Here is a 55,773-nt window from a genome sequence, read left to right as displayed (position 1 = left end):
CAGCTTCTGCCGCTTCATGGATCACACCCTGATCGCCAGCGAGACAGAGCAGGCCCCCTACCGCTATCTGATCCGCAAGGGTCAATAAGCCCAGTTTCGGAGCAAACATGACAACCATTACCCGAGTCGGCACCACCCAGCGTTGGTCAGACGTGGTCATTCACAACGGCACCCTCTATGTGGTGGAAGTCCCCGTCAGCGAAGAGGCCGACATTCACCAGCAGACCCGCGAAGTGCTGACCAGCCTGCAGCGCCTGCTGGAAGCCAACGGCTCCGGGGTCGACAAGATCCTGATGGCCAACATCTATCTCAAGGACATTGCGGACATAGCCGCCTTCAACGAGCTGTGGGATGCCTGGATCCCGGCGGGTACGGCGCCCGTCCGGGCCTGCGTACAGGCTCGCCTGGCCCACGAAGGCTACAAGATCGAGATTCAGCTGACCGCTGCGGTGTAAGCCGCCCATCCAGCAGCTGGATAGCAAAAGGCCCCGCCATCACTGGCGGGGCCTTTTTGTTACCACAAACCGGACGACTTAGGCAGTCGGGGTCAGGGTAATGGTCACGCGGCGGTTCTGGGCCTTGCCGGCGGTGGTGCTGTTGCTGGCAACCGGCTGATCCGGGCCCACACCGCTGGTAGCGATGCGGCTGCCGGTCACACCCTGGCCGATCAGCTGGGCGGCAACGGCATCGGCACGCTGGGCGGAGAGCTTCATGTTCAGATCGCGAGAGCCTGTGCTGTCGGTGTGGCCGACCACATTCAGGCGGGTCTTGTCGAACTCGGCAACCACCATGGCCACGCCGGACAGGGTGTTGGCACCGGCCGCTTTCAGCTGGGCGCTGGAGCTGTCGAAGGTGACGTTGTTCGGCATGTTGAGGATCAGCTCGTCGCCATTGCGGGTCACGCTGACGCCAGTGCCCTGCAGCTTCTCGCGCAGCTTGGCTTCCTGCACGTCCATGTAGTAACCGATACCGCCACCCAGGGCGGCACCGGCGGCCACGCCAGTCAGGATCCCCTTCTTGCGATCACCCTTGCTGGAGGAGAGCGCGCCCACGGCGGCGCCCGTCGCGGCGCCGGCCAGCGCCCCCCAGGCACCCTTGGAGGTCTGGGATTCACCGGTATAGGGATTGGTAGTACAGCCGGTCAGGGCAATGGTCAGTGCCAGAGCTGGCACCAGGATCTTGGCTCGCATGAAAAAACCTCTATGAATACAGTCCGGCACCATGCCGGGGGCCGGATTGTAACGCGCCACCACGCCATTGTCTGACGCAGGTCTGAACGGTTGGCGAGAGTGAACACTTTTTGCGCACCAGCGGCGCTTGGCGGGCCAAATTCGGCTACAAATGCAGCCGAATTCGTCGCAAGGAGGAGGATAACCGACAGCCCCAGGCCATTCGGTGTGACCGATAGCCCTTGGCGGGCGTCTGGCACGGGCGATAAGCAGCCTCAGGCCAGTTGCTGACACTCGCCGTGGCAGGGGCAGGTCACCAGATGATCGTTCACCATGCCCACCGCCTGCATGAAGGCGTAGCAGATGGTGCTGCCGACGAAGGTGAAGCCGAGCTTCTTGAGGGCCTTGGCCATGGCATCCGACTCCGGCGAGGTGGCGGGAATATCGCCGTTTCCCTGCCGCTGATTGACGATGGGAGCGCCGCCGACAAAGCCCCATAACAGCTCGGCAAAATCGATCCCCTGCGCCTCCAGCGCCAGATAGGCGCGAGCGTTTTTGATGATCGACTGCACCTTGAGGCGGTTGCGGATGATGCCTTTGTCCTGCATCAGCCGCTCCACATCCTGTTCGTCAAAGCGGACGATGAGATTGGGATCGAAGTCCGCATAGGCGCGGTAATAGCTGTCGGTGCGTTTGAGAATGGTGATCCAGGAGAGCCCCGCCTGCTGGCCATCGAGGCAGAGCTTGGCAAACAACTCGCGCGGGTCACGCACCGGCCGCCCCCACTGCTTGTCATGGTATTCGATATATTCCGGGTCCCTGGTCACCCAGGCGCAGCGCAGTTCCATTCTTCGTCTCCTGTTATTTTTCTCTGCCCGACTCTCTGTCCGACTCTCTGTCCGACAGGGGGATTTCATCGGCCACATGAGAGGGCTTCCATCCCGGGCCAACCAGGCCCGGCGCAGCCCCGCCCCATGAATCCCCTACAATTTCGCCTATTATCCGACCATGCCAGACGGTATACTCCTTCGGTTCACATTCAGCAAATCTTGCTCTGATTTCACTTCGCGCGAAAAACACTATGCAAAAATTCGATGTCAAAACCTTTCAGGGCCTGATCCTGCAGCTGCAGGACTATTGGTCCCGCCAGGGCTGTACCATCATTCAGCCGCTGGATATGGAAGTGGGTGCCGGTACTTCCCACCCCATGACCTGCCTGCGCGCCCTGGGCCCGGAGCCCATCGCCTGCGCCTACGTGCAACCGTCCCGCCGTCCGACCGACGGCCGCTACGGTGAGAACCCGAACCGCCTGCAGCACTATTACCAGTTCCAGGTGATCATCAAGCCGTCCCCCGACAACATCCAGGAACTCTACCTCGGCTCCCTGAAAGAGCTGGGCATGGATCCCGAGATCCACGACATCCGCTTCGTGGAAGACAACTGGGAAAACCCGACTCTGGGCGCCTGGGGTCTGGGCTGGGAAGTCTGGCTCAACGGCATGGAAGTGACTCAGTTCACCTACTTCCAGCAGGTTGGCGGCCTCGAGTGCAAGCCGGTCACCGGCGAGATCACCTATGGTCTCGAGCGTCTGGCCATGTACATTCAGGGCGTGGACAGCGTCTATGACCTGGTGTGGTCCGATGGCCCCCTGGGCAAGACCACCTACGGCGATGTGTTCCACCAGAACGAGGTGGAACAGTCCACCTACAACTTCGAACACGCAGACGTGGACTTCCTGTTCCACTGCTTCGAGCAGTACGAGAAAGAGGCCCAGCACCTGCTGGCTCTGGAAACGCCGCTGCCGCTGCCCGCTTACGAGCGCATTCTGAAAGCCGCCCACTCCTTCAACCTGCTGGATGCCCGCAAGGCCATCTCGGTCACCGAGCGTCAGCGCTACATACTGCGCATTCGCACCCTGACCAAGGCCGTGGCCGAGGCTTACTACGCCTCCCGCGAAGCGCTGGGCTTCCCCATGTGCAAGCGCACTGAGAACAAGCAAGGTTAAGGAACGGACATGGCACAACATACATTTCTGGTAGAGATCGGTACGGCTGAGCTGCCGCCAAAAGCCCTGCGCTCCCTGGCCGAAGCCTTTGCCGACAACTTCAAAGCCGAGCTGACCAAGGCAGATCTGGCCTTCGGCGACGTCGAGTGGTTCGCCTCACCGCGCCGTCTGGCGCTGAAAGTGAGTGAGCTGGCTGGCGAGCAGCCGAGCAAGAGCGTCGAGAAGCGCGGCCCGGCCGTCTCCCAGGCGTTCGATGCCGACGGCAAGCCGACCAAGGCCGCCGAAGGCTGGGCCCGCGGAAACGGCATCACGGTGGAACAGGCCGAGCGTCTGGTCACCGACAAGGGCGAGTGGCTGGTTCACACCGCCAAGGTCGAAGGTCGTCCGGCGCGCGAGCTGCTGGGTGAGCTTGTAGCTTCATCTCTAGCCAAGCTGCCCATCCCCAAGATGATGCGCTGGGGCGACAAGACCATTCAGTTCGTGCGTCCGGTGTTCACCGTGACCCTGCTGCTGGACGGCGATCTCGTGCCTGCCCACATCCTGGGTATCGACTCCGCCCGCACCATCCGCGGTCACCGCTTTATGGGCGAGCCAGAGTTCACCATCGACAACGCCGGCCAGTACCCGCAGATCCTGCTGGAAAAAGGCAAAGTGGTTGCCGACTTTATGGCGCGCAAGGCCAAGATCAAGGCTGACGCCGAAGCGGCCGCTGCCGCCTTCGGTGGCGTCGCCGATCTGGACGACGCCCTGCTGGAAGAAGTCACCGCCCTGGTCGAATGGCCTGTGGTGCTGACCGCCAACTTCGAAGAGAAGTTCCTGGCCGTACCGGCCGAGGCGCTGGTGCACACCATGAAGGGTGACCAGAAGTACTTCCCGGTCTACGACAAGAGCGGCAAGCTGCTGCCGAAGTTCATCTTCGTCACCAACATAGAGTCGAAAGACCCGAGCCAGATCATCAGCGGCAACGAGAAGGTGGTTCGCCCCCGTCTCTCTGACGCCGAGTTCTTCTTCAAGACCGATCTGAAGCAGAGCCTGGCCTCCCGCCTGCCGCGCCTCGAAACCGTGCTGTTCCAGCAACAGCTCGGTACCGTCAAGGCCAAGGTCGAGCGCATAGAGACCGTCGCCGGCTTCATCGCCGAGCGCATCGGTGCCAACGTGGCTCAGGCCAAGCGTGCCGGCCTGCTCTCCAAGTGTGATCTCATGACCAACATGGTCGGCGAGTTCGCCAGCACCCAGGGTGTCATGGGGATGCACTACGCCCGTCACGACGGCGAAGACGAAGTGGTGGCCGTGGCCCTGAACGAGCAGTACATGCCGCGCTTCGCCGGTGATGCCCTGCCGTCCGCTCTGGAAGCCTGCGCCGTGGCGCTGGCCGACAAGCTCGACACCCTGGCCGGCATCTTCGGCATCGGCATGCTGCCCAAAGGCGACAAGGATCCCTTCGCCCTGCGTCGCGCCGCCATCGGTGCCCTGCGCATCATGACCGAGAAGCAGCTGGATCTGGATCTGGTTGAACTGGTGGAAGAAGCGGTACGCGTCTACGGCGACAAGCTGACCAACAAGACCGTCGTCACCGACGTGGTCGACTTCATGCTGGGCCGCTTCCGCGCCGCCTATCAGGACGAAGGCATAGGTGCCGACGTGGTTCTGGCCGTACTGGCCCGCCGCCCGACCCGCCCGCTGGACTTCGATCGTCGCGTCAAGGCCGTCAGCCACTTCCGCAGCCTGGATGCCGCCCTGGCCCTGGCCGCCGCCAACAAGCGCGTGAGCAACATCCTGGCCAAGGTGGAAGGCGAGCTGCCGACCCTGGTCAAGCCGGAGCTGTTGCAGGACGCCGCCGAGAAGGCGCTGGCTACCCAGGTTGCAGCATTGCAATCCGAGCTGGCCCCGCTGTTCGCCGTCGGTGACTATCAGGCCGCCCTCACCCGTCTGGCCGCCCTGCGCGAGCCGGTCGACACCTTCTTCAACGAGGTGATGGTGATGGCCGACGACGAGGCCCTCAAGGCCAACCGTCTGGCGCTGCTGAACAACCTGCGCAACCTGTTCCTGCAAGTGGCGGATATCTCCCTGCTGCAGTGATCTTGGTTGGGTAAGTGATATAAAAAACGGCGCCGCGAGGCGCCGTTTTTTTGACCAAGGAAGATAAATATCTACATTCAATAGGAATAGGGGGCTTAACGATAGTGTTCTACCTCTACTCGAATTACCACATTACAGGTATGCTACCGTAGGTCTCAATTTAATCTACCGGTAATAAATATGGATCATGTACAAACTTGGACACTTGCTGGGTTTCTCGCTGAGCTACAACGAATCACGGAACGTATGCCTGACCGACGTTTTGTTTTCATTTTGGGGGCTGGTGCTTCTATCCAATCTGGTGTTAAGTCTGCTCATGTTCTTGCTACTGAATGGATGCAAATCATCCACCATAGAGAAATTGAAACACAAGCCGAGTTTGATGAATGGTTAAATCAAAACCCATTAAAAATTGATGAATGGGAACCAAGAAATTTAGCTCTTTTTTACCCGACCATTTTTGAACACTGTTTTTCTGGTGACCATGAAGCAGGTTATGCTGCTCTAGAGAGCGCAATCGAACCAGGCAAACCCAGTTTTGGTTATGCTGTACTAGCATGGATAATGACCAACACCAACAATAATATGGTGATTACAACTAACTTTGATAACTTAGTTGCAGACTCACTCTATCTATATGGCCAGCGAACGCCTCATGTTATCGGCCACGAGTCTCTTGCCGGCTATTTAAAGCCATTGGGAGGTCGACCCATGGTTGCAAAGATACATCGTGACTTATTTACTGATCCAATAAACGATGCATCTGGTACCGGTGAACTCAAAGCTCCATGGATAAATGCGCTAAAAAGTATCTTCAAGTTCTACACACCTATATTCATCGGCTATGGTGGTAACGATGGTAGCTTGATGAATTTTCTATCTGCTCTTTCTCCAGCAGACATTAGCGGAAGACCTTTCTGGTGTTACTATGAACCAGCAGGAAAACCTAGCGAAGCAATTAAAAGACTTCTCCAAAAGCATAAAGGGATTTTGATCCCTACTTTAGATTGGGATACCTTGATGCTTTCAATTGGTAATGCTTGGGGTTACCAGCACCAAAGTCAGATAGATGCGCTGGATAAGCACATTTTGTCGATGAAGGATACTTTACAACAACAAATATTACAGACCTCTCAAGACGGTAGTTCCGCAGTAAAAGAAAAATTAAAACCATCTCCTAAAGACGATCAAAGTAAATCTTGGCTTGATTGGGCATTAGAAGCTCAAGCGGAAGATAATATTAATAATAGAATGTCAATTTATGATAAAGCCTTGAATGAGCTACCCAACTCATCAAAATTACATATCCAATACGCATCCCTACTACGCCGTTTAGATCGAGGTGATGATGCTGAGAAACATTATTTGAAAGCTATAGAAATTGATCCAGAAGAAGCAATTGCTCATCATAACTATGCTAATATACTAGCTGCTTCTGGTAGGAAGGATAAAGCAATTCCGCATTTCATAAAGGCGATAGAAATAGCTCCTAATGATGCAGACTATCATAATAGCTATGCTTCTTTACTAAGCGATATAGGTCGTTTTGATGAAGCTGAAGATTTCTATAAAAAAGCAATAACACTAGACCCTAACGACCCCTTTCTATACTGTTCATATGCTGATTTCTTAAATGATCTAGGTCGTGATTCAGAAGCTGATGATGTATTTAAAATGGCATTAAATACTGGCCAGAATGATGCTTTTACGCATAATCGATACGCTGGTTTTTTGCTGCAAAAAAATCGTCTTGAAGAGTCCGAACTGCATTATAAAAGGGCTATAGAGATAGATCAAAAATATGTATTTGCTCTGAATGGGTACGCTTATTTATTACTTAATACTGGTCGCCAAGATGAGGCTGAAAAACTTTATAAAATGGCTATAGAATTAGAACCGGAAAATAAATTCACACATAATAATTACGCTAAGTTATTGTCTGATACAGGAAGATTTGATGAGGCTGAACAACACTTTAAAAAAGTCATCGAAATAGACCCTAATAATCAGTATGCTTATCATGAATATGCTCTTTTATTACGTAAATTAGACCGTACAGATGAAGCTGAAGCACTAGTAGGGTCAATGAACCATCAAACATCCTCAGGCGTTCACATAAATTGATTCTCCCGCCATAAAGGCCAGCCGAATTCCCCCTCCGGTTGGCCGCCCCTGCTTCATGGCAACCACAAAAAGCTGGGACACCCACCTCTTTGACAACCACATAGCTGGCTGCTTGGCTTGATACATCACTGTTGAGGACATTGCCATGACCATTGCCCGTTCACGCCAGATCAGCCTCGCCGATACGCCCTATTACCATGTGGTCAGCCGCTGTGTCCGACGGGCCTTTCTCTGCGGTCAGGATGAGCACTCCGGCCAAAGCTACGAACACAGGCGCCAATGGGTTGCCGACAAGCTGGGCCAGCTGTCGCAGGTCTTTGCCATCGGCATCTGCGCCTATGCCGTGATGAGCAACCACTATCATCTGGTGCTCAAGGTGCAAGCCGATATGGCCAATGAGTGGAGCGATCGGGAGGTGGCAGAGCGCTGGGCCCGCCTGTTTCAGTGGCCCTTGCTGGTAAGGCGCTGGTATCAGGGTGATGAACTGATAGAGCCCGAGCTGGACGTGGTGCACCAGCTAATAGCCCAGTGGCGGGAGCGCCTCTATTCCATCAGCTGGCTGGTGCGCCTGCTGAATGAGTCGCTGGCCCGCCAGGCCAATCAGGAGGACAGCTGCAAGGGGCACTTCTGGGAGGGACGCTTCAAGAGCCAGGCCCTGCTCACCGAGTCGGCACTATTGGCCTGCATGGCCTATGTTGACCTCAACCCCATTCGGGCCGGCATTGCCACTACGCCGGAAGAGAGCCATTTCACCAGCATCCAGCAACGAATTGAACAGACAGCGGATCCCGTCAATCCGACCCCATTGCTGTTGCCTTTTGCCAAGGAAGGCAATGAAGCCCTTCCCTGCAGTTTTGCCGACTACCTGACCCTGGTGGACTGGACAGGACGCGCGATCCGCCTGGATAAGTGTGGCCATATCCCGCATCATCTTGCCCCCGTCTTGCAACGCCTGGGTATGCATGAGGAGCAATGGTTGGGACAGGTCACTCTGTTTCGACGCCACGGCATCCGGGCGGTTGGTGACAGAGTCTGCTGCCAACGTTATGCCGAGCATTGCGGCCAGACCCGATGTTACCAACCCCATTTATGACATCAGCTTGGTGTACACCTTGATGAACTTCTGACACCAGCCTCGTGCCCGCACCGAGGCACAATAACCCCTTGCCGCCGAGTAGCCCTTTCCCGTACTTCAACCAATCGATCCTATCTGTCGCCGCTCTCCCCGATGATGTTCCATGCTCAGCGACCCTCAAATCAGCCAACCTGCAAACGCGCCTCTTCTGGTTATTCATCTTCCCCCAAGGTGGATGTCCCAAAACAAAGCGAGAACCGCTGCGGCGCGTATAGGCAGCTCGCCGATTTAGTCATATCTTGTCAGGGCGGCTCTGCCAGGGTGACAGAGCCCCTTCACGAGGTGCAACGATGAAACGAGCAATTCAGGCCGCCCTGCTGGCCGTCACCATGGCCGCCGCCGGTGCGCAGGCCGCCGACAAGATCACCACGGTCCCGGTGCAGTTTGCCAAGGGGGCCCACAGCGCCCAGCTCAAGGGCAGCTTCGCGGGCTACGACACCATCCACTACACCCTGGTGGCCAAGGCGGGCCAGACCATGACGGTCAAGATTGGCGGCAGCAGCAACGCCAACTTCAATGTCTTCGCCCCCGGTGCCCAGCCCGGTCAGGCCGAGGCGCTGGGCCGCAACGATGGCGATGGCCAGTGGCAAGGCGCCCTGCCCGCCTCCGGCAAGTACCTGATCCAGGTCTATCAGATGCGCGCCTCCGCCCGTCGCGGCGAGCAGGTCCCCCACACCCTGTCGGTCAGCATCCAGTAAGCCCCGCCAACGCGATGCCCGAGCAACCACCGTCATGCCCCCATTCCGGGCTGGGCATGACGGCGGCCTGCTGGTAGGGTGATGCCATCAATTAATCAACGACCGAGGCACTATGCAACGCAAGACCCTGGCCCTGCTGCTGGCCAGCCATCTGCTGGTGGGAGCGGCGGGCTTTGCCGCCGGCATCTATGCCCTGCCGATCCTGATAGCGCCTGCCGCACCGAGCAGTGAACAGGTGGCGGCCAGTCAGCAGCAGGCCAGTTTCAGCGGCACCTTTCGCCGGGATCTGAAAGAGAGCGATCGGCTGCACTGGGGCGAAGGCCAGGTGAGCATAGGGCCAGATGCCATCAGCCTGATGGGCAAGCTGGCGCCGGGGCCCGACTACCAGCTCTATCTGTCGCCGGAATTTGTCGAAACCGAAGCGGACTTTGCCCGCCTGAAGCCACGGATGGTGCGGGTCGGACCGGTGAAAACCTTCGACAACTTTATCGTGCCGCTCCCCGCCAATATCGATCCGGCCCGCTACGACAGCGTGATCGTCTGGTGCGAGACCTTCGGCCAGTTCATCACCGCCGCCCGCTACCGCTAGCCATGCGGTCGGTTGCCGACCCCCATAAAAAAACGGCGCCGCAAGGCGCCATTTCGTCTCTGTCTGCTGCATCAGCCCGGCGGAAAATGGCCGCCAATGCTGATTACGCTGACCTGCTGCAGGGTGCTGTTGATGGTAAAGGCGACCCTGTGCTCCTGACTGAGGCGGATCGTGTAGATCCCCTTGTGCTTGCCGCCCAGCTGTTCGTAATGCATGTCGCCCACCTTGTCGGCGGCGTTCTTGGGGTCCGTGCCTCGCACTATCTCCCGCCGCCACTCGTGGTACTTGCTCATGGCCGACGCCGTCACGGCTACGTGCTTGTCCTTGTTGTAGAGGATGCGGGGTTGGGAATCATCGATAGTCCATGCCATAGCCAGCTCCTGTTTTGGCTCCAAAAAGAACCAAACTATAGTGCACACCCGCCAGCCGGCCAGCCCGCCCAACCCCAACCTGTCTGTCTGAGTCACAATCTGGCATGCAAAACGGCGCCATCAGGCGCCGTTTTTTGTCGCAGCCTGCCGCGGCAGACCGGGGGGAATTCAGCCCCTTCAGCCGGTATAGACAGGCAGCAGGCCGGCCATGTTGAGCAGGTGGAAGGCGGCGGTCAGCACCCCGAACAGGAAGACGCCGACGATCATCGGCATGCCGCCCGGTGCGCGGAAACCCTCGTCCTTGCCCTCCTGCTTGCCGGTGCGCACCTTCCAGGCCAGCAGGGCCGGGATGATGCAGGTCCACAGGGTGGCCACGGCGCCCGCGTAGCCGATGGCCATCAGGAAGCCGAACGGGAACAGCAGGGAGAGCAGCAGCGGCGGCAGGAAGGTGGCCGCCCACGACTTGGCGCGGCCGCCACGGCCGTTGTCGAACTTGAACAGATCCGCCAGATAGTCGAACACCCCCAGACCCACACCGATAAAGGAGGAGAGGATGGCGGCCATGGAGAATAGGTTGAGGGCGCTGGAGACGGCCTCCGACTCTATCACCGAGGCCAGCGCCTTGAGCAGCACGTCGACGTTGCCGCCCTGGGCCACCACGGGCCCGAACTCGCTGCGCGGCAGGTTGCCGAACACGCTCACCAGCCAGATGAGGTAGAACAGCAGTGCTATGGCGGTGCCGCCGAGGATGGCGTAACGGGCGCGACGCTCTTCACCGTAGTAGGCGCGCATGGACGACACCGAATGGTGATAGCCGAACGAGGTGAGCGCCACCGGCAGCATGGCTAGGGCATAGGGGGCATAGCTGGCGTGCTGGCTCAGGGTATCGAACAGCAGGGTCGGCTTGATGTTGAGCGACAGGCCCGAGATGCCGAACACGAAGCTCAGCCCCATGGCGATGACCAGCACCACTGAGATGCGATCCACCGCCCGGGTCGAGTGCCACACCAGGCCGGAGAAGCCCAAGGTAAACAGGATGGATCCCCAGTGGCTGCCGATACCGGTCATGCCATCTATAATGAGGCCGGCCGAGGTGATATAGGCGTAGAGCAGTATGCCGCCGACAAAGTAGACGGTGAGGTTGTTGAGGACGTTGACCTTGTCCCCCAGCAGTTCACGGGTGACGGTATCGAACGACACGCGCAGCGGGTAGCCCTGATAGGACTCCAGCAGCATCCAGCCGGACACCGTCATCACCACCATGGTCAGGGTGATGGCCAGCACCGACCAGATGGTCCAGGCACCCGCCCCGGCACTCGGCAAGCCCAGCATGCCGGCCCCTACACAGACGCCGGCAATGATGCATGCCCCGCCCACCAAAGATGGTTTCTGTCCCATTTACTTCTCCAAAGACGATTGTGGATCTGGTCGCGACCGCGGACCGTTGCATTTGCTACGCCGGTTGTCATGGTAGATCGCGCTCATCTATGTGCCGGCGCCCAGTGCTTGTTGCTTCGAAAGCGAAGCAAGGTGGTTAAGGCGGGCTGCCGGCCCGACACGGCAGCAGGGCCGCCATGTCGGGCAGGGACTTTACCCTGCTACCCCTCAGGTATCAAATGCGGGTGCATCTTCAGAGCGCCCGGCGGCCCCTCAACAGACAGCCTGCAACTGGCGCATCGGCACTCAATGAGCCAGTTGCGGCAACAGCTGCAGCAGCTGGGCGCGATCCGCCAGCGGCGTCTGGCTGACCCAGATACCCAGCAGGCCGTAGGAGAGCAGCGGCAATATCAACAACAGCAGGCAGAGCAAACCCAGCAGCCAGCGGGGCTCAAGCCTGCGTGCCTTGCTGCCAAGGTGCAGCGCATCGGCCCGCTTGGGGCAGGCGGTGATGCAGCTCATACAACTGGTGCACTCCAGGCTCTGCACCGCGATCAGCTGGTGCACCTGGATGCGGGACGGACAGGCCCGGCTGCACTTGTCGCAGTCATGGCCAGCACTTCGCAGGCAGCGGGCCGGGTCACGCCGAATGCGCAGCGGTGTCAGCAGGCCGAGTAAAGACAGCCAGGCGCCATAGGGGCAGAGGTAGCGGCAGAAGCCCTGGCGGAAGGTGGCGGTGAGCAGCAGCACCCAGCCGAGGCAGAGGCCCGAGATCAGGGTCAGGTTGAAGAAGAAGGCCCCCATCTTCATGTCCGCCGCCTGATGGTAGGGGCTGGTGAAGTAGCCGGGCAGGGCGGCGCCTGGCACCGCGATCAGCACGATAAACAGCAGGAAAGCCAGCACCAGGAATTTCTGGGAACGCAGCACGGCATCGAGCCAGCGCGGCGGCGTCCACTCCCCCACTATCCATCGGCTGCGCAGGCCGTGCAGCCACTCGCCCACCAGCCCGAGCGGGCAGAACCAGGCGCAGAAGGCCCGCCCCAGCAGCAGGGCCGACAGGGAGAGCACCAGTACCGTGACGGTGGCCGCCGGATGATGGGGATCCACTATGCCCTGACTGAGCCAGGCCCGCAGCCCGAGCCCGCCGGCGATGGGCAGGAAGCCGTCCACCACGTCCGGGCGCATCAGCCAGGGGGTCTTCCCCTGCCCCAACTGCCAGATATGCAGGCCGTACTGCACGGTCACCAGCCCCCAGCAGAGCAGCAGCAGATGGCGCGCGCGCGCCCGCAGCGACTGGCTGTTGATCCCGCTGAGTGCCGGCAGCGGTCGGTATCTGTGCCACAGGGCGAGGGGGACGACCACCAGCCCCAGCGCGAACCAGAGCAGGCTGTCCGCCGCCACCAGCCAGATCAGGCCCAGCAGGCCGAGGGCAAGACGCCACTGCCAACCAGTGCGCGCCTGCCACCCCAACAGGGCCAGATAGACCAGGCCAGCCACCATGGTCATCGCTTCAATCAGGCTCATGCATCTCCCTCATAGCACTCATTCGGATAAGGGGGCAGGATAACGAACATCTGAGTTGATTATTTTGATCTGCATGGGCAGAGGGGGACATTCGCGCCCAATGCCCCTGGCTAGGGTTGAACCTTATGCCTTGCGGCTGTTGAACAGCGGCTGGTCCGATTCGGCCTGCTCGGCCCAGAAGTGGATGTTGAAGCGGGCATCCTCCGACAGCTCGACCCTGTGCCAATACTGGGGCGGGCTGGTGGCAAACTGGCCGGCATGGATCACCAGGCTTATCTCAGGCTCCTCGGCCTGCTCGTCGGCAAAGCCGTGATAGGTGACTGTGCCCTCCATCACGCAGAGCTGACCGAAGACGCCGGCTGCGGTGTTGTGATGGGTGAGCAGGGCTGCGGGTACGCTCTGGCGGGTGAAGAAGGGGGTGGAACGACGCACCACCCAGTGGGCAGGAATAAGGTGCAGTGACATAGACATTCTCCTAAGAGTGCCGGTCGGCCCGGCCTCAATCGATAAAGTGGATCAACGGGGCAGCTGACGCAGCAGCGGGAAGGCGGCACTCATCTGATCGCCCCCCACCACGAAGCCGCACAGCTCGCCATCCTCGCCGTGCGCCTCGGCCACCATGCCGTGGCTGTTCCAGCGGCACTGCCAGGCGAGATCCTCGCCCTTGGTGCGGCCCGCCAGCTGCAAGGGATAACGCGGCGTCTTCACCTTCACCAGCATGGGCGGCAGGGTCAGCGGGGTTGGCGTGCCAAGCAGAGTACGCGCCAGCGCATTGGCCCCCAGCACTATTGGTTGCAGGAAGGGGAGCAGCTGGTCCCGCCACTGCACGCAATCACCCAGTGCGAATATATGGGGATCGCTGGTCTGCAAGTTGTCGTCGACCAGGATGCCGCGCTCCACGTCGAGCCCGGCCCCCCGGGCCAGGGCCAGATTCGGCCGCAGGCCGATCGCGGCGATCACCAGATCCTGCTCGCTGGTGCTGCCATCGGTCAGGGTCACCCGCCAGCCGTCGCCGGGCTGGGCGTCTATCCTGGCGATACCCAGCCCGAATTGCAGGCTGACCCCCTGACTGCGCAGCGCCTGTTGCAGCGGCGGGGTCAGGGCGGCCGGCAACAGGGCGCTGAGCGGGCTGTCGGCCAGATCCAGCAGGGTGACCTCGCGACCATCGCTCGCCATGTCCATCGCCAGCTCGCAGCCGATGAGGCCAGCCCCCAGCACCAGGATGCGGCGGGCCTGCTGGATTAGCCCCTCGGCGGCGGCGTACTCCTGCTGGCTGTTGAGGGTCACCAGATGCTCGCTGCCCGGTATCTCGGGGCGCGCCGCGCTGGCGCCGGTGGCCAGCACCAGCTGGCCGTAGGGGAAGCTGCCCTGCGAGGTCAGCACCAGCCGCCGGACGGGATCGATACCGAGCACGGGGCAATGGGGCAGCAGCGCGATGCGCTGCTGCTCGGCAAAGTCGCTGCCGCTCTGCCGGGTCATGGCCGCGGCGGCGCAGCCCCGGCTCACCACGTGGCTCAAGTCCGGCTTGTTGTACTCGTCGCCGCTGTCGGCTGTGATGAGGCGGATGGGCTGCTCACCATCCAGCTTGCGCAGGCTCTTGACCAGCTGCTGGGCGGCGAAGCCGCTGCCGATCACCACGATTTCCCGGCTGATGCCGGCGTCATTCAGGGTTGCAGCGTTCATACACAGGCCTCCACGGCGCAGGGTTCGAATACCTCCTTGCCGATGCCGCAGCCGGGGCAGAGGAAGCTGTCAGGCACCTGGGCCCAGGGAGTGCCCGGTGCCACCAGCTGATCCGGCTCGCCCAGTGCCGGGTCATAGACCCACTGGCAGACGACGCAGAGCATGCTCTGGTCATCGTCCAGCGTGCTGGCGGCCGGGGTGGCGACACGCGCAACCGGCACCTCGATCACGGGCGCCGTCACTGCGGCGTTATTTGTGATGATCGGGCGGGGTGCCTCGAGCGGGTGCAGCGCCCACTGGCGGGCCAGCTGGCGCCCGTGCTCGCGGCAGTCGGCCAGGGCCGAACCATCCGGGCGCCACTTGGCCTTGAGGGAGATGCTGATGTCGAAACCCGCATCCATCAGCCGGGTCTGGATGCGGTCCACGGCGCCGCCGGTCCAGCCGTAGCTGCCGAAGGCCGAGGCGCGCTTGTTGCGAAAGCGCAGGCCGGTGATCTCCTCCAGCATGCCCGCTACCTTGGGCATCATGACGTTGTTCATGGTGGAGGAGCCCACCAGAATGCCCTTGGAGCGGAACACCTGGGTCAGGATCTCGTTCTTGTCGTGGCGCGCCACGTTGAAGATCTTCACCGCCACGCCCGGGTCCACCTCATGGATGCCCTGGGCGATGGCGTCCGCCATCATGCGGGTGTTGTTGGACATGGAGTCGTAGAACAATGTGATGCGGTCTTCCTGATACTGATCCGCCCACTCCAGGTATTTCAGGATGATCTGGGTGGGGTCCTCGCGCCAGACGATGCCGTGGGAGGTGGCCACCATGCTCACCGGCAGGTTGAAGCCGAGCACTTCCTTGATCTTGGCGGTCACCAGCGGGCTGAAGGGGGTCAGTATGTTGGCGTAGTAGCGCTGGCACTGCTCCATCAGCTCGGTCTGATCCACCTCGTCGTTGAACAGGTGCTCGTCGCAGTAGTGCTGGCCGAAGGCGTCGTTGGAGAAGAGCACGGCGTCCTCAGTCATGTAGGTCATCATGCTGTCGGGCCAGTGCAGCATGGGGGTCTCGATGAAGACCAGCTGCTTGCCGTTGCCTATGTCCAGGCTGTCCCCTGTCTTGACCGGGTGGAAGTTCCACTCTGGATGATGATGATGGCCTGTGATGGAGTCGATGGCGTTGTGGGTGCAGTAGATGGGGGTGCCTGGGATGCGGGCCATCAGCTCGGTCAGGGCGCCGGCGTGATCCTCCTCGGCGTGGTTGATCACCACGAAGTCGATGGAAGCGAGATCGATCTCCGCCGCCAGGTTCTGCACGAACTCCCGGCTGAACTTGTGATCGACGGTATCGATCAGCACGTTCTTCCCTTCGCGGATGAGGTAGCTGTTGTAGCTGGTGCCCTTGTGGGTCTTGTACTCGGTGCCGTGAAAGTCGCGTACCTCCCAGTCCCGTTGACCGACCCAGTGAATGTTGTTTTTGACGTGAATGCTCATCAAGTTGTTCCTCAGAATGCAATAGCGAATGTGCGACTGAACGAACTATTGCAGTTGACGTGCCAACTTATAAGTTATTGTTTTTACTAGAAACACACATAGAGCATTGTCATTTAGACAGCTACTATTTATAGTCAAAACCACAAACACACTGTCATTTGGACAATCACCTTGATCTCGACCGACAGCCTGGCGCGCATCGCCCTCGACCTGCAACTCGGCATCTCCCACCAGGACCGCTTTCACCGCCTGATCCAGAGCGTGCGCAGTCTGCTGCACTCGGACGCCTCGGCCCTGCTGCGCTACGAGGGGGGGCAGTTCATCCCGCTGGCCATCGACGGCCTGATGCAGGACGTGCTGGGCCGCCGCTTCGCGCTGGCGGACCATCCGCGCATGGAGGCCATAGCCCGGGCCGGCGACGTGGTGCGCTTCCCCGCCGACAGCAACCTGCCCGACCCCTATGACGGCCTGCTCCCGGATCACGACGACTTCAGGGTGCACGCCTGCGTCGGCCTGCCACTGTTTTCGGATCAGACGCTCATAGGCGCCCTGACCATAGACGGCATGAATCCGACCCAGTTCGACGGCATCAGCGACGAGGAGCTGCGACTGGTGGGCGCCCTGGCCGCCGCCGCCCTCAGCAACGCCCTGCTGCTGGAACGGCTCGCCCGCCAGAGCAGCGAGCCCCTCGCCCCCTCCAGCCAGAATGGGCCGGACCAACCCGAGATGATAGGCCGCTCCCCCGCCATGGAGCGGCTGCGCCACGAGATAGCCGTGGTGGCGAGCTCGGAGCTGAACGTGCTGATCCTGGGGGAGACGGGGGTCGGCAAGGAGCTGATCGCCAAGGCGGTGCATCAGGGTTCACCCCGCGCCAGCGCGCCCCTGGTCTATCTCAACTGCGCCGCCCTGCCGGAATCTGTGGCGGAGAGCGAGCTGTTCGGCCACGTGAAGGGGGCCTTCACCGGCGCCATTCACAACCGGGCGGGCAAGTTCGAGCTGGCCGACAAGGGCACCCTGTTCCTGGACGAGATCGGCGAGCTCTCCCTGCCGCTGCAGGCCAAGCTGCTGCGGGTGCTGCAATACGGCGATCTGCAGCGCATCGGTGACGACACCCCGCTCAAGGTGAACGTGCGCATCCTGGCCGCCACCAACCGGGATCTGAAACAGGCGGTGGTCGAGGGGCAGTTTCGAAGCGATCTCTACCACCGTCTGAGCGTCTTCCCGATCCACGCCCCGGCGCTGCGGGAGCGACCGGACGACATACCCCTGCTTGCCGGTTATTTTTGCGAACGCTGCCGGGTCAGCCTGGGGCTGGAGCGGCTGCGCATCCAGCCCAGGGCGCTGCAACTGCTCGCCAGCTACGACTGGCCGGGCAACGTGCGGGAGCTGGAGCACGCCATCCACAGGGCCGCCGTGCTGGCGCGGGCCGAACAGGGCAGTCAGGCCCCCGCGCTGGATTGCCACCACTTCAACCTGGCGGCCACCGGCGCCCCCTCATCCAGTCGCATCCCTGTGGAACAGGCAGCGCAGCAGATGACGGCTGGCATTGGACTGCGCACGGCTACCGATGCCTTCCAGCTCCAGCTGATCGAGCAGACCCTGGCGGCCCAGCAGGGCAACTGGGCCGCCACCGCCCGGGCGCTTGAGCTCGACGGCGGCAACCTGCACCGGCTCGCCAGACGGCTCGGGCTCAAGGCCTGATGCTGGCGACACCCCACAAACAAAAACCCCCTCGGTGACGAGGGGGTTTTTCGTGGTGCCGACTATCGCCGTGCAATACAGCGGGGCGGTCAGCGCAGGGATTTGACCGAGCGGCGGACGATAAGCTCGGGCTCTACCGTCATGGACTCGACTTCCAGCGCCTTGTTGCGGATCCGGCTCACCAGATGCTTCACCGCCAGCAGGCCGAGCTCGGCCTTGGGGTGGCGAATAGTGGTGAGCGGCGGGCTGGAGAAGCGCGCCATTTCCACATCGTCATAGCCGATCATGGAGATGTCGTCCGGCACCTTGACCCCGGCTTCCCAGGCGGCGCAGATGGCGCCGATGGCCATGGGATCATCGAAGGCGAACACAGCCGTCGGGCGAGGCGTGAGGGCCAGGATGCGCTGCATGGCATCGAAACCGCTCTGGCTCTCGTAATCCCCTTCGAAGATCTGCTCGTCCTTCAGGGTCAGGCCATGCTCGCCCAGGGCGTCGCGCACCCCGTCCAGCCGCTGCTGGGTGGTCGGCTTAGAGAGCTGGCCGGTGATGCAGACGATCTCTTTATGGCCCTGCTCCAGCAGATGACGTACCGCCAGCCGCGCGCCTATGCGGGCGTTGTCGTTGATCACGTTGGCGAAATCGCACTCTGTGCCCCAATCCAGCACCACCTGCGGCACGTTCTTGTGGATGCGCAGCATGTCGCGCAGCGGGGTGTCGATATCGGTTCCCAGCACCAGCAGGCCGTCGACCCGCTTCTCCATCAGCATTCTCAGGTAATGCTGCTGACGGGGCGGCTGGTTTTCGGTGTTGCACAGGATCAGGCTGTAACCCTGTTCGAAACAGTACGCCTCCACCCCCTGCACCACTTCCGCGAAGAAGGGGTTGGCACTGGTGGTGACCAGCATGCCTATGGTTTTGGTTGAGTTTATCTTGAGGCTGCGCGCTACCGAGTTGGGCGCGTAGTTGAGTTCTGCCACCGCCTCAAGCACTTTTTGGGTTGCATCTTCGCTGACCCGACGGGTGTGATTGAGTACATGTGAGACGGTGGAGATGGATACGCCTGCACGGGAAGCGACATCCTTGATAGTGGCCATCTCTGTCTCCTGAAGATCAAAAGCGGAACATTAGCAGATTTCCCGAATAAAGGCTTGGTTTTAACAGGCACTGCCAATGAATTGTCAATGCTGGCTAATCTAGGCGCTCATTTCTATTTGCGCAAACGGATTTTGGTCAAAATGGGAGCAGTGTCAGGGTAAAATATCGTCAGTTTTTTCATCTGCCATTTGTCACCAGCACACCTTGTTGTGAAGATGTTAACCACACAAATCAGTATTAACACCTGCAATAGCATTTAAAATTAGCCATTTGTTTCAAAAAATCACTATCCCACCCACTCTGGTTAGTATCTTTAACAGCTTGTTATTGCCCAGCGAGGAATGATAGAACCATACCTATTACCGGACTGGCGGGATCCCGGCCCGGAATGGCACACGGAAAATGAAACAATCCACTGATTAAGGGACGAATCAATGCATAAGTTGAGCAAAATCACAGTAAGCGCAGCGGTTTCTTTGGCTCTGTTTGGATCGATATCCATCGCCAACGCGGCTGACACCATCAAGATCGGCATCGCCGGCCCGGTCACAGGCCCGGTCGCCCAGTACGGTGACATGCAGTTCACCGGCGGCAAGATGGCGGTCGAGCAGATCAACAAGGCTGGCGGTATCGCAGGCAAGCAGATCGAAGCCGTCATCTATGACGATGCCTGCGATCCCAAGCAGGCCGTGGCGGTCGCCAACAAGGTGATCAACGACGGCGTCAAGTTCGTGGTCGGCCACCTCTGCTCCGACAACACCCTGCCCGCCTCCGACATCTATGAAGATGAAGGCGTGCTGATGATCACCCCCGCCTCCACCAACCCCAAGATCACCGAGCGCGGCTATCAGCTGGTGCTGCGTACCATAGGTCTGGACAGCGACCAGGGTCCGACCGCCGCCAAGTACATCATCGAGCAGGTCAAGCCCAAGCGCGTAGCCGTCATCCACGACAAGAAGCAGTACGGTGAAGGCATCGCCACCAGCGTGAAGGCATCCCTGGACAAGGCCGGTGTGAAAGTAGTGGCGTTCGAAGGCATCACAGCCGGTGACAAGGACTTCTCCGCCCTGATCGCCAAGCTGCAGAAAGAGAACGTCGATTTCGTCTACTACGGCGGCTACCACCCGGAGCTGGGTCTGATCCTGCGTCAGGCTGGCGAGAAGGGTCTGAAGGCCAAGTTCATGGGTCCGGAAGGGGTAGGCAACAAGGACATCTCCGCCATCGGTGGCCCGGCTTCCGAAGGTCTGCTGGTGACCCTGCCGAACAAGTACGATCTGGTGCCGACCAACGCCCCGCTGGTGGCTGCGTTCAAGGCCAAGGGTCAGGACTCCTCAGGCCCCTTCGTCTGGACTACCTATGCGGCGGTACAAACCCTGGCTGCCGGTATCGCCAAGGCGGGTGAGGATGACCCGGCTGCAGTCGCCGCCGCCATCAAGGCCACGCCGATCGATACCGTCATGGGCACCCTGAGCTGGGCGCCGAGTGGTGACCTGAAAGGCTTTGAATTCGGTGTGTTCCAGTGGCACGCCGACGGTACCTCCACTCAAGTCAAATAATCTGCCGGTCGGGGTGACATGAGTCACCCCTCCTTTCTTTTGCGGGCAAGTACAGGGATCGCAGTATGTCCGAACACCTCCTTTACCTGGTTCAGCAGCTGCTGAACGGGTTAACCATAGGCAGCACCTATGCGTTGATCGCCATCGGCTACACCATGGTCTATGGCATCATCGGCATGATCAACTTCGCCCACGGCGAGGTTTACATGATCGGCTCCTATGTCGCCTTTATGGTGATGGCCGGGCTCGCCATGATGGGCATCGACAGCACCTTCCTGCTGCTGGGAGGCGCCTTCCTGGTCAGCATCATCATCACGGGAACCTATGGCTGGACCATAGAGCGGGTCGCCTATCGCCCGCTGCGGGGCGGCAACCGCCTCATCCCCCTCATCTCCGCCATCGGCATGTCGATCTTCCTGCAGAACATGATGCGAATGGCACAGGGCTCGCGCGATATCGCCATGCCCACCCTGATCTCCGGGGGCTGGACCCTGGGCGCCGAAGACGGCTTCCAGGCCAGCCTCTCCTACATGCAGCTCATCATCTTCGTGGTGACCTTCATCACCATGCTGGCGCTGACCCAGTTCATCGGCCGCTCCCGCATGGGCCGTGCCTGCCGCGCCTGTTCGGAAGACATCAAGATGGCCAACCTGCTGGGGATAGACACCCATGTGGTCATCTCCATCACCTTCGTGCTGGGGGCCACCCTGGCCGCCGTCGCGGGCGTGCTGCTCGGCATGTATTACGGCGTCATCAACCCCTATCTCGGCTTCATGGCCGGTCTGAAAGCCTTTACCGCAGCGGTATTGGGCGGCATCGGCAGCATTCCCGGCGCCGTGCTGGGCGGCCTGCTGCTGGGGGTGGTGGAAGCACTCACCGCCGGCTATCTCAGCACCGAGTACAAGGATGTGATGGCCTTCGCCCTGCTGATCGGCGTCTTGCTGTTCATGCCCACCGGCATTCTCGGCCGACCGGAAGTGGAGAAAGTCTGATGAAACGCCAATTCATTCACGCCTGTATCGCCAGCCTGGTATTGCTGGTGCTCTCCTTCTGGCTGCTCGGCTTCAAACTCGAGACCGACGGCACCCGTTTGCTGGTAGTCAGCCGCCTCGACGTGTCGCTGGCCTGGCTGGTGGGCGGTGCCGCCCTGGTGTTCTGGTTCCAGATGTTGCGCGGCCAGATCAGCCGGCTGTTCAAAGGCTCCATCAGCGGCTTCTCCATCGGCTTCACCAAGCTGGTGCTGCCCAGCCCGGAAGAGGCACCCAAGCTCTATAACCTCACCGCAGTGCTGGTGCTGCTGTTTGCGGTGAGCTGGCCCTTCATGGCCTCGCGAGGCGCCATCGATCTCGCCACCCTCACCCTGATCTACATCATGCTGGGGCTGGGCCTGAACGTGGTGGTGGGTCTGGCCGGTCTGCTGGATCTCGGCTACGTCGGCTTCTACGCGGTCGGCGCCTACAGCTATGCCCTGCTCAACACCTACTTCGGCCTGAGCTTCTGGGAGTGCCTGCCCATCGCCGGCCTGACGGCGGCCACCTTCGGCTTACTGCTCGGCTTCCCGGTACTGCGGCTGCGGGGGGACTACCTGGCCATCGTCACCCTGGGCTTTGGCGAGATCATCCGCATCCTGCTCAACAACATGACCAGCCTCACCGGCGGCCCGAACGGCATCTCCGGCATTCCCAAACCGACGCTGGGCGGACTCGAGTTCAACCGCACCGTCAAGGACGGGGGCTTCGGCACCTTCCACGACTTCTTCGGCATCGCCTACAACGCCAACCACAAGGTGATCTTCCTCTACCTGATGGCGCTGGTGCTGGTGGTGGCCACCCTGTTCGTCATCAACCGCCTGCTGCGCATGCCGCTGGGCCGCGCCTGGGAAGCACTGCGGGAGGACGAGATCGCCTGCAAGTCGCTGGGGCTCAACCCCACCATCATCAAGCTGACCGCCTTCACCATAGGCGCCTGCTTCGCTGGCTTCGCCGGCAGCTTCTTCGCCTCGCGCCAGGGCTTCATCAGCCCGGAGTCCTTCGTCTTCATCGAGTCGGCCATAGTCCTTGCGATCGTGGTGCTGGGGGGCATGGGCTCCCAGATCGGGGTGGTGCTGGCCGCCATAGTGATGACGGTACTGCCGGAGCTGGCCCGTGAATTCAACGAGTACCGCATGCTGATGTTCGGTCTGCTGATGGTGTTCATGATGATCTGGCGGCCACAGGGACTGCTGCCGATGACCAGACCTCACCTGGAGCTACAAAAATGAGCAATCAGACGTTGTTAGAAGTCTCTGATTTATCGATGCGTTATTTGGCCGGATTGCTGGCGGTGACTTGCTCCACCTTGAATCGGGGGCTGAAAAAATGAGTGCCAATCAGAAGTTAATGGAAGTCTCTGATCTGTCGATGCGCTTCGGCGGTTTGTTGGCTGTCAACGGCGTCAAACTGGACGTGGACAAAGGGGAGGTGATCTCCATCATAGGTCCCAACGGCGCGGGCAAGACGACCGTCTTCAACTGCCTGACCGGCTTCTATCGCCCGAGCGGCGGCACCATTCGCTACAAGGGTGAAGAGATCCAGGGGCTGCCCGGTCATCTCATCGCCCGCAAGGGGATAGTGCGCACCTTTCAGCACGTGCGGCTGTTCAAGGACATGACGGCGGTGGAGAACCTGCTGGTGGCCCAGCATCGCCACCTCAACACCAGTTTCATCGCCGGCCTGTTCAAGACCCCGGCCTTTCGCCGTGCCGAGCAGGAGGGGCTGGAACACGCCGCATTCTGGCTGGAGAAGGTGGGCCTCAAGGATCTCTCCAATCGCGCCGCCGGCAACCTGGCCTATGGCCAGCAACGCCGGCTCGAGATCGCCCGCTGCATGGCGACCCGGCCCGATCTGCTGATGCTGGACGAGCCGGCCGCCGGCCTCAACCCGCACGAGACAGATGAGCTGAACGAACTGATCATCAGCCTGCGGGACGAGTTTGGTGTCTCCGTCCTGCTGATCGAACACGACATGAAGCTGGTGATGGGGATCTCCAACCGCATCTTCGTGGTCAATCAGGGCACTCCGCTGGCCCACGGCAAGCCGGATGAGATCCGCAACAATCCGGCCGTGATCAAGGCCTATCTGGGCGAGTCGTAAGGACAAAAAGATGTTAGAACTTCGCAACGTATCGACCCACTACGGCAAAATTCAGGCGCTGCACGACGTCAGCGTCGAAGTGAAAGAGGGGGAAATCGTCACCCTGATAGGTGCCAACGGCGCCGGCAAGACCACCTTGCTGATGACACTGTGCGGCGAGCCCAAGCCCAGCAGCGGCAGCATCTGGTTCGAGGGAGAGCAGATAAGCTCCCTCACCACGGCCCGCATCATGCGCAAGGACATAGCCGTGGTGCCGGAGGGGCGCCGCATCTTCGCCCGCCTGACGGTGGAGGAGAACCTGCTGATGGGCGCCTTCTTCGTCGACAAGGAGGAGCAGCACGGCCTGCTGGATCAGGTGTTCACCCTGTTCCCGCGCCTGCACGAGCGGCTGCAACAGCGTGCCGGCACCATGTCCGGCGGCGAACAGCAGATGCTGGCCATAGGCCGGGCCCTGATGAGCAAGCCGCGCCTGCTGCTGCTGGATGAACCCTCGCTGGGGCTGGCCCCCATCGTCATCCAGCAGATCTTCGACACCATAGAGCAGCTGCGCCAGAAGGGGATGACCATCTTCCTGGTGGAGCAGAACGCCAACCAGGCGCTCAAGCTGGCCGATCGGGGCTATGTGCTGGAGAACGGCCACGTGGTGCTGCAAGACACGGGGGCCGCCCTGCTGGCCAACCCCGCAGTACGGCAGGCCTACCTGGGTGGTTAACCCATGAGCAGGGCCGGTGCCGAGCGGGATCGCCACCTGTTCTGGCGCGATCCGGCCCTGCCCTTCATAGAGGCGCGGGCGGTGCAGGATGGCCGCCGCGTCTGCTACGACAAGCACAGCCACGCCCACTTCTCCATCGGCGCCATCACCGGCGGTCACAGCCACTACCTCAACCAGCGCAGCAGACAGGAGGTCGGTTCTGGCTCCCTGGTGCTGATGAACCCGGAAGAGGTGCATGCCTGCAACCCCATCGCAGACCAGCCCTGGTCCTATCTGATGTTCTACCTCGATACCGACTGGCTGCGCAGCCAGCAGGAGGAGGCCGGACTGGGGGCCCATTTTCGCCCCTTCGACATGACGGCCAGCCGGGATCCCCTGCTGTATGCCCGCTTGCAACACCTCTATCGCACCCTGCAGGATGACCGCCAGGATCGCCTCGCCAAGGAGGTGGCCTGCCATCTGTTCAGCCACCAGCTGCTGGCCAGGCTCACTCCCGCCAGATGGGACGCGCGCCCGCCCCTGCATCTGAGGCGCGCCGCCGAGCTGATGCAGGACGAGTACGCCAGCCCCCTCACCTTGCAGTACCTGAGCACAGTCGCCGGGCTGACCCCGTCTCACTTCGTGCGCGCCTTCAGCCGCCATTACGGCATGACCCCCCACGCCTACCTGCTCAACCAGCGCATTCGCCATGCCCGTGCCCTGCTCGTTCAGGGGCGCCCCCTGGTCGAGGTGGCGCTGGCGACGGGCTTCGCCGATCAGGCCCACTTCCAGCGCCAGTTCAAGCGGCTGGTCGCCGCGACCCCGGGCCAATACCAGTGCCTCCCTCAGCGCTCCAGCACAAGATAGCCAACGCTGAGCAACAGCAGCATCGCCATCCCGCGGTTGAACCAGCGCAGACGGCGAGGCGCGAGCAGGGCCTCCTGCAGACAGCTGCCGACATAGGCCCAGCAGGCGATGGAAGCAAGGCAGATCACCAGATAGAGGCTGGTGAACCATATCGTCTGGCCCACATTGCCCACGGCCCCATAGGCCCCCATGCCCATGCTGGCCGCCAGCCAGGCCTTGGGATTGAGCCACTGCATCAGGGCGCCGTATAAAAAGGCGGGTGGGGTGGCGCCCTCACGCTTCAGTTCTCCCTTGTCCGTCATCAGCAGCCAGGCCAGATAGCAGAGGAAGAGGATGCCTCCCCAGCGGATGCCGCTGAGCGCCATTGGCCAGTGCGACAAGGCGGCCCCCAGGCCCAGCCCCATCAGCAGCAATAGCAGGATGAAGCCCAGGGTGGCCCCCACCACATGGCGCAGGCTGGCGCGAAAACCATATTGCGCCCCCGCACCGAGGGCGACCAGATTGACCGGGCCGGGAGAGATGGACATGGCCAGGGCAAACCCGGCCATGGACAACAGCAGACTCATTTCCATGGATGACACTCGTTGAAGGTGTTGAGCCCTCACCCTACCCATGAGCCTGGCGCCGATATTGAAGAAAATTGCGATCTCCTCCGGCGGGACGAGTCGACACATTGCGGGCTTAGCACGGACGCAGGCTTGCGGTAAACTGACCCACAATCACCTATTCACAGGACATGTTAATGGACCAGTTTGCCCATATCAGTGCCCATGATGCCCACCAGAAGATCGCTGCCGGTGAAGCCCGCCTCGTGGATATTCGCGATCCGCAATCCTTCGAGGCCGCCCACGCGGTCGGCGCCTTCCACCTTACCAATGGTTCTCTGGTTCGCTTCATGGACGAGGTGGATTTCGATACCCCTGTGATAGTGATCTGCTATCACGGCAACAGCAGCCAGGGCGCGGCCCAGTACCTGCTGCAACAGGGCTATGACCAGGTCTACAGCCTAGATGGCGGCTTCGAGGCGTGGCGCAAAGAGTTCCCCGTCCAGGCAGGCGACGCATGACAGGGGCGGGCAAGCCCTCCTCAACCGGCATGATCCAGCTGCTGGTGCTCGACAACGCCCGCATGGCCCAGGCGCTGGTGGACTACCTCGCCACCCTCGGCATCTCGTGCGAGCTGACCCAGTCCGAGCTCGGCGTCTCGGTCTGGCTGGCGGACGAGCAGCGCCTCGCCCAGGCCCAGCTGGAGGTGAAACGCTTCCTGGCAGAGCCGGCCCACCCGCGCTACATGGAGGCCTCCTGGCAGTCGGGTCGGGCGGATGCCCGCATCGACTACAGCAAGGGGATGACGGATCCCGTCACCGACTTCCTCCATCAGGCGGGGCCATTGACCCTGGTGGTGATCATCGCCTGTCTGGCCATCTATGCGCTCAATGCCATAGGCCTGCCGATCTTTGACGAGCTGGCGTTCCACCCGACCCTGGCCCAGTTCACCGACTGGCAGGCGTGGCGTTACTTCACCCCGGCCTTTATCCACTTCTCGGTGCTGCACCTGGTGTTCAACCTGTTGTGGTGGTGGTATCTGGGGGGCCAGATAGAGCAGCGCCTCGGCGGCGGCAAGCTGCTGATCCTGCTGCTGGTGGGAGCGGCCCTGCCCAACATCGCCGAGTTCTTCGCGAGCGGCCCGCTGTTTGGCGGCCTCTCCGGCGTTGTCTATGCCCTGCTCGGCTACTGCTGGCTGCGCGGCAAGCTGCAACCGGCCTGTGGCCTCACCCTGCCACCGGCGCTGATGGGCTTCATGCTGTTCTGGCTGGTGCTCGGTTTCTTCGACCTGCTCGGCACCAGCACGGCCAACATGGCCCACCTGGTGGGTCTGCTGGTCGGCCTGCTGCAAGGCTGGCTGGATCGCAACCACCAACCGGCTTGAACCCTTGCCGTCATCGGGTTTTCTTCGACCCACTCGGCAGCCGCATCACAGTCAACATGACCCACCTGGTGGGTCTGCTGGTCGGCCTGCTGCAAGGTTGGCTGGATCGCAACCACCAACCGGCTTGAACCCTTGCCGTCATCGGGTTTTCTTCGACCTGCTCGGCACCAGCACTACCAACATGGCCCACCTGGTGGGTCTGCTGGTCGGCCTGCTGCAAGGCTGGCTGGACAGACACCACCAGCCAGCCTGACGGTTGGCCCTGCCCAGCCGCAGAAACGAAAACGCCGCCCCAAGGGGCGGCGTTTTTATTGGCCGACGGGCTTACTGCTTGAGCAGGCCGCCATTGGTCACCTGGACCGCGGTACCGCCACTCATGAAGAAGCTGCCGAACTGGGACTGCATCTCTGTGGTGACATCGCCACTCGGATCGAAGTTCTCGTCCGGTGCCAGCAGCGAGCTGTGACCACCGGCCACGAAGCGGGCCGCGTTGTGGCTGGCCGCGCCTGTGGCGGTCAGGGGTTGCAGCGCCAGCACCTTGAACAGCGGCTCGGTACCACCCAGCGGGGCGGACGCTATGCTGTTCGGGATCACCTGATCCGACAGGCTCAGGGCACCGTCACCCACGATCTCGGTGGCAAACAGCGGGAAGTCCGCCTTGATGCCACGGCCGAGGTTGATCGGGTCAGCCGAATCCAGCACCGACTGGGCCGCAAAGCTGTAGCTCTGCAGCGTGCTGGCTGCGGTCGCCTGAGTGGCCGCGTCCAGGCTCGGCAGGAACTCGTTGACGAAGCAGGTCGGTACCGCCGTCTGGCAGTTGGGAGCATAGGCGGTGAAACCGGCCTTCAGCTCGGCACTGCCGCTGGTCAGCACGCCCATCTTGATGGTCGGGCCGAAGGTCGGCGAGTTCAGCAGCAGCGGCGCTATGCCGCCACCCGGCATGGCCAGACCACCGGTGTCGAACTTGAACAGGGCATCCGCCTGCGCGTTGCCCAGGGTCTGGTTGGCGACCGCCAGCAGGTTGGTACCCGAAATGGCCCCCAGGGAGTGACCCAGGAAGTGCACCTTGAGGTTGCCGGGCGTCCCGATGGCGCTCTTGGCGTTGGCCAGGCCAACCGCCAGACGCAGACCCAGCAGGTCCGCCACGCTCTGTTTCAGGTTGTCCCGCGCCACTGTCAGGTAGCTCAGGTTCAGGTACGGCGTCGGGTTGTCCGGGGTGGTCACAGTATCCATGCTGCCACTCAGAGCGAAGCCACGCTCACCGTGCAGCGGATGATCGATCACCACCAGCGCCACCTTCTTGCCCGCCTGCATGCCGGCATAGATCTGGCCCAGTGCCAGCGCGTAGGCGTTCTCTTTCACCGAGGTCACGCCGTGCTGATAGATGATGACATCCGTGATGGTGTTGAGGGCATCCTTGGCGAAGACGCGCATCGGCACGGATTGCACCTCTTCCAGCATCGGCAGCGGGTTGAAGCGGCCTATGTTCTGCTCGGCATCCAGCGGCTTGCCGCCGGAGGTGAGGGTCACCCCGATCAGCTTGCTCGCTTCGGCCAGCAGCTCGGCCTGACGGGTCGGATCGGCAATCAGCGTCGCCAGCAGGGCCGGATCCACACCCGCCCCCACCAGCCCACCGATCACTTCGCTGTCAGACGCCTTCAGCGCATTGGCGATGGCGTACAGGCTGGGGATGGCACCGTGCCAGGACTGGGTCTTGGCCTTGCTCCAGGAACCGGCGGTGGCCGGCGAGGAGAGGAAGTAAGGCAGCTTGACGGTGCCGGTATAGACCTTGGTGCCCTGGGCAATGGGATTGAGCGGAGTGCCAGGGCCAAAGGCGGTGGCGATCGCGTCTTTCTGCTCCTGCGGCAGGAACTGCTCGGCATCCAGCTGGGTCAGGAAGGCATTGTTGCCAGTCACGGCCAGGGTATAGGTGCCTGGCAGGCTGGTGTTGCCCAGGGCATCCTGCTTCCAAAGCTTGGCGGCATCCAGGGTAACGGGGTCGGCCTTGAGCACGGACGCCGCAGCCCCCTTCACCGCCACCAGCACATCGGCGCCAGATTGGGTACCGAACCAGTCGGAGAAGATCACATGATCCGTCGCTATGCCGGTCGCGGCCTTGAACAGCCCTTCCTGCAGCGCGATCAGACCGTTGATGGTCTGCTCCTGGGCATTGCTGCCTACGTTGTTCTTGTAGTTGCCGTAGTCACTGCCTGCCTTGAGGGCATCGCCACGGCTGTCTTTCAGCGAATCGGTGGCCACTATCATGTAGTAGGAGGACGGGTTCAACGGCTTGAGCGGAACCAGGTTCAGCTTGCCGGCCGAGGCGGCGACCACGAAGTCCACGCCGTAGGTCAGCACCTTCTTCACGCCATTCGGGCGCAGGGCGGCACTGTCAAAGCTCAGCTCCAGCAGGTAGAGCGGTGCCACCGAGGCGGCAAACTCGGCCGCGGCCGGGGCCTGCACCTGGATGCCGGACGAGGTGACAGGCACAATCTGGATAGCCTGGGTCGTGGACCAGCCATCCAGGGTCGACATGGCGGAGACGGGGTTGGAGAGATCCGCGGTCTCGGTGGAGAATTTCAGGGTACCATCGCTGGCCCGGGCCGCCAGGGCGCTGGGGCGCACAGCGTTGGAACCGGTCAACAGATAGTCGAGATAGCTTGAGGTGTCGCCTTTGTTATCGTCACTGCCACCACAGCCAGCCAACAGGGCACTGACAACTGCGGCATAAATTAGCTTCTTTTTCATATCCTTATCTCTTTTTAGTTGTTATCCATGATGTGCTGACGGGGGAGGGTGAAAACCCGACCGAACCATCTTAACAGCAACGCAACAATTGTTAAGCGTCTGGTCGGTCATCTGATCTGCTTTTTTTGTGTACAACATCAAGGAATTGGAATAGAAACGGGACTCGATAGGTTAACAGCTTCATTCCGGATACCAGACCCGACCAGCGACTCCCCTGCTCCTGATGGCAAAAAGCCACCCCGATCTCGGCAAAGCGGCTGAATTGTCGGTAGAATGTCGCCATTGCTTAAGGAGAACCACATGATCGACCCGAAGAAACTGGAAGAGATCGCCAAACAGGTGCACAACTCCCTGCCGCCCGGCATTCGCAGCATGGGTGAAGAGGTGGAGAAGAAGATCCGTCAGGTGTTGCAGTCCCAGCTCAACAAGCTGGATCTGGTCAGTCGCGAGGAGTTTGACGTGCAGACCAAGGTGCTGCTGCGCACCCGCGAGAAGCTGACCGCCCTCGAGGCCAAGCTGACGCAGCTGGAACAGCAGCTCGGCGCCAAAGGCGAGTAACAAACGCTGACATCGCCGGCTCGCACGGCGCATAAAACAAACCCCAGCCAGGCTGGGGTTTGTTGTTTCTGGCTCGCCGAAGAGACCCTCGGCTAGCGCTCAGATAAACTCGTAGGCGTCTCCGAAGATGCGCTCAGGCTCGGCGCCGAGGATCTTGAACTCCTCCCGCGCCGCACCGGCCATCTCGAAACGGCCGGCCACATAGATGTCGTAGTCATGCAGACTGACGAAGTCATCCATGATGGCCTTGTGCACCAGCCCCGTCTTGCCGGTCCAGTCGCTTTCCGGCTCCTGCACCACGGGGATGAAGGTCAGCGGCGCATAGTCGCGCGCCCACTGCTGCATCTGCTCCTGTTCATAGAGCCAGTGCGCCTGGCGCACGCCCCAGTAGAAGAACACAGGGCGCTTGCTGCCGGTATCGATCAGGAACTCCAGGATGGAGCGGGCATAGGAAAAACCTGTGCCCCCCGCCATCAGGATCAACGGACGGGGCGACTCTTCCCGCAGGAAGGCCTTGCCTGCCGCCAGTTCGATCTCTATCTCGCCCTGCTCGCGCATGCGGGCCAGCACCTGACCTGCATAAGCGTTCTCGGGGGTGGCACCGATCTGCAGCTCCAGCACGCCGGGGCGGGTCGGTGAGTTGGCGATGGAGAAGGGGCGCTTGTCCGAATCGCTCATCACCACCAGCAGATACTGGCCCGGCTTGAAGCTGACCGCTTGCTGCGGCGTCAGGGCCACGTGCCAGATGGTGTCGACATATTCGCGCAGTTCCTCTACGCGGCACTTGATACGTTGCATTCTTATCCTTGTGACGGGCTCGCTCGGCCCGCTTTCGCTCATTGATTCACTGTGGACTGACGACCAGTGCAGCTGGTCAGGTTCCCCGAGCATACCCAATTCCGCCCGGAGATCATCAACCTTTTGCACCAGAACGGCGGTGGCACCGCGGATCCTCTGGCTGGCCGGGCATGTTCGACCCGGCCCGAGTGATATAAATCCCAGGCAGCCGGGCCTAGCCGAGAATAGCCAGCTCGTCCCAGATGGCATCCACCTTCTGCTTCACCGCCTCGTCCTGGACTATGGGTTGCCCCCACTCGCGGTTGGTCTCCCCCGGCCACTTGTTGGTGGCATCCAGTCCCATCTTGGAGCCAAGACCGGAGACGGGCGAGGCGAAGTCCAGATAGTCGATCGGGGTGTGCTCGATCAAGGTGGTATCCCGGGCCGGGTCCATCCGGGTGGTGATGGCCCAGATCACATCCTTCCAGTCGCGGGCGTTGATGTCGTCGTCGCAGACGATCACGAACTTGGTGTACATGAACTGGCGCAGGAAGGACCAGACTCCCAGCATCACCCGCTTGGCATGGCCTGGGTAACGCTTCTTGATGGTCACCACCGCCATCCGGTAGGAGCAGCCTTCCGGCGGCAGGTAGAAGTCCACAATTTCGGGGAACTGCTTCTGCAGCAGCGGCACGAACACCTCGTTCAGCGCCACCCCGAGCACCGCCGGCTCATCGGGCGGACGGCCAGTGTAAGTGCTGTGGTAGATGGCATCGCGACGCATGGTCATGTGAGTGATGGTGAAAACAGGGAACTCGTCCACCTCGTTGTAGTAGCCGGTGTGATCCCCATAAGGCCCTTCGGGAGCCATCTCCCCCGGCTCCAGATAGCCTTCCAGCACGATTTCGGCGCTGGCGGGCACCTCCAGCTCACAGCTCAGCGCCTTCACCACCTCGGTGCGGCTGCCCCGTAGCAGGCCGGCGAAGGCATATTCGGAGAGGGAGTCAGGCACAGGCGTCACAGCGCCGAGTATGGTCGCAGGATCGGCACCAAGCGCCACCACCACGGGGAAGCGCTCGCCCGGATGGGCTTCCTGCCACTCGCGAAAATCGATGGCACCGCCGCGGTGATCCAGCCAGCGCATGATCAGCTTGTTCTTGCCGATCTTCTGCTGACGGTAGATACCGAGGTTCTGGCGCTTCTTGTAGGGACCGCGGGTGATGGTAAGGCCCCAGGTGACCAGAGGCGCCACATCGCCGGGCCAGCAGTGCTGGATCGGGATCTGGTCCAGATCGACCGCCTCCCCTTCCAGCACCACCTGCTGACAAGGGGCGGAGGAGAGGCGCTTGGTCGGCATGTTGAGCACCTGCTTGAAGATGGGCAGCTTCTCCATCAGCTCCTTGAGGCCGCGCGGCGGCTCGGGCTCCTTCAGGTAGGAGAGCCAGACCCCAACCTGGCGCAGGGCGCCGACGTTGGGCTGACCCATGCCCATGGCGACCCGATCCGGGGTGCCGAACAGGTTGGTCAGCACCGGCATGCGGTAACCTTTGGGATTTTCGAACAGCAGGGCCGGGCCACCCGCACGCAGGGTGCGATCGCTGATCTCCGTCATTTCCAGATAGGGATCTATCTCGCGGGTGATGCGCTTGAGTTGTCCGTTTTGTTCCAGCTGCGCGATGAAATCACGCAAATCCTTGTATTTCATGCAGGTACCCTGTGTTCAGGCGATGCCGCATTATAACCCTGGCGGGGCGACGGGTGTACCCGTATCGGGCAGCATCACAGGACTTGCATGGCGCTTTTCCTGCCGGGTGAGCCGATCGGCGAGCTGAGCCAGCAGCCTGGGTTCATCCATCTGCAACAGCAGACTTGCCACCTGACCGCTGTACTGACGATTGCCGAGCTCGGCCAGCAGGAACTGCTGCGCCGTGTCGGGCAGGGGCGAGAGCTGGCTGAGTTGTTGCAGAGCGGGCAGTTTCAGGCGGCCGTTGCGGCTGGCGGCGATCAGCAGGTCGCTCGCCGCCTGCCCCTGGTGAAAACGGGCCACGCTCCGAAGGGCGGCAACGCTGTCGTGATCCACAGGCTGGTGCCACAACTTCTGATAGAGGCCGCTGTCGCCGGTGCGCTCGAGCAGCTGTCGCAGCAGCTGGTTGTCGGGCAGGAAGATGCTCATGGCGGCCAGCTTGTGCGCCTCGCGCTGCAAGACAAAGAGCGGCTGCCGCTCGAGTACCGCCAGCAACGCCTGCTGCTGCTGGGCCAGGTCCGGGTTGCGGCTGTTGTAGATCTGTTTGAATTCGAAGCTGTTCTGCTCCAGCAGCTGGCGGTAGTTGTCCTGCCATGCCTGTTGCTGCCAGCGGCTCAGCACCAGCCGCGCCGCGGCGGCAAAATCATAGGCGGGCTGCTGGATCAGAAAACCGTCCACCTCCTTCTCCACCAGCCAGCGGGGCGCCTTGACCGACTGGGCGCGCACCCAGGCCAGCAGTTCGGGGGAACTCGCTCTGGGGCTGGCATCCAGGGTGGCCAGCAGCCGGCACAGCAGGTATTCCCGCTGGCCCACGGCCAGCGAGTCCAGCAGCGAATCCATGGCGGCAAACTGCCCCTGCTGCAGACGACTGCCCAGATAGTCGAGATGGCCCTGCAGCCCTTCATCGGCGACCAGCTCGGATTTGGCCACCGAGGGGGCAGCATGCACCGGCATGCCCATCAGCCAACCGAGCCATATCAGGAGTACCAGCTTCATGACGTCCCTGTCCTTGTGACATCGAGGTTTCATACTACTCAAGCGACCGGAAAATAGATAAACAAAAACCGCGACCTGAGCCGCGGTTTCGTCATTCTCCGACCGGATTACTTCTGTTGACGCCGCATGGAGTCAAAGAATTCGTCGTTGGTCTTGGTGGCAGCCAACTTGTCGATCAGGAACTCTATGCTGTCGATCTCCCCCATGGGGTGAATGATCTTGCGCAGGATCCACATCTTCTGCAGCTCGTCACCGGTAGTCAGCAACTCTTCCTTCCGGGTGCCGGAACGGGTGATGTCGATAGCCGGGTAGACGCGCTTCTCGGCAATCTTGCGCGAGAGGTGCAGTTCCATGTTGCCGGTACCCTTGAACTCTTCGTAGATAACCTCGTCCATCTTGGAACCGGTATCAACCAGCGCGGTCGCTATGATGGTCAGGCTGCCGCCTTCCTCAACATTACGCGCGGCGCCGAAGAAACGCTTGGGTCTGTGCAGGGCGTTGGCGTCCACACCACCGGTCAGTACCTTGCCGGATGAGGGGATGACTGTGTTGTAGGCACGGGCCAGACGAGTGATGGAGTCCAGCAGGATCACCACGTCCTTCTTGTGCTCGACCAGGCGCTTGGCCTTCTCGATCACCATCTCGGCGACCTGGACGTGACGGGATGCCGGCTCGTCGAAGGTGGAAGCGATGACTTCACCCTTCACCATGCGCTGCATCTCGGTCACTTCTTCCGGACGCTCGTCGATCAGCAGGACGATCAGTTCACAGTCCGGGTGGTTGTAAGCGATGCTCTGGGCGATGTTCTGCAGCAGCATTGTCTTACCGGCCTTGGGCGGTGCCACGATCAGGCCGCGCTGGCCTTTACCTATGGGGGAAGCCAGGTCCAGCACACGGGCCGTGATATCTTCGGTCGAACCATTGCCCCGTTCCATGCGCAGACGCTCGTTGGCATGCAGGGGGGTCAGGTTTTCGAACAGGATCTTGTTGCGGGCGTTTTCCGGACGGTCGTAGTTGACCTCGTTGACCTTGAGCAGCGCGAAATAACGTTCGCCCTCTTTCGGTGGCCGGATCTTGCCGGAGATGGTATCGCCGGTACGCAAGTTGAAGCGGCGGATCTGGCTCGGGGAGACATAGATATCGTCCGGGCCTGCCAGATAGGAGCCGTCTGCACTGCGCAGGAAGCCAAAACCATCGGTCAGGATTTCCAGCACACCGTCGCCAAAGATATCCTCACCACCCTTGGCATGCGCCTTGAGGATCGCGAAAATAATATCTTTCTTGTGCGCCCGAGCCAGATTTTCTAACCCCATGGATTCGCCAAGCTTGACCAGCTCGGACACAGGAGTGTTCTTTAATTCAGTCAGATTCATAGTGGTGAAAGTCTGTAAGCAAGGATTGAAATGAGGAGACAGTCTGCTGGATTGATGCTGATCGGATTTGATTTGCCGGGCTGTTGTTAAGCAAAGAGTCAGGCAAAAAGGTTAGCAAACGAACGATAAACTAGCACCAATCGGGATGAGCGTCTAGGTGATAAAACACAAGGAGCGCATTATTGCAATGCGCTCCTTTTTGATTATTACAGGTTACCGTCCAGAAACTCTTTCAGCTGAGTCTTGGACAGGGCACCGACCTTGGTCGCTGCCACTTCGCCATTCTTGAACAGCAAGAGGGTCGGAATACCGCGAATGCCATACTTGGGCGGAGTGTCGGCGTTATGGTCGATGTTCAATTTCGCCACTGTCACACGACCGGCATACTCTTGGGCGACTTCGTTCAGGATCGGGGCAATCATCTTGCACGGACCACACCATTCGGCCCAGAAGTCGACCAGAACGGCGCCATCGGCTTTGATTACATCTGCCTCGAAGCTGGCATCGCTCAGCTGAACAATCTTGTCACTCATCTCCAACTCCAGTCAGTAATTAAGGCTTTATTGACGTATCAACAAAGGCAATAGTTGCCCTATTTGAAATGATCCTGTTTATTATTGCAAGCCTAACCTGATAACCTACCGCCATGAGCAAAACACACTTAACGACCGAAAAATTCGCCCAAATGGGCCTCGAACCCGAAGTTCTGGCTGGTCTGGAATCAAAGGGATTTCACTATTGCACGCCCATCCAGGCACTGTCTCTGCCACTGCTGGTAGAAGGTCATGACCTCGCCGGTCAGGCCCAGACAGGAACCGGCAAGACCATTGCCTTCCTGGCCGCGACATTCAACTATTTGCTGACCCACCCGCTGACCAATCCCCGTCTGGTTAACCAACCCAGAGCCATCATAATGGCGCCCACCCGGGAACTGGCAGTACAGATCTACAACGATGCCGACAGCATAGCCGCCTCTACCGGCCTCAAGCTTGGCCTCGCCTACGGCGGCGAAGGTTACGACAAGCAGCTGGCCGTGCTGGAGCAGGGCGTCGACATCCTGATCGGTACCACGGGCCGCATCATCGACTACTTCAAGTCCAAGGTCATCGATCTGAGCAACATTCAGGTCGTGGTGCTGGATGAAGCGGATCGCATGTTCGATCTGGGCTTCATCAAGGACATCCGTTTCCTGTTCCGCCGCATGCCGGCGCCGACCGAGCGGCTGAGCATGCTGTTCTCCGCCACTCTCTCCCTGCGGGTGCAGGAGCTGGCCTACGAGCACATGAACCACCCGGAACACGTGCAGGTGGAGCCTGAGCAGATGACGGGCGTGCGCATCAAGGAGGAGCTGTTCTACCCCTCCAACGAAGACAAGATGCTGCTGTTGCTCTCCCTGATGGAAGAAGAGTGGCCGGAAAAGGCCATCGTCTTCGCCAACACCAAGCATGTCTGTGAAGACGTGCATGCATGGCTGGAGAATGACGGCCACCGCGTCGGTCTGCTGACCGGTGACGTGCCGCAGAAGAAGCGGATGAAGATCCTGGAAGACTTCACCAAGGGGACGCTGGACATCCTGGTCGCCACCGACGTGGCCGCCCGTGGTCTGCACATCCCGGACGTGACCCACGTCTTCAACTACGACCTGCCCGACGACGCCGAGGACTATGTACACCGTATCGGTCGTACCGGTCGTGCCGGCAAGAGCGGTCACTCTATCAGCCTGGCCTGTGAAGACTATGCCTTCAACCTGCCGGCCATCGAGGAGTACATCCACCACCCGATCCCGGTCAGCAAGTATGACCGCGAGGCGCTGCTGGATGACGTGACCGCACCGAAACGGGTCGTTCGCAACCGTCAGCCGGTGAACCGCAACATGCGGGATCGCCAGGGCGGTGGCAACAGCAACAACCGTCGCCGTCCGCCGCGCAAGAGCTGAAGGACAGGCACAGTTGTACAACTCGCCGCTCTATGCCGCCATCGACCTCGGCTCCAACAGCTTTCATATGCTGGTGGTGCGCGAGGTCGCCGGTGCGCTGCGCACCGTCACCAAGGTCAAGCGCAAGGTTCGCCTCGCCGCCGGACTCGATCCGGAATTTCGTCTCAGCCGTGCCGCCATGGAGCGGGGCTGGGACTGTCTGCGCCTGTTCTCCGAGCAGTTGCAGGACATTCCGGCCGACAACATCCGGGTGGTGGGCACCGCCACGCTGCGCCTTGCCACCAACGTCGACGAGTTCCTCAGCGAAGCGGAACGGGTGCTCAACCACAGCATAGAGATCATCTCTGGCGAGGAAGAGGCCAAGACCATCTATGAAGGGGTCTCCTGGACCTCTGCCGGGGAAGGCAACCGGCTGGTAATCGACATAGGCGGCGCCAGCACAGAGCTGGTGATCGGCGAGCACAGCGAAGCAAAACTGCTCAACAGCCTGCACATGGGCTGCGTCACCTGGCTCAACAACCACTTCGGTGATGGCGAGCTGAGTGAAGCCCGCTTCGGGCAGGCCATCGCGGCCGCCAAAGCGGTACTGGAGAAGGTGGCGGAAGATTACCGCACCCTGGGCTGGCGCACCTGCGTCGGCGCTTCCGGCACGGTGCAGGCGCTGCAGGAGATCATGCTGGCGCAAGGGAAGAGCGAGCGGGTCACACTGCCGAAACTGCAGGAGCTGATGGGTCAGGCCATCGCCTGTGGCAGGCTGGACCGGCTGCAGCTGGAAGGGTTGGCGGCCGAGCGGCTGACAGTGTTCCCCTCCGGCCTCGCCATTCTGATCGCCATCTTCGAGACTCTCGGCATCGAGAGCATGACCCTGGCGGGCGGCGCCTTGCGGGAAGGGCTGATCTACGGTCTGCTCGGCAACAATCACGACTGTGATGCCCGGGATCGCACCGCCGACAGCCTGATCAGCCGTTATCAGCTGGACAAGGAGCATGCCGAGCGGGTGCGCGACACCGCCATCGAGGCCTTCACCCAGCTGCAGCCGAGCTGGCGCCTCTCGAAACGTTACGGTCGCCCCATCCTGCGTTATGCGGCTCTGCTGCACGAGATTGGCCTCTGCATCGAGTACAAGAAGGCGCCGCAACACGCCGCCTACATCATCGACAACATCGACATGCCGGGCTTCACCCCTGCGCAAAAGAAGCTGTTGTCGGCCCTGCTGTTCAACCAGCGGGACGAATTAAAGCTGGAAACCCTGGAGAAACAGGGCGCAGTCACCGGTCGTCAGGCGATCCGGCTGGCCCGTATTCTGCGCATCTCGCTGATCCTCTGCATGCGTCGCACCCAAGGCACAGTCCCCAGCTTCACCCTGCAGGCCGATGAAGAGGCGCTGACCCTGACCCTGCCCAAGGGCTGGCTGGATGAGCACTACCTGCGCGCCAGCGAATTGCGACTCGAAGTGGAACGCCAGCAGAAGCTGGGCTGGCCCACCCGCTTGCTGGAAGCCTGATTGGGCCCGCGCCCAATCAGCTCCCCCTTTTCACCCCGCGTCACCTGTTCCGACAATCCCTTTCGCAGCCACACATGGCTTCATTCAAGACTTGTCTTTGATTTCATTGGCTTTTCAGCCCGATCACGCCCCTCCTGATCGTCTTGCATTCCACCCAGTTTCTCCATCTCGGCTAGAGTAGGATCGTCTCTCAAACAGGAATGGACGCCATGAAACCTTTGACTCTGATAGGCCTGACCGCCCTGCTGACTGCCTGTGGTGGTGGCGGCGGTGACAACAACAGCCAGCAGAATGCCCAGCTGTCGCTGGCCTTCTCCGATGCCCCCGTGGATGCGGTCAGCAAGGTCTGCATCGCCGTCTCCAGCATCAGTATTCACCCAGTGACAGGCACCGAGCTGGGCTGGACAACCGCCAGCTTCCTGACCTCGGCCCAGGACGACGGTTGCACGCCGACGGGGGAGACAATTCCCCTCGACAGCGCGGGACATCCCCTGTTCACCTACATAGATCTGCTGCAATACCAGGGCTCCGCCAGCCGTCCCCTGCTGGCCAGCCAGAGCGTAGTACCTGGTGACTACAGCCAGATGCGGTTGCGGGTACTGGATGGACGGGAGGTCAGCAACCAGTTTCTGGGTGGCACCCCCTACTCCTACGTCAAACAGGATGATGGGGTGATCAAACCGCTGGAGGTGCCCAGCAGCGAGCTCAAACTGGACGCCTTCACCATAGCCGCCAATGGCCTCAGCGCCTTCACCACTGAGTTCGATCTGCGCCACGCCATGGTGCTGCCGGGCCACGAGCAGTACTACAAGCTCAAGCCCAGAGGGGTGCGGCTGGTGAACAATACCCAGGTCGCGACCGTCAAGGGCACTGTGGCGAGCGGTGCCTGCGGCGGTCAGCTGACCGACAAGGCCTTCGTCTATCTCTATCAGCCGAGAAACGATGACAACTACCCCGACATGGCCGACAGCGACAACGGCTTCTACGCCAGCGCCCCCGTGCTGCCCTTGACCGCGGGTGGTTTTGGCTACGAGCTGGGCTTTGTTGACCTCGGCAATTACGATCTGGCCCTGGTCTGCAATGGCAACGAGGATGATCCCGAGCTGGCAGGCGATCCGCTGCAACTGGAGCAGGTGCTGAAGGGTCAGGCGGTAGTGGCCCCCGCCACCAGCATCAACTTCCAGTAGCGAGAGGCAAGGCGCGCAATGGCAGATTACCAGCCCATCAGCTGTGACCTCTACGACTGGCTGGAGATCGCCGCCAGCTGGCAGTTATCCGTCACGCTCACCACCAGGGCGGGACGGCAATGGGTGGACAAGATCCGCACCATAACAGCCAGCGAGGGCGTCGAGTATCTGCTGCTGGAGAGTGGCGAGCGGCTCAGCCTGGCCGAGCTGGCTAGCCTGAGACTGGTCTGGCAGGGGGAAGAGAAGCTGATCAGCTTCACCTCCGCCACCTGAACGCCAAACCTAAAAAAGGAGGGCCAACACCTTGTTAGCCCTCCTTTTTTCATCCCGCGACTCAGGCCGGCAGTCAACTCGCCGCCAGCGCCGCCATCACGTAGACATCGAAGCGGTTGCTCTTGGTCTCGATGGCCATGCTGGGTTTGTGCTCATTGAGCCAGCCCGCGTAGTCGGGCCGCTTCACCACCACCCGCTTGTCCGCCATCTTGAGGGCCGCCGGCAACAGGGCATCCGCATCGAGATCCGGCCCCACCAGCGACTGGAACACCCGCATCTCCTTCTTCACCAGCGCCGACTTCTGCTTGTGGGGGAACATGGGGTCGAGATAGACCACCTCGGGCCGCTCGGTCAACGCCAGCAGGTTGTCCAGCGCCGGCCCTTGCAGCAGCCGCATCCGCTCGCTGACCCAGGGGCCTATCTCGGGATCCTGCGCCGCCCGCATCAGCCCATCCTGCAGCAGGGCTGCCACCACGGGGCTGCGCTCTATCAGCGTCACCCTGCAGCCGAGGGAGGCCAGCACGAAGGCGTCGCGCCCCAGCCCGGCGGTGGCATCCACCACGGTCGGGGTCGCCCCGGCCTTGAGCCCGACAGCCTTGGCGATGGACTGGCCCCGTCCGCCGCCAAACTTGCGGCGATGGGCCACAGCCCCTTCCACGAAGTCCACGTAGACGGCCCCCAGCTTGGGCTCATCCAGCTTGCGCAGCTCCAGCCGCTCGGGCGTAAACACCAGGGCGAACTGGGGGTAGTCGGTCTGGTCAAGCTGGCTGGCCAGCGCTTGCGCCAGCGCGGCCTTGGCGGGGTCTTCGAGGAGGATTTGCATGGTCTTTGGAGGCGTTCTAAGTTCAGTGAAGAGAGTGTACCACAGCCCCTTTCCATCGCTGTAGGGAGGAAACCCCATGCACCTGCTCATCGCCTTGCTACTCGCCGCCCAGAGCGGCACAGACCTGAAGGTATGCGGGGTGGACTGGCCCCCCTTTTCCTATGCGGAGCAGGGGCGCCTGACCGAGGGGATTTCCATCGAGATCCATCAGGAGGTCGCCCGGCGTCTGGGGATGAAGCTCAGCCTGATCGAACTGCCATGGGGGCGCTGCGAGCAGTATGTCAGCACCCGGCTCGCCGACGGCATTCTCGACAATGCCCCGCTGCCCGGTTGTCATCACCCCGATCTCGCGACCGCTTTTTATCCCCTGGCCGCCTATGTGCGCACCGACAGCCCCCTGCACAACTTCTCATGGGAGATGGCCAGGGGGATGAAGGTCGGCATGGTGAGGGGCTATGACTACACGGACAAGATCAAACACTATGACGGCTGGGTACCGATCAAGGCGCACTCGGACAAGCAGCTGCTGTTGCTGCTCGAAAAGAGCCGGGTCGACATGATCATCCTGGATTACTTCTCGGCCCCCATCTTGTCGAAGGAGCAGGACGTGCCGATCCGCGCGCTCTCCCCCTTCATCGACTCGACCCCGCTCTACCTCTGCTTTGGCGAGCAAAGGGCCGCGCTGCTGCCCGCATACAGCAAGGCTCTGCAGCAGATGCTGGAGGAGGGTGTGCTGGATCGCATCTACCTGCGTTATCTCGGTGAAGACTATCGGACACTGAAAGGCAGGCAGGACAAGCTGAAACCGGCGGAGTGATCGCCCGCTAGCTGATCTGCAGGAACATGCTCTTGTCGTTGAGCTGCAGGTATTCGATCAGGTCGTCATAGGCCAGCGGGCGGCTGAGCAGGAAGCCCTGGGTGAAGGCACACCCCTTCTGGCAGAGGAAGTTGAGCTGCTCACGCGTCTCCACCCCCTCGATCACCACCTGCATGCCGAGGTTGTGCACTATGTTGATGATGCCGTCGAGCAGCAGCCTGTCCTGTTCGTTGAACGGGATGTGGCGCACGAAGGCGCGGTCAATCTTGACCAGATCCACCGGGAAGTTGCGCAGGTAATTGAGCGCCGAATAGCCGGTGCCGAAGTCGTCGATGGCCAGCTTGCAGCCCGCCTCGCGCAGGGCATCGATCCGCACCCTGTGCTGATCACTGGTCTCCATCAGCAGGGATTCGGTGATCTCGATGACGATGTCACAGGGGTCGAGCCCGAAGTGGTGGATCACCTTGAGCCACTCGCTCGCCTCCGGATCTATGGTCTGGAACTCCAGGGTGGAACGGTTGATGGACATCTGCAGATCCGGGAAGCCGGATTGCTGCAACCGAGCCAGATCGCGGCAGGACTGCCAGAGCACCAGCGCCCCCAGCCCCTGGATGAGCCCCGCCTCCTCCGCCAGCGGAATGAAGTCCGCCGGTGAGACCTGACCCCAATGCGGGTGATACCAGCGCACCAGCGCCTCCAGCTTGGCCACCCGGCCACTGCGGTTGTCCCAGATCGGCTGATAGGCCATGGTCAGCTGCTCCAGCTTGATGGCCTCCGCCAGATCCTGCTGCATCTGATGACGCTGGCGTACCTCTTCGCGCATGGAGGCGCAGTAGGTACCGAGCAGGCGCCCCTGCCGCTTGGCGGCAAACAGCGCCTGTTCGGCGTTGCGCAGCAGCTCGTCGCTCTCGACGCCATCCCCTGGGCAGAGGGTGATGCCTATGGTGGCCGTCACATAGAGGTGCTGATTGGCCAGCATGAAGGGACGGGCGAAGCCGCCTATCACCTGCTTGGCGAACACCTCGGCCTGGCGGCGGTTGACTATGCCGGGCACCAGGAAGGCGAACTCGTCGCCGCCGATGCGGGCCACCAGATCCTCGGTACGCACCCGGCTCACCAGCCGATCCGACACCTCCCGCAGCAAGGCGTCACCGGCGTGGTGATCCATGCTGTTGTTGACCGCCTTGAAGTTGTTGAGGTCGAGCACCATGAGCGCGAAGCGCTCGCCCCGCTCGCAGAAGCGGCTGAGGCAGCGACCGAACAGCCAGCGGTTGGGCAGGCCTGTGAGGTTGTCGTAGTTGGCCTGGGCGGCGATCTTCTGCTCCGCCAGCTTGGTCTGGGAGAGATCGCTGAAGATGGCGATGTACTGGCTGATCCTGCCCCCTTCCCGCAGGGTGCTGATCATCAGCTGCTGGGGGTAGAGCTTGCCGTTCTTGCGCTTGTTCCACACCTCGCCACGCCACACCCCCACCCGCTCCAGCGCGTGATACATGTCGGCGTAGAAGGCCTGATCGTGCAGCCCGGACTTGAGCAGGCTGGGGCGCTGACCGCACACCTCGGTCTCGCTGTAGCCCGTGATCTGCTCGAACGCCGGGTTGACCGAGATGATGCGGCTGTCGGCATCGCACACCAGAATGGCTTCGGAGAGGTTGTCATAGACCCGGTGGGAGAGCTTGAGCTGCTCGGCATGGCGCTTGAGGGGATCGATGTTCTCCAGCACCACCATCAGGTAGTCGGGCTGCAGCTGATCATCCCGCACCAGGGTGACTGTGACCCGGCCCCACAACACCTGACCATCCCGATGCAGGTAGCGCTTCTCCTGGGTGAAGGCGGTACGCTCGCCGCGCTTGAGCTCAGCGTAACAGGAAACGCTGCGCAGCCAGTCTTCCGGATGGTTGATCTCGGCGGCGGTACGGTGCAGCAGCTCCTTCTGGCTGTAACCCAGCATCTTCTCGATGGCCGGGTTGGTCCAGAGGATCCTGCCATCCAGATCCAGCTTGCCGATCCCCACGGGGGCGTGAGACATCATGGTGTGCAGGAAGTGGTGATACTCGGGCTGGCTCTGCACCGGCAACTGCTGGCACATCAGCGCCAGCTCGCGGCCCGCCAGCGGTGCCAGCAGCCGCAGCAAACCCATCACCTTGTCCATGTTGGCGAGCGGCTGCTTGAACAGCACGCTGCAGATGCCTATGGTCTCGCCCTGGGCATTCTTGAGGGCCACACCGGCATAGGCCTGAATATGCCAGGCCTGTAGCACGGCGGCATGGGGAAACAGCTGCTGGACGCGATCGCTGAACCAGGCCTCCCCCTCTTGCAGGGTGACTTCCCCCGGGGTGGCGCTGACCGGAAAGCTGAAGTTAGTGGTGTCGAGAGATGCGGGATGGGCGGCATGCACCTTGAAAAACAGCCCCGCTTGATCCCTACCTGAAATCAGGACGAAGTCGGCCCTGACCGCTGCTGCGATTTCACTCACAAAGGTATCGAAATATCCCTGACCACTCGAATGAGACAGACTTGAGATGATTTGATAGACAGACTCGAGTGCTCGCCTCATGGCAAGGTTCTTTCTCTCCTTGGAAGGTAGAACCCGACTCTACTGAAGAGGCGGGGACAGTGCAAACATGCACTCCGCAAGATATTAAAAAGCCTTGAGAAAAGGGACCAAAAGGTCCCTTTTTATCTCAAAAATCACGCAAGGATCCCACTATGTCGCAAAAGTGTACCTGCTTGAAGCTCACGGCGGCAAAGGGCGCCGGGCCTCAGGCGGCAATCCCGCTGTGGCGTAGCAGAGCATCGACTCTGGGTTCGCGGCCACGGAAGGCACGGAACAGCTCCATCGGCTCCTTGGAGCCACCCTTCTCCAGAATATTCTTCAGGAAGGATTGGCCGGTGGCCGGGTTGAAGATCCCCTCCTCTTCGAAGCGGGAGAAGGCATCGGCGGAGAGCACCTCGGCCCACTTGTAGCTGTAGTAGCCCGCCGCATAGCCGCCCGCGAAGATGTGGGAGAAACTGTGCTGGAAGCGGTTGAACGCCGGCGGCGTCATCACGGCCACCTGGCTGCGCACCTCGGTCAGCAGGGCCGGGATCTGATCCGGGTTGGCCGGGTCAAACTCCTGGTGCAGACGGAAGTCGAACAGGGCGAACTCCAGCTGACGCAGCATCTGCATGGCGGCCTGGAAGTTGCGGGCGGTCAGCATCTTCTCCAGCAGATCCGCGGGCAGCGGCTCGCCGGTTTCATGATGACCGGAGATGAAGGCCAACGCCTCGGACTCCCAGCACCAGTTCTCCAGGAACTGGCTCGGCAGCTCCACCGCATCCCAGGCCACGCCGTTGATACCGGCGACACCGGCCACGTCGATCCGGGTCAGCATATGGTGAATGCCGTGGCCGAACTCGTGGAACAGGGTCACCACCTCGTTGTGGGTGAACAGGGCCGGTTTGCCATCCACAGGGCAGTTAAAGTTGCAGGTCAGATAGGCCACCGGCTTTTGCAGCGAGCCATCCTGACGGTAGCGACGACCCAGGCAGACATCCATCCAGGCCCCGCCCTGCTTGTGCTCGCGGGCATAGAGGTCGAGGTAGAAGCTGCCGCGCAGCTCGTCCTCGGCATCGAAGATGTCGTAGAAGCGCACATCAGGGTGCCAGGTGTCGATGCCGAGGCGCTCGCGCACCTTGATGCCAAACACCCGTCTCACCACCTCGAACAGGCCCTTCACCACCTTGTTGGCGGGGAAGTAGGGGCGCAGTTGCTCGTCGGAGATGGAGAACTTGTGCTGCTTGAGCTTCTCGGCGTAATAGGGCAGATCCCAGGCCGCCAGTTCGCTCTGGCCATGCTGCTCGGCGGCGAAGGTGCGGATCTCCTCCAGCTCGGCCTTGCCCTGTGGCAGGGATTTGGCCGCGAGATCCGAGAGGAAGCCCACTACCTGCTCCGTCTTGTCCGCCATCTTGGTGGCGAGCGACAGCTCGGCATAGTTGCCAAAACCCAGCAGCAGGGCCAGTTCGCGGCGCAGGGAGAGCAGCTCGGTCATGATGGCGGAGTTGTCCCACTTGCCGGCGTTCGGGCCCTGATCCGAGGCGCGGGTGGTGAAGGCCTCATAGAGTTCGGCGCGCAGCGCGCGGTTGTCGGCATACATCATCACCGGCAGGTAGGAGGGAATATCCAGAGTGAACAGCCAGCCCTGCTGACCCTTCTGCTCCGCCAGCTGGCGGGCGGCGGCCTGCGCACTCTGTGGCAGGCCGGTCAGGTCGGCCTCGTCGGTCACCAGCCTGGTCCAGCCCTGAGTCGCATCCAGCACGTTGTTGCTGAAGCGGGAGGCCAGCTCGGAGAGACGGGCCTGGATCTCGCCGTAGCGCAGCTGCGCCTCGGCGGGCAGACCGATACCGGACAGGCGGAAGTCGCGCAGGGTATTCTGGATCTCCTTGCGCTGGGCACCGCTCAGCAGCGGGAAGTCGTCGCTCTCGGCCAGCTCGCGATAGGCCTGATAGAGGCCCTCATGCTGACCGACATAGGTCTGGAACTCGGACAGCAGCGGCAGGCAGGCATCGTGGGCCGCGCGCAGCGCTTCGCTGTTGAGCACCGAGTTGAGATGGCTGACCGGTGACCAGACTCGCGCCAGGCGGTCATTCACCTCTTCCAGCGGCGCGATCAGGCTGTCCCAGGTATGGGGGTCGCGCTGGGCCAGCACATCGCTGATCTTCTGTTTGCAATCGGCGATGGCCTGCGTCACGGCAGCTTGCACCTGGTCGGGCTGGATCTGGCTGAAAGGGGGCAGCGAGTCCATTGTCAGCAAAGGGTTGTTCATCCTGCGGTACCTCTAAATTCTCTACAGCCCCTGCCGTCCAGAAGCCTGCTTGGACCATCTAAGATGTAGGCAGAAACCTCATTAATCAAGCCTTTGCCACCGAGAGGCGGGCCAGTTGCCCACTTTTCGCGAAAACTTGCTCATTAAATCAGCGACAAGGCGGCCAGAGACGACAATGCCGACCCGGGGGTCGGCATTGTCAGCGAAAGCGCAAGGCGGGCATCAGCGTCTGGCGTCTTCCTGCAGCCACTGCGCCACCCGCTTGGCGAAGTAGGTGAGGATGCCGTCGGCACCGGCCCGCTTGAAGCAGAGCAGGGACTCCATGATGCTCTCCTTCTCCTTCAGCCAGCCGTTCTGGATCGCCGCCATGTGCATGGCGTACTCGCCGCTCACCTGATAGGCAAAGGTCGGCACGCCGAACTGATCCTTCACCTGGCGGATCACGTCCAGATAGGGCATGCCCGGCTTGACCATGACGCTGTCGGCCCCTTCCTGAATATCCAGTGCCACTTCGTGCAGGGCTTCGTTGCTGTTGGCCGGATCCATCTGGTAGGTGGCCTTGTTGCTCTTGCCCAGGTTGCCGGCAGAGCCGACCGCATCGCGGAACGGGCCGTAGTAGCAGGAGGCGTACTTGGCGGAGTAGGCCATGATCTGGGTGTTGATGAAGCCGTTCTCCTCCAGCGCGGCACGGATGGCGCCGATGCGACCGTCCATCATGTCTGACGGCGCCACTATATCGACCCCGGCAGCAGCGTGGGAGAGCGCCTGCTTCACCAGTATTTCCGTGGTGATGTCGTTCAGCACATAGCCTTCGTCATCTATGATGCCGTCCTGACCGTGGGTGGTAAAGGGGTCGAGCGCCACGTCCGTGATGACACCCAGCTCGGGGAAGCGGGCCTTGAGGGCGCGGGTCGCCCGCTGGGCCAGACCGTCAGGGCTGTAAGCCTCTTCCGCCAGCAGGCTCTTGCTCTGCAGCGGAGTCACAGGGAACAGGGCGATGGCGGGCACGCCGAGGGCGACCAGCTCTTCGGCTTCCGCCAGCAACAGATCGATGGAGAGACGATCCACCCCCGGCATGGAGGTGACGGCCTCACGGCGGTTCTCCCCCTCCAGCACGAACACGGGATAGATGAGATCGTTGGCGGTCAGTACGTTCTCGCGCACCAGACGGCGGCTGAAATCATGTTTGCGCACCCGGCGCAGGCGGCGACCCGGAAAGGCGCCAGGAAGTGTTGTAGCCATGAATCACTCCAAAAGAGGAAGTTGGAAGAACGCGGCGGAGGTGGCCCGGGTGTGGGCCAGCAAGGCCTCGGGCGCTTCACCACGGCAAGCCGCCACCACCTGGGCGATGTGCGGCAAAAAAGCGGGTTCGTTACGCTTGGGTCTGGGTTTCAGATCCCGCGGCACCAGATAGGGGGCATCGGTTTCTATCATCAGCCGACCGGCCGGAATGCGGGCCACCTGCTCGCGCAGCAGCTGACCGCGGCGCTCGTCACAGAGCCAGCCGGTCACTCCTATATGCAGCCCCAGCGCCAGACACTCGTCCAGCTCCTCGTCAGAGCCGGTGAAGCAGTGCAGCACGGCTCCCGGCAGCTTGGGCAGCCAGGGACGCAGGATCTCGATGAACCTGGCGTGGGCATCGCGGCAGTGCAGAAACACCGGCATCCCGAGCTCGGCGGCCAACGCCAGCTGGGCGTCGAATACCGCATCCTGCACCGGACGGGGGGAGAAGTCCCGGTTGTAGTCAAGGCCGCACTCGCCGATGGCCACCACCTGCGGCAAGGCCGCCAGCGCACGCAATGCGGGCAGGGTCTGCTCATCGACGCTCTTGGCATCGTGGGGATGCACACCCGCGGTGGAGAAGCAGTAACCCGGCCACAGCGCAGCCAAGTCAGCACTTTCTCGGCTGCCGACCAGATCGGTACCGGTCAGGATCAGCGCCTCGACCCCGGCGGCGCGGGCACGGGCCACCAGTGCTGGCTGTTCACCGGCAAACTGGCTGCTGGTGAGGTTGAGACCAATGTCGATCATGGGATGAGACGTTCCGAACAAAAGGAATACATATCAGGTATTTGAAAACCATCTACTCAATGGGGCATCACCATACGCCTCGAACGAGGGCATGAAAAGAGGAAGGGAGCCTCAGCTCCCCTCTTCCGTTTGTTCCTGTTGCTCCTCTTCCTTCACGTAGAAACGGGCGAAGAACAGACCTATCTCCCACAAGGCCCACATGGGGATGGCGAGCAGGGTCTGGGAGAAGACATCGGGCGGAGTCAGCAACATGCCGACCACGAACACCCCGACGATGACGTAAGGGCGCTTCTCCCTCAGGCTCTTGGGGGTGGTCACCCCGGTCCAGCACAGCAGTATGGTGGCCACCGGGATCTCGAACGCCACCCCGAACGCGAAGAACAGGGTGAGCACGAAGTCCAGATAGCTGGCGATGTCGGTCGCCACCGTCACCCCGGCGGGCGCGGTACTGGTGAAGAAACCGAACACCAGCGGGAACACCACGTAGTAGGCAAACGCCATGCCGCTGTAGAACAACACGGCAGTGGAGACGACCAGCGGCATGATGAGACGCCGCTCATGCTTGTACAGACCGGGGGCGATGAAGGCCCAGGCCTGATACAGCAGATAGGGGATCGCCACGAAGAAGGAGACCACCAGGGTCAGCTTGATCGGCGTCAGGAAGGGGGTCGCCACATCCGTCGCTATCATGCTGGTGCCTGCCGGCAACTGACTGAGCAGCGGCTGGGCCACGAAGTCATAGATGTTGTTGGAAAAATAGATCAGCGCGATGAACACCAGCAGGACGGCCGAGATGGACCGCAGCAAGCGGGTTCTCAGCTCGACCAGATGGGTGATCAGGGGTTGTTCGGCCTGACTCATGGCTTCACCTCCCCTTGCTCGACACGCAGCTCTGCACCCTGGACAGGGATCATGGCGGTTTCCTCGTCATGAGCCGCCGTCACGGCTGGTTGCTCGGATGTATCTTCCTGCACCTCGGCAACGGCCGGGGCGGGGCGGATGGTGTTTTGCTGTTCGTAAGGGCGGGTCACCGATTGTGCGGCCGCTTTCAGCTGCTCGATAGACTCCTGCAACTCGGGGCTCAGGTTGTTCATCTGCAACTGTTCGGCCTTCTTCAGGTCGTTGTGCAGATCCTGCAACTTGAGCTCCTGCTCCAGCTCGGACTTGACCGAGTTGGCAGTGCTGCGGATCAGCCTGATCCAGTGGCTGGCGGTACGGATCGCCACGGGCAGCCGCTCGGGACCGAGCACCACCAGGGCGACGACACCGATGACAACCAGCTCCCAGAAACCGATATCGAACATGGCTTAGGCCTGATCTTTATCTTTCTGCTTGGCGGTCTCGGCACTGTTGGCCGCTTCGTTCAGCTGCTTGGGAGGAAACTCGGCATCTTTCTGCTCGGGTTTGCCATCGGTCGGCTCATCAGACAACGCCTTCTTGAAACCCTTGACGGCCGCACCCAGATCGCCGCCGATCCCGCGCAGCTTCTTGGTACCGAACAGCAGCACGACTATGACTGCGATGATCAACAACTGCCAAATACTGATACCACCCATGATATGTCTCCAAGTCCAACATTGACGCTAAGGTATGCGAGTGTGTTATTAACGATCACGATGCTGATACCAGCCCGTAATTTCTTCAAAACTGACGCCAAACTGCACGAGTGCGTTATTGGCGAGAGCGGGCCTTGAACCAGCCCAACAGCCAGCATAAACCGGTGCCGGCCAGGCTGATTTGTCCCCACTCAATGTATTGTTTTTGGGTCAGCAAGAATACACCCGCCAATAGCAGGCTGGCTCCAACCCCTAAGAGGTAGCGAGCCTGTCCCTGTCGACGGCTGTGACGGCGGAAATCGGCAAACATCTGATCGAAGTGGCGCTGCTGGTGACGGGTCTGGCGCAGGGTCTCATAGACCAGCTCAGGCAATTCAGGCAGTTTCTCCGCCCAGAATGGCGCCTTCTCCTTGATGGCATTCCACACGGCTTTCGGCCCGACCTGCTCGTGCATCCAGTTTTCCAGATAGGGCTTGGCGGTCTGCCACAGGTCCAGCTGGGGATAGAGCTGACGACCCAACCCCTCCACATAGAGCAATGTCTTCTGCAACAGCACCAGCTGCGGCTGCACCGCCATGTTGAAGCGACGGGCGGTGTTGAACAGGTTGAGCAGCACGTGGCCGAACGAAATTTCGGACAGCGGCTTCTCGAAGATGGGCTCCAGCACGGTGCGGATGGCGAATTCGAACTCGTCCACCTTGGTGTCTGGCGGTACCCAACCGGACTCCACGTGCAGCTCGGCCACCCGGCGATAGTCGCGGTTGAAGAAGGCGAGGAAGTTCTCGGCCAGGTAACGCTTGTCTTCCCGGTTGAGGGTGCCGACTATGCCGCAGTCGATGCCGATCCAGAGCGGATTGTCGGGATGTTCATAGGAGACGAAGATGTTGCCGGGGTGCATGTCGGCGTGGAAGAAGCTGTCGCGGAACACCTGGGTGAAGAAGACCTCCACCCCGCGCTCGGCCAGCAACTTCATGTTGGTGCCGTTGGCTTCCAGCGCCGGAATGTCGGAAACCGGTATGCCGTAGATGCGCTCCATCACCAGCACATGCTCACGGCAGTGTTCGGTGAACACCTCGGGCACGTAGAGGGCATCTGAGCCGGTGAAGTTGCGGCGCAACTGGATGGCGTTGGCGGCTTCGCGCATCAGGTTCAGCTCGTCGAGTATGGTCTTGCGATACTCTTCCACCACCTCGATGGGGCGCAGGCGCGCACTCTGGGGCACGAAACGGGCCACCAGGCGGGCCAGGGTCTGCATCAGGCGCAGATCGGCCTCTATGACCGGCTCTATGTCGGGGCGGATCACCTTGATGACGATCTCGCGGCCATTTTCCTTCAATCGACCCGTGTGCACCTGGGCGATGGAGGCCGACGCCAGCGGCGTCTCGTCAAAGTCATCGAACAGGGTCTCGACGGAACAACCCAGACTCTCCTCGATCTTGAGGCGCGCCGCCTGACCGCAGAAAGGCGGCACCCTGTCCTGCAACAGGGCCAGCTCTTCGGCGATATCCGGCGGCAGCAGATCGCGTCGGGTCGACAGCATCTGGCCGAACTTGATGAAGATGGGACCGAGCGCCTCGAAGGCGAGGCGAATGCGGGCGCCGCGACTCAGCCCCTGCTGCTTGTTCTTGAGCCAGAACAGGCTGCGGCGGGCCAGACGACCCGGCCAGGGCTGATAGCGGGCAGGCACGAGTTCATCTATGCCCTGCTCCAGCAGGATGCTGATGATGCGATAGAGGCGCTTGAACTCCTTCGGGGTCATCAGGCTACCTGCTGTTCGAAGCGGGCCAGCCGCAGCTCGACCGCTTTCATCCGTTGCGCCAGCAGCTCGACATCGTCGTTGAAGCTCGCCACTTCCAGCGGACCGGGCGCGAGGCGGATCTCTTCGGTCAGGTATTCCGCCAGCTGGCTGCGGGAGCGGCACAGCTCGCGCCCCAGCACGCGGCGCGCCTGACGGGCACCACTGAACAGGGTGTGGGCCAGCACGTCGCCGGTATAGTGCGACAGCTCCTCTTCCCAGTCGATGTCCAGCTCGCCCAGCAAGACGCTGAACGCCTGCACCAGCTGGGGATCGCCGCTCAGATCCAGCTTCTCCTCACGGATATAGCGAGTCAGGGCGGAAGGGTCTTTCAGCAGGCCCAGCGCCGTCAGCGACAGGCTGAGCACGGCATCGGCCTCGCCTTCGTGGCGGGCCAGCACATCCAGCCGGCGATCAGAGAAGACAAACCAGAGCGGCTTGAGCTCACGCAGCTCCAGCTTGAGCACCTTGCCCGTCAGCTTGCGCAACCGTTCCTGACTCTGCTTGTCGAGCGTCAGCAACTGGTTGAGGCTGGTTTCGATCACGGCGGTGACCATGGCATCCATCGGCATAGGCGACCTTAAAACTTGTAACCACGGTGCAGGGCAACCACACCCTGGGTCAGGTTGTAGAACTCGACCTGCTCAAAACCGACATTCTCCATCATTCCCTTCAGGGTCTGCTGATCCGGGTGCATGCGGATGGATTCCGCCAGATATTTGTAGCTTTCACCGTCGTTCGCGACGATTTCACCCATTTTCGGCAGCAGTTTGAAGGAGTAGAGATCGTACAGCTTGGCGATCACCTCGCTGGCGGGCTTGGAGAACTCCAGCACCAGCAGACGGCCGCCCGGCTTCAGAACCCGGAACATGGAGGCCAGCGCCTTGTCCTTGTCGGTGACGTTGCGCAGGCCGAAGCCGATGGTAATGACATCGAAGTGGTTGTCCGGGAAGGGCAACGCCTCGGCGTTGGCCTGTACGTAGGAGACGTTGTTCGCCACTCCCAGGTTGCGCAACTTGTCGCGGCCCACCTTGAGCATGGAGTCATTGATATCCGCCAGTACCACCTGACCGGTCTCGCCGACGATACGGGAGAACTTGGCGGTCAGATCACCGGTGCCACCGGCCAGATCCAGCACCTTCTGGCCCTTGCGCACACCGGAGCAGTCGATGGTGAAGCGCTTCCACAGGCGGTGGATGCCGAACGACATCAGATCGTTCATCAGATCATACTTGGCTGCCACCGAATGAAAGACGCCGGCGACCAGGGTTTCCTTCTCGGTCGCGGCCACGGTTTTAAAGCCAAAATGCGTTGTCGTAGTCTGTTCTGACATCCCTTAAACACCCATAGAGCAAAGAATGGTCGCCAGTTTACCAGAGCCAATGGCGTGCGGACACCTTAAACCCGACTGGCAACCAACTGCATGCCCAGCAACACCATGGCCAGACAGAGGAAAAGGTTGAGGCCTATATTGAGCACCGCCTTCAGGTAGGCGCCCTGCTGGGCCAGCACCACAGTATCCAGCGCGAAGGAGGAGAAGGTGGTGAGAGCCCCAAGGATCCCCACCATCAGCAGCGGCTTCATCGGGTGTTCCACCACATGACCCTGACTGATGAGCGCAAAGGCGATACCCATGATGAAAGAGCCCACCACATTGACCACCAGGGTGCCATAGGGAAAGTGGCGTCCCAGCAAGAGTGCCATCAGCTCAGCGATACCAAAACGCAGGCAGGCGCCGATGGCACCACCGGCCGCAACATATAACCAGGTTTGCATAGGGCAGACTCCACAGTATCAGGCAGACATTATGCAAAATGTCGGCAAGCGGGGACAGCGGGGCAATTAATCGAGATCGACCGCCTCACCGGCGAAAGTCGACCGGTTCGACCCGATCCAGATGGAGCGAGGTCTGGGCCGGCCGGGTCTCGGCAATCACCCGGCCATGGCGGATGGAGTAACGCACCGGCACCTGACGGCGCACCGCATCAAACCCGTTCTCGGCAGGCAGGATCAGCAGATTGGCCGGCTTGCTGACCTCGATGCCGTAGCGATCCTGCACGTTCAGAGTACGGGCGCTGTGGCTGCTGATGAGCTTCAAGCCGTCGTTGATCTGCTCATACCCCATGATCTGGCACACATGCAGCCCCATGTGCAGCACCTGCAGCATGTTGGCCGTGCCCATGGGATACCAGGGATCGAACACGTCGTCGTGGCCGAAGCAGACGTTGATGTTCGCCTCCAGCATCTCCTTCACCCGGGTGATGCCGCGGCGCTTGGGATAGGTATCGAAGCGCCCCTGTAGGTGGATGTTCACCAGCGGATTGGCGACGAAGTTGATGTCCGCCATCTTGAGCAGCCGGAACAGGCGGGAAGCATAGGCCCCGTTGTAGGAGTGCATGGCGGTGGTATGGCTGGCGGTCACCCGCTGGCCCATGCCGCGCTCATAAGCGAGCGTCGCCAGGGTCTCGATGAAGCGGGACTGCTCGTCATCGATCTCGTCACAGTGCACATCCACCAGAACCTGATACTTCTCGGCAAGATCGAAGACGTAGTGCAGACTTTCGACCCCATATTCCCGGGTGAACTCGAAGTGGGGAATGGCGCCGATCACGTCGGCTCCCAGCCTGATCGCCTCTTCCAGCAACGCCTTGCCATTGGGGTAGGAGAGGATCCCCTCCTGCGGAAAGGCCACTATCTGCAGCTCGACCCACTCCTTCATCTCCTTCTTTACCTCCAGCATCGCCTTCAAGGCGACCAGGTTGGGATCGGAGACATCGACGTGGGTGCGGACAAACTGGATGCCGTTGGCGATCTGCCACTTCAGCGTCTGGATGGCGCGCTGTTTCACATCTTCATGGGTCAGCAGCGCCTTGCGCTCGGCCCAGCGCTCTATCCCCTCGAACAGGGTACCGGAGAGGTTCCAGCTCGGCTCCCCGGCGGTCTGGGTAGTATCGAGGTGAATATGAGGCTCGATAAAGGGGGCCATGGCCAGACCCTCCTCCCCATCCAGCTCCCGGGTAGACAGGAGAAGCTGGCTCATGGGAGCTATGGTCCGGATCAGGCCATCCTGGCACAGGATCTGCCACAACCCCTCTCTGCCAGCCAGACGCACATTCTTTATCAGCATGTTTTTCTTCCTTTTTCTGACACCGATTACCTTTTCCAATCCACAACTTAGCTTGGATCAATTTAATAGAAAAGCGTTCATATTGAATACATATGAGACTGCTACTATTGATAAACAGCAACAATAAAAGGGAGTTAATTGGGATGAAAGCAGGATTGACCGAGATCGGCAGCGCTGGTCTGTTTCACGAATATCTGCAGACACTGGGTATCAACAAGCCGCCGTTGACCTCGATCGACAAGCAGTGGGAATACAAGCGCAACGAACGGCTGGTCGCGGCTATCCAGATAGAATCCTCGGGACAGGCCCGCTTCTATCTCGATGCCAGACAGATTTCGGTAAACTGAGAAAGACGAATACAAAAAAGCCTCCCGATTGGGAGGCTTTAATATTTACTGGTGCTGATACCCAGAGTCGAACTGGGGACCTCATCCTTACCAAGGATGCGCTCTACCAACTGAGCCATATCAGCACACTAACCGGTAAAGACCGCACTGCGTGCGTTATCTAAATCTTCTGTC

At 61.1% G+C, this 55,773-nt stretch carries 54 protein-coding genes, 1 tRNA gene and 1 pseudogene (1 of these 56 only partly in view); 26 read left to right on the top strand and 30 right to left on the bottom strand.

Annotation, left to right across the window (positions count from 1 at the left end; all coding sequences use genetic code 11):
* Window positions 1-88 carry the end of a sulfurtransferase TusA gene (tusA, locus tag AACQ95_RS05720; RefSeq protein WP_103472982.1) on the top strand. The gene continues 158 nt to the left of window position 1, outside the view, so only the last 88 of its 246 coding nucleotides appear in the window; the start codon falls outside the window, past its left edge; it ends in the stop codon at window positions 86-88.
* A 19-nt stretch (window positions 89-107) separates the two neighbouring features.
* Window positions 108-455 (top strand): RidA family protein, encoded by a 348-nt coding sequence (locus AACQ95_RS05715; RefSeq protein WP_241280919.1) that lies wholly within the window; start codon window positions 108-110, stop codon window positions 453-455.
* Between the two features lie 78 nt (window positions 456-533).
* On the opposite strand, the gene AACQ95_RS05710 is transcribed toward AACQ95_RS05715, so the two are convergent.
* Both AACQ95_RS05710 and AACQ95_RS05705 read right to left on the bottom strand, forming a co-directional pair.
* The gene (locus AACQ95_RS05710) at window positions 534-1,190 is read right to left on the bottom strand and encodes an OmpA family lipoprotein (protein ID WP_043135845.1); all 657 of its coding nucleotides are present in this window, start codon (window positions 1,188-1,190) and stop codon (window positions 534-536) included.
* A 254-nt stretch (window positions 1,191-1,444) separates the two neighbouring features.
* On the bottom strand, window positions 1,445-2,017 hold the full coding sequence (locus AACQ95_RS05705) for a DNA-3-methyladenine glycosylase I (RefSeq protein WP_098981346.1): 573 nt from the start codon (window positions 2,015-2,017) through the stop codon (window positions 1,445-1,447).
* A gap of 233 nt (window positions 2,018-2,250) precedes the next feature.
* On the opposite strand from AACQ95_RS05705, the gene glyQ reads away from it, so the two are divergent.
* From glyQ to AACQ95_RS05675, 6 genes are all read left to right on the top strand, one after another.
* The gene (glyQ, locus tag AACQ95_RS05700) at window positions 2,251-3,174 is read left to right on the top strand and encodes a glycine--tRNA ligase subunit alpha (RefSeq protein ID WP_005320598.1); all 924 of its coding nucleotides are present in this window, start codon (window positions 2,251-2,253) and stop codon (window positions 3,172-3,174) included.
* Between the two features lie 9 nt (window positions 3,175-3,183).
* Window positions 3,184-5,253, top strand: a complete 2,070-nt coding sequence (glyS, locus tag AACQ95_RS05695; RefSeq protein WP_241280917.1) for a glycine--tRNA ligase subunit beta — start codon at window positions 3,184-3,186, stop codon at window positions 5,251-5,253.
* A gap of 180 nt (window positions 5,254-5,433) precedes the next feature.
* Window positions 5,434-7,377 carry a tetratricopeptide repeat protein gene (locus AACQ95_RS05690; RefSeq protein ID WP_241280915.1) on the top strand — a complete coding sequence of 648 codons (1,944 nt, stop codon included), beginning with the start codon at window positions 5,434-5,436 and terminating at the stop codon, window positions 7,375-7,377.
* Between the two features lie 145 nt (window positions 7,378-7,522).
* Window positions 7,523-8,470 (top strand): transposase, encoded by a 948-nt coding sequence (locus AACQ95_RS05685; protein ID WP_195879734.1) that lies wholly within the window; start codon window positions 7,523-7,525, stop codon window positions 8,468-8,470.
* A gap of 332 nt (window positions 8,471-8,802) precedes the next feature.
* Window positions 8,803-9,210 carry a hypothetical protein gene (locus AACQ95_RS05680; protein ID WP_005307387.1) on the top strand — a complete coding sequence of 136 codons (408 nt, stop codon included), beginning with the start codon at window positions 8,803-8,805 and terminating at the stop codon, window positions 9,208-9,210.
* Between the two features lie 112 nt (window positions 9,211-9,322).
* On the top strand, window positions 9,323-9,799 hold the full coding sequence (locus tag AACQ95_RS05675; RefSeq protein ID WP_241280913.1) for a DM13 domain-containing protein: 477 nt from the start codon (window positions 9,323-9,325) through the stop codon (window positions 9,797-9,799).
* Window positions 9,800-9,870: 71 nt separating this feature from the next.
* Here the strand turns inward: AACQ95_RS05675 and AACQ95_RS05670 are convergent, their stop codons facing one another.
* The 6 genes from AACQ95_RS05670 to norV form a co-directional block, all read right to left on the bottom strand.
* On the bottom strand, window positions 9,871-10,170 hold the full coding sequence (locus AACQ95_RS05670) for a hypothetical protein (protein WP_005307369.1): 300 nt from the start codon (window positions 10,168-10,170) through the stop codon (window positions 9,871-9,873).
* A 177-nt stretch (window positions 10,171-10,347) separates the two neighbouring features.
* Complete coding sequence (locus tag AACQ95_RS05665; protein WP_241280912.1) at window positions 10,348-11,568, bottom strand: aromatic amino acid transporter; 1,221 nt, start codon at window positions 11,566-11,568, stop codon at window positions 10,348-10,350.
* A 285-nt stretch (window positions 11,569-11,853) separates the two neighbouring features.
* The gene (locus AACQ95_RS05660) at window positions 11,854-13,071 is read right to left on the bottom strand and encodes a 4Fe-4S binding protein (protein WP_241280910.1); all 1,218 of its coding nucleotides are present in this window, start codon (window positions 13,069-13,071) and stop codon (window positions 11,854-11,856) included.
* Between the two features lie 123 nt (window positions 13,072-13,194).
* On the bottom strand, window positions 13,195-13,536 hold the full coding sequence (locus AACQ95_RS05655; RefSeq protein WP_241280909.1) for a DUF1971 domain-containing protein: 342 nt from the start codon (window positions 13,534-13,536) through the stop codon (window positions 13,195-13,197).
* A gap of 51 nt (window positions 13,537-13,587) precedes the next feature.
* Complete coding sequence (gene norW / locus AACQ95_RS05650; RefSeq protein WP_241280908.1) at window positions 13,588-14,754, bottom strand: NADH:flavorubredoxin reductase NorW; 1,167 nt, start codon at window positions 14,752-14,754, stop codon at window positions 13,588-13,590.
* Window positions 14,751-16,235, bottom strand: a complete 1,485-nt coding sequence (gene norV, locus AACQ95_RS05645) for an anaerobic nitric oxide reductase flavorubredoxin (protein WP_241280907.1) — start codon at window positions 16,233-16,235, stop codon at window positions 14,751-14,753. Before norV ends, norW begins: the two co-directional genes overlap by 4 nt.
* A gap of 171 nt (window positions 16,236-16,406) precedes the next feature.
* On the opposite strand from norV, the gene norR reads away from it, so the two are divergent.
* On the top strand, window positions 16,407-17,936 hold the full coding sequence (gene norR, locus AACQ95_RS05640; RefSeq protein ID WP_241280906.1) for a nitric oxide reductase transcriptional regulator NorR: 1,530 nt from the start codon (window positions 16,407-16,409) through the stop codon (window positions 17,934-17,936).
* A gap of 89 nt (window positions 17,937-18,025) precedes the next feature.
* Here norR and AACQ95_RS05635 read toward each other — a convergent pair whose 3' ends face one another.
* Window positions 18,026-19,030: a substrate-binding domain-containing protein gene (locus AACQ95_RS05635; RefSeq protein WP_043135813.1), complete on the bottom strand. Its 1,005-nt coding sequence runs from the start codon at window positions 19,028-19,030 to the stop codon at window positions 18,026-18,028.
* 435 nt (window positions 19,031-19,465) lie between these two features.
* On the opposite strand from AACQ95_RS05635, the gene AACQ95_RS05630 reads away from it, so the two are divergent.
* The 6 genes from AACQ95_RS05630 (at window position 19,466) to AACQ95_RS05605 (ending at window position 25,276) form a co-directional block, all read left to right on the top strand.
* Entirely contained in the window at window positions 19,466-20,587 is a 1,122-nt protein-coding gene (locus AACQ95_RS05630) for a branched-chain amino acid ABC transporter substrate-binding protein (protein ID WP_043135811.1), read from the top strand.
* Window positions 20,588-20,652: 65 nt separating this feature from the next.
* Window positions 20,653-21,579, top strand: a complete 927-nt coding sequence (gene livH, locus AACQ95_RS05625) for a high-affinity branched-chain amino acid ABC transporter permease LivH (protein ID WP_042867383.1) — start codon at window positions 20,653-20,655, stop codon at window positions 21,577-21,579.
* The gene (locus AACQ95_RS05620; protein ID WP_241280905.1) at window positions 21,579-22,847 is read left to right on the top strand and encodes a high-affinity branched-chain amino acid ABC transporter permease LivM; all 1,269 of its coding nucleotides are present in this window, start codon (window positions 21,579-21,581) and stop codon (window positions 22,845-22,847) included. Before livH ends, AACQ95_RS05620 begins: the two co-directional genes overlap by 1 nt.
* 97 nt (window positions 22,848-22,944) lie before the next feature.
* The gene (gene livG, locus AACQ95_RS05615) at window positions 22,945-23,718 is read left to right on the top strand and encodes a high-affinity branched-chain amino acid ABC transporter ATP-binding protein LivG (RefSeq protein WP_043557277.1); all 774 of its coding nucleotides are present in this window, start codon (window positions 22,945-22,947) and stop codon (window positions 23,716-23,718) included.
* 10 nt (window positions 23,719-23,728) lie between these two features.
* On the top strand, window positions 23,729-24,430 hold the full coding sequence (locus AACQ95_RS05610) for an ABC transporter ATP-binding protein (RefSeq protein WP_098981311.1): 702 nt from the start codon (window positions 23,729-23,731) through the stop codon (window positions 24,428-24,430).
* A 3-nt stretch (window positions 24,431-24,433) separates the two neighbouring features.
* Window positions 24,434-25,276, top strand: coding sequence for an AraC family transcriptional regulator (locus AACQ95_RS05605; RefSeq protein WP_241280904.1), 843 nt, complete (start codon window positions 24,434-24,436; stop codon window positions 25,274-25,276).
* Here the strand turns inward: AACQ95_RS05605 and AACQ95_RS05600 are convergent.
* Window positions 25,255-25,848 carry a LysE family translocator gene (locus tag AACQ95_RS05600; RefSeq protein ID WP_122974219.1) on the bottom strand — a complete coding sequence of 198 codons (594 nt, stop codon included), beginning with the start codon at window positions 25,846-25,848 and terminating at the stop codon, window positions 25,255-25,257. The two genes, AACQ95_RS05605 and AACQ95_RS05600, sit on opposite strands and share 22 nt — an antisense overlap.
* A 170-nt stretch (window positions 25,849-26,018) precedes the next feature.
* Here AACQ95_RS05600 and glpE point away from each other — a divergent pair, with 170 nt between their 5' ends.
* The 4 genes and pseudogenes from glpE to AACQ95_RS05580 all read left to right on the top strand — a co-directional run.
* Window positions 26,019-26,342 carry a thiosulfate sulfurtransferase GlpE gene (gene glpE / locus AACQ95_RS05595; RefSeq protein WP_043557281.1) on the top strand — a complete coding sequence of 108 codons (324 nt, stop codon included), beginning with the start codon at window positions 26,019-26,021 and terminating at the stop codon, window positions 26,340-26,342.
* Between the two features lie 29 nt (window positions 26,343-26,371).
* A complete protein-coding gene (glpG, locus tag AACQ95_RS05590; RefSeq protein ID WP_103472987.1) occupies window positions 26,372-27,205 on the top strand; it encodes a rhomboid family intramembrane serine protease GlpG in 834 nt (277 codons plus the stop codon).
* Window positions 27,202-27,333, top strand: a complete 132-nt coding sequence (locus AACQ95_RS05585) for a hypothetical protein (RefSeq protein WP_435301929.1) — start codon at window positions 27,202-27,204, stop codon at window positions 27,331-27,333. The genes glpG and AACQ95_RS05585 overlap by 4 nt, the downstream gene beginning before the upstream one ends.
* A gap of 20 nt (window positions 27,334-27,353) precedes the next feature.
* A pseudogene (locus AACQ95_RS05580) lies at window positions 27,354-27,458 on the top strand (rhomboid family intramembrane serine protease GlpG); the annotation flags it as partial.
* A 71-nt stretch (window positions 27,459-27,529) separates the two neighbouring features.
* Here AACQ95_RS05580 and AACQ95_RS05575 read toward each other — a convergent pair.
* Window positions 27,530-29,953, bottom strand: coding sequence for a VolA/Pla-1 family phospholipase (locus AACQ95_RS05575; RefSeq protein ID WP_241280903.1), 2,424 nt, complete (start codon window positions 29,951-29,953; stop codon window positions 27,530-27,532).
* A 300-nt stretch (window positions 29,954-30,253) separates the two neighbouring features.
* Between AACQ95_RS05575 and ubiK the strand changes: the two genes are divergently transcribed.
* Window positions 30,254-30,511: a ubiquinone biosynthesis accessory factor UbiK gene (ubiK, locus tag AACQ95_RS05570; protein WP_042867376.1), complete on the top strand. Its 258-nt coding sequence runs from the start codon at window positions 30,254-30,256 to the stop codon at window positions 30,509-30,511.
* A 99-nt stretch (window positions 30,512-30,610) separates the two neighbouring features.
* On the opposite strand, the gene fre is transcribed toward ubiK, so the two are convergent.
* From fre to trxA, 5 genes are all read right to left on the bottom strand, one after another.
* Window positions 30,611-31,309, bottom strand: coding sequence for an NAD(P)H-flavin reductase (fre, locus tag AACQ95_RS05565; RefSeq protein WP_043135798.1), 699 nt, complete (start codon window positions 31,307-31,309; stop codon window positions 30,611-30,613).
* Between the two features lie 214 nt (window positions 31,310-31,523).
* Entirely contained in the window at window positions 31,524-32,993 is a 1,470-nt protein-coding gene (ubiD, locus tag AACQ95_RS05560) for a 4-hydroxy-3-polyprenylbenzoate decarboxylase (RefSeq protein WP_043135797.1), read from the bottom strand.
* Window positions 32,994-33,023: 30 nt separating this feature from the next.
* The gene (locus tag AACQ95_RS05555) at window positions 33,024-34,028 is read right to left on the bottom strand and encodes a hypothetical protein (RefSeq protein ID WP_241280902.1); all 1,005 of its coding nucleotides are present in this window, start codon (window positions 34,026-34,028) and stop codon (window positions 33,024-33,026) included.
* A gap of 107 nt (window positions 34,029-34,135) precedes the next feature.
* Window positions 34,136-35,401 carry a transcription termination factor Rho gene (gene rho / locus AACQ95_RS05550; RefSeq protein ID WP_042036072.1) on the bottom strand — a complete coding sequence of 422 codons (1,266 nt, stop codon included), beginning with the start codon at window positions 35,399-35,401 and terminating at the stop codon, window positions 34,136-34,138.
* A gap of 206 nt (window positions 35,402-35,607) precedes the next feature.
* A complete protein-coding gene (gene trxA, locus AACQ95_RS05545) occupies window positions 35,608-35,934 on the bottom strand; it encodes a thioredoxin TrxA (RefSeq protein WP_005307306.1) in 327 nt (108 codons plus the stop codon).
* Window positions 35,935-36,047: 113 nt separating this feature from the next.
* Here trxA and rhlB point away from each other — a divergent pair, with 113 nt between their 5' ends.
* The 4 genes from rhlB to AACQ95_RS05525 all read left to right on the top strand — a co-directional run bounded on the left by rhlB (window position 36,048) and on the right by AACQ95_RS05525 (window position 40,301).
* A complete protein-coding gene (gene rhlB, locus AACQ95_RS05540; RefSeq protein ID WP_042867371.1) occupies window positions 36,048-37,337 on the top strand; it encodes an ATP-dependent RNA helicase RhlB in 1,290 nt (429 codons plus the stop codon).
* A 13-nt stretch (window positions 37,338-37,350) separates the two neighbouring features.
* Entirely contained in the window at window positions 37,351-38,841 is a 1,491-nt protein-coding gene (gene gppA / locus AACQ95_RS05535) for a guanosine-5'-triphosphate,3'-diphosphate diphosphatase (protein ID WP_043135795.1), read from the top strand.
* Between the two features lie 209 nt (window positions 38,842-39,050).
* On the top strand, window positions 39,051-40,028 hold the full coding sequence (locus AACQ95_RS05530; protein WP_241280901.1) for a DUF4382 domain-containing protein: 978 nt from the start codon (window positions 39,051-39,053) through the stop codon (window positions 40,026-40,028).
* A gap of 18 nt (window positions 40,029-40,046) precedes the next feature.
* A complete protein-coding gene (locus tag AACQ95_RS05525) occupies window positions 40,047-40,301 on the top strand; it encodes a Rho-binding antiterminator (RefSeq protein WP_241280900.1) in 255 nt (84 codons plus the stop codon).
* Window positions 40,302-40,374: 73 nt separating this feature from the next.
* Here the strand turns inward: AACQ95_RS05525 and AACQ95_RS05520 are convergent, their stop codons facing one another.
* Entirely contained in the window at window positions 40,375-41,124 is a 750-nt protein-coding gene (locus AACQ95_RS05520; protein WP_241280899.1) for a class I SAM-dependent methyltransferase, read from the bottom strand.
* A 76-nt stretch (window positions 41,125-41,200) separates the two neighbouring features.
* Between AACQ95_RS05520 and AACQ95_RS05515 the strand changes: the two genes are divergently transcribed.
* On the top strand, window positions 41,201-41,941 hold the full coding sequence (locus tag AACQ95_RS05515; RefSeq protein WP_241280898.1) for a substrate-binding periplasmic protein: 741 nt from the start codon (window positions 41,201-41,203) through the stop codon (window positions 41,939-41,941).
* A 7-nt stretch (window positions 41,942-41,948) separates the two neighbouring features.
* Here AACQ95_RS05515 and AACQ95_RS05510 read toward each other — a convergent pair whose 3' ends face one another.
* The 12 genes from AACQ95_RS05510 to AACQ95_RS05455 form a co-directional block, all read right to left on the bottom strand.
* Window positions 41,949-44,495 (bottom strand): putative bifunctional diguanylate cyclase/phosphodiesterase, encoded by a 2,547-nt coding sequence (locus AACQ95_RS05510; RefSeq protein WP_241280897.1) that lies wholly within the window; start codon window positions 44,493-44,495, stop codon window positions 41,949-41,951.
* 205 nt (window positions 44,496-44,700) lie between these two features.
* Complete coding sequence (gene prlC / locus AACQ95_RS05505; protein ID WP_241280896.1) at window positions 44,701-46,743, bottom strand: oligopeptidase A; 2,043 nt, start codon at window positions 46,741-46,743, stop codon at window positions 44,701-44,703.
* 222 nt (window positions 46,744-46,965) lie between these two features.
* Window positions 46,966-47,985, bottom strand: coding sequence for a porphobilinogen synthase (hemB, locus tag AACQ95_RS05500; RefSeq protein ID WP_043557294.1), 1,020 nt, complete (start codon window positions 47,983-47,985; stop codon window positions 46,966-46,968).
* Between the two features lie 3 nt (window positions 47,986-47,988).
* Complete coding sequence (locus AACQ95_RS05495; protein ID WP_241280895.1) at window positions 47,989-48,774, bottom strand: TatD family hydrolase; 786 nt, start codon at window positions 48,772-48,774, stop codon at window positions 47,989-47,991.
* 111 nt (window positions 48,775-48,885) lie between these two features.
* Window positions 48,886-49,635 carry a twin-arginine translocase subunit TatC gene (gene tatC / locus AACQ95_RS05490; RefSeq protein ID WP_042867359.1) on the bottom strand — a complete coding sequence of 250 codons (750 nt, stop codon included), beginning with the start codon at window positions 49,633-49,635 and terminating at the stop codon, window positions 48,886-48,888.
* Entirely contained in the window at window positions 49,632-50,078 is a 447-nt protein-coding gene (gene tatB / locus AACQ95_RS05485; protein WP_241280894.1) for a Sec-independent protein translocase protein TatB, read from the bottom strand. The genes tatC and tatB overlap by 4 nt, the downstream gene beginning before the upstream one ends.
* A 3-nt stretch (window positions 50,079-50,081) precedes the next feature.
* Window positions 50,082-50,330, bottom strand: coding sequence for a Sec-independent protein translocase subunit TatA (gene tatA / locus AACQ95_RS05480; RefSeq protein WP_043135785.1), 249 nt, complete (start codon window positions 50,328-50,330; stop codon window positions 50,082-50,084).
* A 115-nt stretch (window positions 50,331-50,445) separates the two neighbouring features.
* Window positions 50,446-52,089 (bottom strand): ubiquinone biosynthesis regulatory protein kinase UbiB, encoded by a 1,644-nt coding sequence (gene ubiB / locus AACQ95_RS05475; protein ID WP_241280892.1) that lies wholly within the window; start codon window positions 52,087-52,089, stop codon window positions 50,446-50,448.
* Window positions 52,089-52,697, bottom strand: a complete 609-nt coding sequence (locus AACQ95_RS05470) for a ubiquinone biosynthesis accessory factor UbiJ (protein WP_241280891.1) — start codon at window positions 52,695-52,697, stop codon at window positions 52,089-52,091. Before AACQ95_RS05470 ends, ubiB begins: the two co-directional genes overlap by 1 nt.
* Before the next feature lie 8 nt (window positions 52,698-52,705).
* Window positions 52,706-53,458 (bottom strand): bifunctional demethylmenaquinone methyltransferase/2-methoxy-6-polyprenyl-1,4-benzoquinol methylase UbiE, encoded by a 753-nt coding sequence (gene ubiE, locus AACQ95_RS05465; RefSeq protein ID WP_042867354.1) that lies wholly within the window; start codon window positions 53,456-53,458, stop codon window positions 52,706-52,708.
* Between the two features lie 65 nt (window positions 53,459-53,523).
* On the bottom strand, window positions 53,524-53,901 hold the full coding sequence (gene crcB, locus AACQ95_RS05460; protein ID WP_043135880.1) for a fluoride efflux transporter CrcB: 378 nt from the start codon (window positions 53,899-53,901) through the stop codon (window positions 53,524-53,526).
* Between the two features lie 85 nt (window positions 53,902-53,986).
* On the bottom strand, window positions 53,987-55,252 hold the full coding sequence (locus AACQ95_RS05455) for a cytosine deaminase (protein WP_241280890.1): 1,266 nt from the start codon (window positions 55,250-55,252) through the stop codon (window positions 53,987-53,989).
* 92 nt (window positions 55,253-55,344) lie between these two features.
* On the opposite strand from AACQ95_RS05455, the gene AACQ95_RS05450 reads away from it, so the two are divergent.
* A complete protein-coding gene (locus AACQ95_RS05450; protein ID WP_052159050.1) occupies window positions 55,345-55,599 on the top strand; it encodes a hypothetical protein in 255 nt (84 codons plus the stop codon).
* Window positions 55,600-55,648: 49 nt separating this feature from the next.
* On the opposite strand, the gene AACQ95_RS05445 is transcribed toward AACQ95_RS05450, so the two are convergent.
* Window positions 55,649-55,724, bottom strand: a tRNA-Thr gene (locus AACQ95_RS05445).
* Window positions 55,725-55,773: the final 49 nt, after the last annotated feature.

This window comes from Aeromonas sp. MR19, from assembly GCF_963899305.1.
GTDB lineage: Bacteria > Pseudomonadota > Gammaproteobacteria > Enterobacterales > Aeromonadaceae > Aeromonas > Aeromonas bestiarum.
The sequence above is the reverse complement of the archived record's forward strand: the minus strand, read 5'-3'. Positions and strand labels throughout refer to the sequence as shown.

Excerpts from the sequence above, each read along its gene's own strand:
- AACQ95_RS05680 (WP_005307387.1), top strand. The coding sequence starts at position 8,803 with ATGAAACGAGCAATTCAGGCCGCCCTGCTGGCCGTCACCATGGCCGCC.
- AACQ95_RS05455 (WP_241280890.1), bottom strand. The coding sequence starts at position 55,252 with ATGCTGATAAAGAATGTGCGTCTGGCTGGCAGAGAGGGGTTGTGGCAG.
- AACQ95_RS05610 (WP_098981311.1), top strand. The coding sequence starts at position 23,729 with ATGTTAGAACTTCGCAACGTATCGACCCACTACGGCAAAATTCAGGCG.
- AACQ95_RS05660 (WP_241280910.1), bottom strand. The coding sequence starts at position 13,071 with ATGAGCCTGATTGAAGCGATGACCATGGTGGCTGGCCTGGTCTATCTG.
- livH (WP_042867383.1), top strand. The coding sequence starts at position 20,653 with ATGTCCGAACACCTCCTTTACCTGGTTCAGCAGCTGCTGAACGGGTTA.
- rho (WP_042036072.1), bottom strand. The coding sequence starts at position 35,401 with ATGAATCTGACTGAATTAAAGAACACTCCTGTGTCCGAGCTGGTCAAG.
- AACQ95_RS05605 (WP_241280904.1), top strand. The coding sequence starts at position 24,434 with ATGAGCAGGGCCGGTGCCGAGCGGGATCGCCACCTGTTCTGGCGCGAT.
- AACQ95_RS05715 (WP_241280919.1), top strand. The coding sequence starts at position 108 with ATGACAACCATTACCCGAGTCGGCACCACCCAGCGTTGGTCAGACGTG.
- ubiB (WP_241280892.1), bottom strand. The coding sequence starts at position 52,089 with ATGACCCCGAAGGAGTTCAAGCGCCTCTATCGCATCATCAGCATCCTG.
- livG (WP_043557277.1), top strand. The coding sequence starts at position 22,945 with ATGAGTGCCAATCAGAAGTTAATGGAAGTCTCTGATCTGTCGATGCGC.
- glyS (WP_241280917.1), top strand. The coding sequence starts at position 3,184 with ATGGCACAACATACATTTCTGGTAGAGATCGGTACGGCTGAGCTGCCG.
- prlC (WP_241280896.1), bottom strand. The coding sequence starts at position 46,743 with ATGAACAACCCTTTGCTGACAATGGACTCGCTGCCCCCTTTCAGCCAG.
- glyQ (WP_005320598.1), top strand. The coding sequence starts at position 2,251 with ATGCAAAAATTCGATGTCAAAACCTTTCAGGGCCTGATCCTGCAGCTG.
- AACQ95_RS05495 (WP_241280895.1), bottom strand. The coding sequence starts at position 48,774 with ATGATCGACATTGGTCTCAACCTCACCAGCAGCCAGTTTGCCGGTGAA.
- AACQ95_RS05555 (WP_241280902.1), bottom strand. The coding sequence starts at position 34,028 with ATGAAGCTGGTACTCCTGATATGGCTCGGTTGGCTGATGGGCATGCCG.
- ubiD (WP_043135797.1), bottom strand. The coding sequence starts at position 32,993 with ATGAAATACAAGGATTTGCGTGATTTCATCGCGCAGCTGGAACAAAAC.
- AACQ95_RS05515 (WP_241280898.1), top strand. The coding sequence starts at position 41,201 with ATGCACCTGCTCATCGCCTTGCTACTCGCCGCCCAGAGCGGCACAGAC.
- rhlB (WP_042867371.1), top strand. The coding sequence starts at position 36,048 with ATGAGCAAAACACACTTAACGACCGAAAAATTCGCCCAAATGGGCCTC.
- hemB (WP_043557294.1), bottom strand. The coding sequence starts at position 47,985 with ATGGCTACAACACTTCCTGGCGCCTTTCCGGGTCGCCGCCTGCGCCGG.
- AACQ95_RS05670 (WP_005307369.1), bottom strand. The coding sequence starts at position 10,170 with ATGGCATGGACTATCGATGATTCCCAACCCCGCATCCTCTACAACAAG.
- AACQ95_RS05520 (WP_241280899.1), bottom strand. The coding sequence starts at position 41,124 with ATGCAAATCCTCCTCGAAGACCCCGCCAAGGCCGCGCTGGCGCAAGCG.
- AACQ95_RS05530 (WP_241280901.1), top strand. The coding sequence starts at position 39,051 with ATGAAACCTTTGACTCTGATAGGCCTGACCGCCCTGCTGACTGCCTGT.
- tatC (WP_042867359.1), bottom strand. The coding sequence starts at position 49,635 with ATGAGTCAGGCCGAACAACCCCTGATCACCCATCTGGTCGAGCTGAGA.
- ubiK (WP_042867376.1), top strand. The coding sequence starts at position 30,254 with ATGATCGACCCGAAGAAACTGGAAGAGATCGCCAAACAGGTGCACAAC.
- AACQ95_RS05675 (WP_241280913.1), top strand. The coding sequence starts at position 9,323 with ATGCAACGCAAGACCCTGGCCCTGCTGCTGGCCAGCCATCTGCTGGTG.
- tatA (WP_043135785.1), bottom strand. The coding sequence starts at position 50,330 with ATGGGTGGTATCAGTATTTGGCAGTTGTTGATCATCGCAGTCATAGTC.
- AACQ95_RS05630 (WP_043135811.1), top strand. The coding sequence starts at position 19,466 with ATGCATAAGTTGAGCAAAATCACAGTAAGCGCAGCGGTTTCTTTGGCT.
- trxA (WP_005307306.1), bottom strand. The coding sequence starts at position 35,934 with ATGAGTGACAAGATTGTTCAGCTGAGCGATGCCAGCTTCGAGGCAGAT.
- glpG (WP_103472987.1), top strand. The coding sequence starts at position 26,372 with ATGATCCAGCTGCTGGTGCTCGACAACGCCCGCATGGCCCAGGCGCTG.
- AACQ95_RS05635 (WP_043135813.1), bottom strand. The coding sequence starts at position 19,030 with ATGGCCACTATCAAGGATGTCGCTTCCCGTGCAGGCGTATCCATCTCC.
- AACQ95_RS05525 (WP_241280900.1), top strand. The coding sequence starts at position 40,047 with ATGGCAGATTACCAGCCCATCAGCTGTGACCTCTACGACTGGCTGGAG.
- AACQ95_RS05685 (WP_195879734.1), top strand. The coding sequence starts at position 7,523 with ATGACCATTGCCCGTTCACGCCAGATCAGCCTCGCCGATACGCCCTAT.
- fre (WP_043135798.1), bottom strand. The coding sequence starts at position 31,309 with ATGCAACGTATCAAGTGCCGCGTAGAGGAACTGCGCGAATATGTCGAC.
- AACQ95_RS05665 (WP_241280912.1), bottom strand. The coding sequence starts at position 11,568 with ATGGGACAGAAACCATCTTTGGTGGGCGGGGCATGCATCATTGCCGGC.
- AACQ95_RS05620 (WP_241280905.1), top strand. The coding sequence starts at position 21,579 with ATGAAACGCCAATTCATTCACGCCTGTATCGCCAGCCTGGTATTGCTG.
- norW (WP_241280908.1), bottom strand. The coding sequence starts at position 14,754 with ATGAACGCTGCAACCCTGAATGACGCCGGCATCAGCCGGGAAATCGTG.
- AACQ95_RS05690 (WP_241280915.1), top strand. The coding sequence starts at position 5,434 with ATGGATCATGTACAAACTTGGACACTTGCTGGGTTTCTCGCTGAGCTA.
- AACQ95_RS05600 (WP_122974219.1), bottom strand. The coding sequence starts at position 25,848 with ATGGAAATGAGTCTGCTGTTGTCCATGGCCGGGTTTGCCCTGGCCATG.
- glpE (WP_043557281.1), top strand. The coding sequence starts at position 26,019 with ATGGACCAGTTTGCCCATATCAGTGCCCATGATGCCCACCAGAAGATC.
- norV (WP_241280907.1), bottom strand. The coding sequence starts at position 16,235 with ATGAGCATTCACGTCAAAAACAACATTCACTGGGTCGGTCAACGGGAC.
- AACQ95_RS05510 (WP_241280897.1), bottom strand. The coding sequence starts at position 44,495 with ATGAGGCGAGCACTCGAGTCTGTCTATCAAATCATCTCAAGTCTGTCT.
- AACQ95_RS05470 (WP_241280891.1), bottom strand. The coding sequence starts at position 52,697 with ATGCCGATGGATGCCATGGTCACCGCCGTGATCGAAACCAGCCTCAAC.
- AACQ95_RS05655 (WP_241280909.1), bottom strand. The coding sequence starts at position 13,536 with ATGTCACTGCACCTTATTCCTGCCCACTGGGTGGTGCGTCGTTCCACC.
- ubiE (WP_042867354.1), bottom strand. The coding sequence starts at position 53,458 with ATGTCAGAACAGACTACGACAACGCATTTTGGCTTTAAAACCGTGGCC.
- AACQ95_RS05450 (WP_052159050.1), top strand. The coding sequence starts at position 55,345 with ATGAGACTGCTACTATTGATAAACAGCAACAATAAAAGGGAGTTAATT.
- crcB (WP_043135880.1), bottom strand. The coding sequence starts at position 53,901 with ATGCAAACCTGGTTATATGTTGCGGCCGGTGGTGCCATCGGCGCCTGC.
- tatB (WP_241280894.1), bottom strand. The coding sequence starts at position 50,078 with ATGTTCGATATCGGTTTCTGGGAGCTGGTTGTCATCGGTGTCGTCGCC.
- AACQ95_RS05705 (WP_098981346.1), bottom strand. The coding sequence starts at position 2,017 with ATGGAACTGCGCTGCGCCTGGGTGACCAGGGACCCGGAATATATCGAA.
- AACQ95_RS05710 (WP_043135845.1), bottom strand. The coding sequence starts at position 1,190 with ATGCGAGCCAAGATCCTGGTGCCAGCTCTGGCACTGACCATTGCCCTG.
- AACQ95_RS05575 (WP_241280903.1), bottom strand. The coding sequence starts at position 29,953 with ATGAAAAAGAAGCTAATTTATGCCGCAGTTGTCAGTGCCCTGTTGGCT.